This window comes from Telluria sp. ZT3P25 (assembly GCF_059685895.1).
Genome location: NZ_JCASIJ010000001.1, coordinates 1,475,515 through 1,532,292, shown reverse-complemented (window position 1 = coordinate 1,532,292; position 56,778 = coordinate 1,475,515). Strand labels below are relative to the sequence as shown.

The window sequence follows — 56,778 nt, the reverse complement described above, 5'->3', positions numbered from 1 at the left end:
CCAACCCACATCGTTTGCCCGCACTGCGACGCCGTCAACCGCATGCCGCAGTCGCGCCTGCAGGATGCGCCAACCTGCGGCAAATGCGCGCAGCCGCTGTTTACGGGACGTCCGCTGGACGTCGACAGCGCGCGCTTCGACCGTCATATCGGCCGCAACGATATTCCGGTGCTGGTGGACTTCTGGGCCGAATGGTGCGGCCCGTGCAAGATGATGGCGCCGGCGTATGCGCAGGCAGCCGGACAGCTCGAGCCGGCCGTGCGCCTGCTGAAGGTGGACACCGAGCGCGCGCAGGACCTCTCGGCGCGCTTTGCGATCCGTAGCATCCCGACGCTGGCGCTGTTCAAGGGTGGCCGCGAAATTGCGCGCCAGTCCGGCGCAATGGATGCGGTACGCCTGAGCGCCTGGGTGCGCCAGCACATCGGGTAAAGCGGCGCGGTAGCGACCGCGGATCGTGCTGCTACAATGGCAACAAAGGGGGGTGTCCCCGCACGAGGAGACGGTATGTCGCAAGAACTGATTCTGGAACGAGGCGTCGAAGACAACAAGCACTGGGCGCGCATCCTGTATGTGATCCACGCGCTGACGTTCTTCTTTTCTCTCGGCATGCTGTCGATCGTGCCGGTGATCGTCAACTACATCAAGCGCCCGGAAACCGTTGGCACGATGGTCTACACCCACCACACGTGGATGATCCGCTCGTTCTGGTGGTACGTGGTGTGGATGGCGGTTGGCGCGGTGCTGTTCGCCACCATCATCGGCATTCCCGCCGCGTGGGTGGTGTGGCCCGTCGCATGGATCTGGAAAGCCTATCGCCTGATCCGCGGCTTCATTGATTTGAACAACAACCGCGCGATGCCGGTGTAAAAAATGGGGCCAGTGGCCCCATTTTTCATGTCACAACACGTCGAAAGCCCGTGCCAGATCGGCGATCAGCTCGGCAGGGTCTTCCAGACCCACATTGAAGCGAACCAGTACCCCGCCCGCCCACCGATTCCGCAAGCTGGTGACCCGGTACGGCATCACGAGGCTGTTGGGCCCGCCCCAGCTGTAGCCGATGCCGAACAGCGTCAGCGCATCGACCATGCGATCGACCTGCGCCTCGTCGAAGCGTGTGTCGAACACCACCGAGAACAAGCCGCCCGCCCCCGTGAAATCGCGCTGCCAGAACGCATGGCCCGGGCAATCCTCGAATGCCGGATGCAGCACCTTTGCGATTTCGGGCCGCGCCTTGAACCAGGCGGCCAGCTCGCGCGCGCTGGCGTCGTGCCGCTCGAAGCGCATCTTCATCGTCGGCAAGCCGCGCTGCACCAGATACGCATCGTCGGGGCTCACGCCAAGGCCCAGGCGCATGTGCGCCAGCGCCAGCCGATCGTTCAGCGCGCGGTCGCGCGTGATCACGGCGCCCATCAACAGGTCGGCGCCACCGGACTGGTATTTGGTCAGCGCATGCATGACGATGTCGGCGCCAAGATCGAACCCGCGCAGCGCCAGGCCCGCCGACCACGTGTTATCGAGCGCCACCAGCACGCCCCGCTCATGCGCCGCGTGGCACAGCGCCGGCAGATCCGGCACTTCCATCGACACCGAGCCGGGCGCCTCGGCCCACAGCAGTTTGGTGTTCGGCTGGATCAGCGCAGCGATGCCGGCGCCGATCAACGGATCGTAGTAGCGCGCGGTGACGCCGAAATCGGCGCTGAGCCAGCGGCCCAGTTCGCGGTTCGGGTTGTAGACGTTCTCGGGCAACAGCACGTCGTCGCCGCTTTTGAGCAGCGCGAAGTCGACCATCGCGATCGCCGCCAGGCCCGACGGCGTGAGCAGGCAATGGTTGCCGCCCTCGATCTCGGCCAGCTTGCCTTCCAGCGTGAACGTGGTCGGCGTGCCGTGCAAACCGTAGGTGTAGGCGGTCTTGTCTGTCCACTGGCTCGCGCGCATCGCCGCCGTGTTCGCAAACAGCACGGTCGAAGCGCGGTGCGTCGCCGGCGGGAAGGCGTCGAACCCCGCCGGTGCGACATAGTCGCTATGCACCAGCGTGGTCTGGATCGACTTGGCGCTCATGGGGTCAATGGCTTAGACGGGATTGGCCCACAGGTCGTGCGCATCGGCCTTCGTGATGACGACATCGGCGAACTGGCCAACGACCAGTTTGCTCTTGCCTGGCACGAGCGGCCGCTTGATGTGCACGACGCCGTCGATCTCGGGCGCATCGGCGCTCGAACGGCCGATCGCTTCGCGGGCGCCGACTTCGTCGATCAGCACGCGCAGCGTCTTGCCGACCTTGGCCTGCAGGCGCTTGGCCGAGATTTCTTCTTGCAGCAGCATGACGCGCGCGCGGCGCTCTTCACGCACTTCTTCCGGCACCGGATTGTCGAGCAGGTTGGCGGTCGCGCCTTCGACTGGCGAATAGGCAAAGCAGCCCAGGCGGTCGATCTGCGCTTCTTTCAGGAAGTCGAGCAGGTACTCGAATTCGGCCTCGGTCTCACCCGGGAAACCGGCGATGAAGGTCGAACGGATCGTCAGGTCCGGATTCATCGAACGCCATTTCAGGATGCGCTCGAGATTGCGCTCGCCGCTGGCCGGGCGCTTCATGCGTTTCAGGACATCCGGGTGCGCGTGCTGCATCGGGATGTCGAGGTACGGCAGCACGTGGCCATCGCCCATGAACGGGATCGCGTGGTCGACGTGCGGGTACGGATAGACGTAGTGCAGGCGCACCCAGGCGTCGTACTGGCGCGCGAGCTGGCCCAGTGCTTCGACCAGCTGCGTCATGTGCGTCTTGATCGGGCGGCCATTCCAGAAGCCGGTGCGGAACTTGACGTCCACGCCATAGGCACTGGTGTCCTGCGAAATCACGAGCAGTTCCTTGACACCCGACTTGAACAGGTTCTCGGCTTCGACCAGCACTTCGTCGATGCGGCGCGAGACCAGGTCGCCGCGCATCGACGGGATGATGCAGAAGCTGCAGCGGTGGTTGCAGCCTTCGGAAATCTTCAGGTAGGCGTAGTGCTTCGGCGTGAGCTTCACGCCGTGGTCCGGCACCAGGTCGATGAACGGATCGTGCGGTTTCGGCAGGTGCAGGTGGACCGAGTCCATCACCTCGGCCAGCGCATGCGGGCCGGTCACGGCCAGCACCTTCGGGTGCACCTTGGTGATGATGTCGTCGCCTGCCGCATCCTTCTTGGCGCCCAGGCAGCCGGTGACAATCACCTTGCCATTTTCGGCCAGTGCTTCGCCGATGGCGTCGAGCGACTCCTGCACGGCGGCGTCGATGAAGCCGCAGGTATTGACGATCACGAGGTCCGCCCCATCGTACGAGTTGGCGGTTTGATAGCCTTCGGCGCGCAACTGGGTCAGGATCTGCTCGGAATCGACCAGCGCTTTCGGGCAGCCAAGCGAGACAAAGCCGACCTTCGGCGCAATCACGCCGGGCATGGGTGCCGGAATGATGACGCCAGGCGCCTTGGCTGCGGCAGCCAGGCTGCTAGAGTTGGCGGAAGGACTACGACGAAGTTCAGTCATGGGCAGCGGAAAAGTGTTTGGGCAATCCGCGATTGTACCTGAACCGGGCCTCGAAGGTGAGGCCCTGCTGCCCCAATACCGGCTGGTTTATTTCTTGTCGGTGGGCGGTGGGGTCATGCCCGGGAACGGAAACACGCCGAACATCGCCTTGCTCTGGCTCTGCATCTGTTCCTGCATCTGGATGAACAGGTTCTTGCTCTGGTCGATGTAGTTGTTCATCATGCCCTGCATCATCGGACCCTGGACGTTCATGAACTGGGTCCACATCTCGGGGCTGAATGGCTTGCCCTCGATGGCGCCGGCAGCGTTGCTGGTGAATTTGTGCTGGATGTCGGTGAAGGCCTGGACGTTCTTTTCCAGGTACGAGCCCATCATGCCCTGCATCGCATGGCCGTAGTAGCGGATAATTTGCGAGAGCACCGAACTCGAAAACATCGGCACGCCGTTGGCTTCTTCTTCGAGAATGATCTGGAGCAGGATCGCGCGGGTCAGGTCTTCGCTGCTCTTGGCATCGACCACAGTGAAGTCGTCGGCATCCAGCACCAGCTGCTTGACGTCCGACAGCGTGATGTAGGAACTGGTCTGCGTGTCGTACAGGCGACGGTTCGGGTATTTCTTGATCAGGCGTTCTGCACTCTTCTTCACACTACTCATCTCTGTTTCCATGGTTTGCGGCGCCGCTTCGTGAGCCGCGCACTTATGATTATTCTGGCCGGCGTGGCCGGCTCGTCTCCACCCGACCCACGACCGGTTCGACCGTGGGGGATAACAGACACCTTACCACGCAATTGTGGCAGTTGCAGCAATTACCAGATGCACCACAAGCATGGCTTTTCTGTCAATACATGCAGTGGGCAGCTAGTCGCCCCTGACCTGCACGTAACGCCCTGGCGCTGGCTCGGATGGCGGATAGTCGCTGCTGCCAGCGGCGCCAGGGGCCGGCACCTGCGCGCCGCCGTGCTCCGCCAGGAAGCTGGCCCACGCCGGCCACCAACTGCCTTTGTGCTCTGCAGCACTCTCGAACCAGGCGGCATCCGTCTTTGGACGCGACTTGCCGCCTTTGTCATTGACCCAGTGACTGCGCTTGTTTTTCGAAGCCGGGTTGATGACGCCAGCAATATGGCCCGACGCGCCCAGCACAAAGCGGTTCGCTTTCGGGTTACGGGGATTGAGCAACTGCATCGAGGCAAATGCCGCCGTCCACGGCACGATATGGTCTTCCTTCGAGCCATACACGAATACCGGCGCGTCGATGGCGCCCAGGTCGACCGGTACGCCGCACACCGTCAGCGCGCCCGGTTGCTTCAGCTTGTTTTCCAAGTACATATTGCGCAGGTACCAGCAGAACATCGGCCCCGGCAGATTGGTGCTGTCGGCATTCCAGTACAGCAGATCGAACGCCGGTGGCTCCTTGCCCTTCAGGTAGTTTTGCTGGACATAATTCCAGACCAGGTCGTTCGGGCGCAGCGACGAGAACGTCGTGGCCAGGTCACGGCCCGGCATCAGGCCGCCAGCGGCGAGCTTCTGCTCGCGCAGCGCCACCTGGGTTTCATCGATGAATACTTCGAGCACCCCGGCATCCGAAAAGTCCAGCAGCGTGGTCAGCAGCGACAGGCTAGCGGCCGGCTGGCGGCCGCGTGCGGCCAGCACGGCCAACGCCGTGGCGGCGATCGTGCCGCCGACGCAGAAGCCAAACACATGTGCTTTCTCTTGTCCGGTGATCTGGGCGACGACGTCAAGTGCTCGGATCGCGCCATCTTCGACGTAATCGTCCCAGCGCAGATGCGACTGGCTGCGGTCCGGGTTACGCCAGGAGACCATGAACACCGTATGGCCCTGCTCCACCACGTAGCGCACCAGCGAATTCTCGGGCTGCAGGTCGAGGATGTAGAACTTGTTGATGCACGGCGGGATCATGACCAGCGGCACGCTGTGGACGTTCGCCGTGGTCGGCGTGTACTGGATCAGCTGGAACAAGTCGTTTTCGAACACGACCTGGCCGGCCGTGTTGCCGACATTGCGCCCCACTTCAAACGCCGTTTCGTCCGATTGCGAAATGCGGCCCTTCTGCAGGTCGGTCAGCATATTGCTCAAGCCCTTGGTCAGGCTTTCGCCCTGGGTCTCGATCATGTGCTGCTGCGCTTCCGGATTCGTCGCCAGGAAGTTGGCGGGCGACATCGCGTCGATCATCTGCTGGACCGAGAATCGCAGCTTCTGGCGCTCGCGCGGGCCCACCTCGACCGCATCGGCCATCGCCATCATGCATTCGGCGTTCAGCAGGTACGAGGCGGCCGAGAACGCCGACAGCGGATTGCCGCGCCATTCGGCTGCGGCAAAGCGCCGGTCGCTCAACTCGGGCGTCTTGCCCAGCATGACGTCTTGCCACAGCTGCGTTGCTTTCTTGAGATAATCGTCGCGGATCGCTTCCATGCGCGCCGTATCGATGCCGGCGCCGGCATCTTTCAGGAAGCCGGCCAGCGGACTGGCGCCGCCCGGGGCGGGCATGGCGGGCATGGTGGACATCATCGTCATCCAGGGTTGCCATGCGGCAGGATCGGACCATTGGGACAACCAGGCAGCGGCAAGCGCTTGTGGATCGGGCATGTTCATGTGGGCATCCGTTGTTAGAATCGCGTCTCTTCAACCAGGAACTACAACAAGGAACTACAGCATGTGGATCGTTGCCATTGCCTGGATATACGTTGTGGTACTCATGGCGGCGACCGAACCGACCGTCGTGGCCGGCATCATGACGTTCGCGTTTTATTGCGCACTGCCATTATCCATACTTTTTTATATCACTGGCGCGAAACGGCGCCGTCAGCGCGGGCCAAGGGCCCAGCCACGTCGTCATGCAGGTACCCGGAGAGAGTCGTCCGCAGACGACATGGATGACGGCGGCGGTGACGGCGACTGAGCCGCACTGCATCGCACGTCAGGTCTGGTTGAGCCAGATAAGACTGGCCTGGCGGCCCGTCACGCCATCGCGGCGGTAGGAATAAAAGCGCTCCGGCGCACTGGCCGTACACAGCCCGCCACCATGCACGCGTTCGACACCGTCACGCGCCAGCATCAAACGTGCCAGCGTGAACATGTCGGCGAGGTACTTACCCGGGCGACCCGGGTAGGCAGAGAAGCAGGAACGTGTTGCGTCGCCCGGCAGCGCCGCAGAAAATGCAGCCACCACGTCGTCGCCAACCTCGAACGCATCGGGACCGATAGCCGGCCCCAGCCACGCTGTGATCTCGCCCGCACCGGCCGCGCGCATCGCGCGCACGGTCGAACCCAGCACCCCGCCAGCCAACCCGCGCCAGCCGGCATGCGCAGCGCCCACCACCTTGCCATCCAGATCGGCAAACAGCACCGGCAGACAATCGGCAGTCAGGATGGCGCAGACGACACCAGGCATCGTGGCGATGCTGGCATCGCCCGTGCGCACTGGGTGGCTCGGGCCCACGGTGCCGGCATCGACAACGTCGGCGCCATGCACCTGGGCGATCCAGGCCGGGCGGCCAGGCAACCAGTCTTGCAGCAAGGCGCGGTTGGCCGCGACGGCGTCGGGCGCGTCATTCACGTGCAGGCCCAGATTCAGGCCCCCGCCACCCTTGCCGTCGTCGTACGGACCGACGGAGACGCCACCGTCGCGACTGGTCGCCAGCGCGCCGACGGTTGCCGGCAAGTCAGGCCAATCGGGCCAGACCAGCGCTGACCGGTCAAGCGTGCTCATGCGCGGTAGGTGACGACGCCGTTGTCGTCGTCCGCGGCATCCTCGATCGCCGTGCCGAACTCGCCCAGTTCCGGCTCTTCGATGCCTGCACGCGCGATCAGCTCGGCGAAATCGTCGGCCAATGGCACGGTCCACTCGCATTGCTCACCGGTGGCCGGATGCACGAGGCCCAGGCGACGCGCCTGCAGCGCCTGGCGCGGGAACACCGGCGTCAGGTGGCGCTTGCCGTACACGGCGTCGCCGACAAGCGAAAAGCCCAGCGATTGCATGTGCACGCGAATCTGGTGGGTGCGGCCTGTTTCGAGGCGGCAGCGCACCAGCGTGACGGGACGCCGATCGAGCTCGCCCGAAATGACGCGCTCGTAATGGGTGATTGCCGGCTTGGCGAACGGGCTGCTCGAGACCGCCATCTTGACGCGGTCCTTGGCATCGCGCCCCATCGGGCTGTCGATCGTGCCCGACAAGCGCGGCGTGCCCCACACCAGCGCGAAGTATTCGCGCTTGACGGTGCGTGCCTGCAGCTGGCGTACAAGGTCGGTCTGGGCGGCGAGCGTTTTGCCGACGACCATCAGGCCACTGGTATCCTTGTCGAGACGGTGGACGATGCCGGCGCGCGGCACGCCAACCAGTTGCGGACAGTGATGCAGCAGGCCGTTGAGCAGCGTGCCGGTCCAGTTGCCCGAACCCGGGTGCACGACGAGGCCCGCCGGCTTGTTGACGACCATGATGTCGTCGTCTTCGTACACGATGGTGAGATCCATCGCTTCCGGCGCGAACGCCGTGTCTTCAGGCGCAGCTTGTGGCACGACGACAATGGCTTCATCGCCATAGGCCGTGTCCTTGCCCCGGGCCGGTTTACCGTCAACCGTGATGTGGCCGCTTTCGAACCATTGCTGCAGGCGGCTGCGCGAGAACTGGGGCACGAGGCCGGCCACTACCTTGTCGAGGCGCTGGCCGCAGTGTTCCTCTTGCAGCGCCAGGGTAATGGGCGACAGATCGGTGCCTGGCAACGGGACGAACCCGATCTCCAGTTCATCGTCAAAATCAGGGTCAATCGGTAAATCCGCCGGATTCGGCGCAGGAGTTAATATCACGTGAGTCCCATCGGCTATAATCAGCCGTTCGTTGAATCTAGGTAAAACATTTCTTGCAAAAAGCTATGCAAAAAAAATTGTCTGTGTTGGTCGCTACTTGCGCCCTCGTCGGTCTGTCGGCATGCAGTATGCTGCCAAAGGCCAAGCACGAGTCCAAAAACTGGTCGGCGGAGAAATTATACGCTGAGGCGCGCGAAGAGATGGCAGGTGGGCACTACGAAGCCGCAATCCCGTTGTTCAACCGGCTCGAAACCAACTTCCCATTCGGCGTGTATGCAACACAAGCGCAGATGGAAGTGGCGTACGCCCACTACAAGTCGGCTGACCAGGCGCAAGCGCTGGCGGCGGTCGAGCGCTTCATCAAGCTGCACCCGAACCACCCCCAGGTCGACTACATGTACTATCTGCGTGGCCTGATCAATTTCAACGATCAGCTCGGGTTCTTCAGCTTCGTGTACTCGCAGGACCCGACCGAGCGCGATCCGCGCGCGACGCGTGAAGCGTTCGCCGCGTTCAAGGCGCTGGTCGACAAGTACCCGAACAGCAAGTACGCGGCCGACGCGACGGAGCGCATGAGCTATCTGATCAATGCGATGGCCCAGTACGAAGTGCACGTGGCGAATTACTACTATCGCCGCGGCTCGTATCTGGCGGCGCTCAATCGTGCCCAGGATGCGGTGACCAACTACACCGACGCTCCGGCACGCGAAGAAGCGCTGTTCATCATGATCCGCTCGTACGACAAGCTCGGCATGCCGCTGCTGCGCGACGATACGCAGCGTGTGTTCGCGCTGAACTATCCGGACAGCTACTTCCTGAATCCGAACGCACGCGGCGATGCGCCGTGGTGGAAGTTCTGGTCCAAGGGTGGCGCCAAGGCGGCGCCGAAGGATGCGGTGCAGTAAGCGCCGGGTCCGGCAAAGAACAAAGGCGCCACGCGGCGCCTTTGTCGTGTCTGCCCTGCCGTGGCTTGCCCTACACGGCGATGCGGCGCCGGAACACCCACGCGCGCTCGCTTGACGCCGCCGGTTCGAATGCGTAGCCGTCGACATCGAAGTCCTTGAGCTCCTCCGGATCCGTGATGCCGTTCTCGGTGGCATAGCGCGCCATCATCCCGCGCGCCCGCTTGGCATAGAACGAAATGATCTTGTAATTGCCGTTCTTCCAGTCCTGGAACACGGGTTCGATGACGGGCGCGGCCAGCAGCCTGGGCTTGACCGACTTGAAGTACTCGGTCGAGGCCAGGTTCACCAGCGCCGTCGAGCCGTTCTCGGCCAGTTGCCGGTTCAGGGCAGCAGTGATCGTCTCGCCCCAGAACGCATACAGGTCCTTGCCGCGCGGGGTGGCCAGCCGGGTGCCCATTTCCAGGCGATACGGATGCATCTGGTCAAGCGGCCGCAGTACGCCGTACAAGCCCGACAGGATGCGCACGTGGCGCTGGGCAAACGTCAGCGCCTCCGTGTCCAGCGTGCGCGCGTCGAACCCCGTGTACACGTCGTCATTGAACGACATGATCGCCGGCCGCGCCTCACCATGATCGGCATCCCAATGGGCGTAGCGCCCGACGTTGAGCATCGACAGCGCGTCGGACAGGTCCATCAATTCGCTGATCGATGCGGGTGAATGGCCGCGCAGGACCTCGATCAGTTCGCCTGCATGGGCAATGAAGTCGGGTGTGGACTGGTGCGGCGTGGTCAGGGGCGATTCGAGATCGAGGGACTTGGCGGGAGACAGGACAATCAGCATGGCCGTACGAAACTTTTCCATAAATAAACAACCGACATGATAACCGCTCCAGCCCCAACCATCGTCATCGACACCAATGTGCTGCTCGACCTGTTCGTGTTCCACGATCCGCGCTGGGCCGACCTGCTCGCCGCGATTGAGTCGAAGGAGATCGATGCCATCACGCGCGCCGACTGCCGCGCCGAATACCTGGCCGTGCTGCACTACCAGCACTTGCCGCTGGACGACGACAGCCGCCTGGCCGCCGCCGCCCGCTTCGACGCACTGCTGCGCCTCGTTGACGTCGATTCGAAAGCGATCCGCCTGCCCGTGTGTACCGACCGCGACGACCAGAAATTCATGGAGCTCGCGCGCGACGCCGGCGCGTCGATCCTGGTCAGCAAGGACAAGGCGCTGCTCAAGCTGGGACGCAAGACTGCGCAGGCGGGGCTGTTTCGCATCATGCTGCCCGAGGTGTGGGTCGCCACGTGGCGCCAGGCCAGGGCCGAAGGCACGCTAGAATAAGGCTTCACCCAACTGCTTTCGATCAGGATGCATTCATGAGCCTTCCACCGCTGGTCTCCCGCCTGCCGCACGTCGGCACCACCGTGTTCACCCGCATGTCGCAACTGGCCATCGACCATGGCGCCGTCAACCTCGGACAGGGTTTCCCCGATTTCGCGTGCGATCCGGCGCTGGTCGACCTGGTGACCGACGCAATGCGCGCCGGCCATAACCAGTATCCGCCGATGACCGGCCTGCCGGCACTGCGCCAGGCGATTGCGGCCAAGATCGAGGCCACCTACGGCCACCGCTACGATGCGAATACCGACATCACGGTCACTGCCGGCGCCAGCCAGGCGATCCAGTCGGCGATCCTGGCCGTCGTGCACCCGGGTGACGAGGTGATCGTCATCGAGCCGGCCTACGATTGCTACGCGCCGGCCATTGCGCTGGCGGGCGGTGTGGTGGTGCCAGTGACGATGCGGCTGGACGCCGATGGCTACCGCGTTGAGTGGAACGACGTGCGGGCAGCGGTCACGCCGCGCACGCGCATGGTCGTCATCAACACGCCGCATAACCCGACCGGCACGATCCTGCGCCAGGCCGATCTCGAGGCCCTGGTGACGATCGTGCAGAACACGCAGATCCTGGTGCTGTCGGACGAAGTGTATGAACACATGGTGTTCGACGGCGAGCCGCACGCCTCGGTGGCGCGCCATCCGGCGCTGGCCGAACGTGCATTTGTCGTCTCGAGCTTCGGCAAGACCTTCCACGTCACCGGCTGGAAGATCGGTTACGTCGCCGCGCCGGCAGCATTGATGGTCGAGTTTCGCAAGGTCCACCAGTACAACGTCTTTTGCGTCAACGCGCCGATGCAGCACGCGATTGCCACCTACCTGCAGGACCCGGCGCCGTGGCGCGACCTGCCGGCGTTCTACCAGGCCAAGCGCGACCTGTTCCGCGCCGGGTTGGCGGCGTCGCGCTTCACGCTGTTGCCATCGGATGGCACGTACTTCCAGTGCGTGCGCTACGACGCGATCTCGGATTTGAGTGAAGCGGAGTTTGCCGAACGGCTGACCCGCGAGATCAAGGTCGCCGCCATTCCCGTCTCGGCGTTCTACAGCCAGCCGAAAGAGTCGCACGTGGTGCGTTTCTGCTTTGCGAAAAAAGACGAGACGCTGCAGCTTGCGCTGGAGCGTCTCGCACGGTTGTAGGCTCAGTTATAAGCGCAGTTTCGTTGGTACCTAGTGGGCGGCAGGCGTCGCCGCCCCGAGCGCCTTCTGCCCCGGGTCGAGGCGCTTGACCAGTATCTGGTCGATCCGGTGATGGTCGACGTCGAGCACCTCGAAGCGCATGCCTTCGTACTCGACACTGTCGGTCTGCTTGGGCACCTTGCGCAGCATGAACATCATGAAGCCGGCCGCCGTTTCGTAGCGCTCTTCTTCCGGCAGCGACTGCAGGTCGATCACGCGCTTCATTTCCGCCACCGGGGTGCTGCCGTCGATCAGCCACGAGCCGTCTTCGCGCTGCATCGTCTGCTGGTCGGCTTCCAGCGGGCTGCCCCAGCGCCCCATCACAGTGACCATGATGTCCGACAGCGTGATCACGCCGACGACAAACGCATACTCGTTGATGACGACCGCGAAGGTCTCCTTGCTGGAGCGGAAGCGGTCCAGCAGCTCGGACAGCGTCAGGCTGTCGGGAATGATCAGCACCGTGCGGATCGTCGATTCGCTCAGATGGAAGTGCGACTGGTTGTTCAGCAGGCGCACCAGGATGTCGCGCGTGTCGACATAACCGACCACGCGATCGATCACGCCGTCGCAGACGGGGAATTTTGACAGCGAGTGCGCAGCGATCTTCTGGCGCACGCTTTCTTCGGGCTCGGTCAGGTCGAAGAACACGATGTTCTCGCGCGTCGTCATCGTCGACGTCACGGCGCGCGATTCGAGTTCGAACACGTTCTCGATGAAGTGCTGCTCCTGCTTTTGCAGCACGCCGGCCTGCGCACCCGCTTCCACGACGGCCGAGATTTCATCGAACGTAATCCGGTCTTCGCGCGTCATGTTGATGCCAAACAGCTTGAACAAGCCGTTGGCGATCACGTTCAGCGTCCACGAAAACGGCTTGAACAGGCGGATGACGAACAGCACCGGGCGAATTACCGCCATCGCCGTCGTCTCGGGCGAGATCAGGGCCAGGCGCTTGGGCATCAGGTCCGAGAACAGCACGAACAGCGTGGTGACGAACACGAACGACAGCGTAAAGGCGATGTTTTCGCGGCCCGGCCCTGCGTAGAACACGGACAGCCACTCGAGGAAGAACGGGCGCAGCGCCCCTTCGCCCAGGATACCGCCGAGGATCGCAATGGCGTTCAGGCCAAGCTGCGAGGCGGCGAAGAAATCGGCCGAATGGGCCTGCAGCGCCATGACCTTGCGGGCACGGTCGTCGCCCGCCTCGGCCAGCAATTTGAGTTTGATTTTGCGGGCGCCTGCCAGCGAGATTTCGGTGAGCGACAGGAAGCCCGCCGCAAGCACCAGCACGGCCAGCAAGGCCAAATGTTCGAACAAGTTCATGGGACACCCGGGGTACTGTTATTGGGTCACGCTCGTTGACCGGGGAGCTGCGCAGGGGTACCTGCGCAGGCATGACACTTTACCATGCCCGCCCTCCCCGGCGGCGACCTCAACGACCGAGTTGGCCCAGCCGACGCTCGACGAAGGCCTGCAGTTCGGGCGACAGCGTGCCGCTGGCCTGCGCCCGCGCGAACGCGGCAAGCGCCTCGGCATCGCGCTTGTCGGCCTGCAGCGCGATGCCCAGGCCCATCCACCACACACCGTTGCCAGGCGCGCGCCTGAGCGCAGCCTGGTAATTCTCGGCTGCTTCACGTGCGCGGCCTTCGCGCTGCAGCACGCCGGCCAGGAATGCGTGGTACTCGCCATTGCCCGCCGCATAGGGCAGCGTGCGCATCAAGGTATCGATAGCCGGCCCGCTCCGTTCGAGCTGCAGGCGTGCCAGCAGCATCGCCAGCGCCGGCTGGCGTGCGTCGATCGCGAGGGCCGCCTGCAACTGGCGCATCGCATCGTCCGGACGGCCCGCTTCAATCAGCAGACCCACCAGCGTCTGGCGCGCCGCTTCGTGGCGCGGATCGATCTGCAGGCCCGCCTGCAACGTGGCGATGGCTTCCGTGACGCGGCCGTCTTCCAGCACACCGAGCGCGCGCCGGTAAGCATTTTCGGCCCGTTGCGACGACGTGGCGGTGCGGCCGGCAACCGGTGCGGCCGGTACCGTCTTCGCCACCGACACCGTACGTGGCGCGAGCTTGGTGCTTGGCGGCTTGCTGACCGGCGCGGCAGGCTTGGCTGCCGGTGCCGGTTCAGGCTCCGGTTTTGGCTCCGGCTTCGGCTCCGGTTCTGGCGCCGGCATCGGCGCCGCAACCGGCGCAGCTGGCGCCACATCGACCACCTGAACCGGCGCTGCCGCCGGCATGGCGACCACCACCGCCGTCCGTGCCGCGACTGGCGCAGCCGCCAGCACGGCGGGCGCTGGCGTTGGCGTGGGCGCCGTCTGCATCGTCTTCCAGCCAACCACACCGGCGCCGACTGCCAGCAGCGCGCCACCAACCAGCGCTGCGCGCAGCACCGGTCCACGGCGCTCGGGCGCAACCACGGGCCGTACATCGGCCGGCAGGGGCGCCGCGCCGGGCTGGCCGGCGCGCGCATCGAGATCCTTGAGCATCGTGTTAATCAGGCTCATGGCGCCACCATCCAGGCAAACACGCCAAGGGCGCCCATGACGATCGCACCGCCCGTCAGCCACTGACGGATCGCGCGCCCCACGCCCACCGTGTCACGCGCGGCAATCGCGACATGCCCACCTGCGACCTGCTGCTTGCCCTGCCCGTAACTGAGCATCATCGCCTTGTGCGCCATGATGTTGACCAGGCGCGGCACGCCGCCGCTGGCCTTGTACAGGCTGCGGATCGCGGCGCTGGAAAACAGCCGCGCCCCGGTAAAGCCGGCCACGCGCAGCCGGTGCGCCACATAGAAATCGATGTCGTCGCGATTCAATGGTCCCAGGTGATAGTGGAACGTGATGCGCTGGGCCAGCTGGCGGATCGAGTCCAGTTGGAGCTTGCGATTGAGTTCGGGCTGGCCGAACAGGACGATCTGCAGCAGCTTGCGCTTCTCCGTTTCCAGGTTCGTCAGCAGCCGCAGGGCTTCCAGGCTGTCGACAGGAATGGCCTGCGCTTCGTCCAGGCACAGCACGACACGCAGGTCCTGCGCGGCCAGTTGCAGCAGGCGCAGGTTGATCGCCTTGAGCAGCTGATGCTGGTCAACGTCGCGCTCGAGCACGATCTCCAGTTCGTCGGCCAGCGCCAGCATCAAGGTGCGCGGTTCGAGGTACGGGTTCGGGATGTAGGCCGTGACGAACCCTTCACCCAGCGTCGCCATGAACTTGCGGCACAACAGCGTCTTGCCGGTACCGACTTCGCCCGTGATCTTGATGAAGCCTTCGCCGCTGCGCGCCGCGACCAGCAGCGTGTTGAGCGCTTCCTGCGAGCGCGGGCTGCCGAAGAAGAAGCTGGTGTCCGGCGTGATCCCGAACGGCAGCTCACGCAGGCCAAAATGTGCCGCGTACATCAGTCGACGCCCAAGCCAGGCGCACGGCGGCGGGGATCGAGCTGCTCGATGCGGCGGCTCGCGTCCATCATGTCTTCGCTCCAGTCGCTGGCGCCTTCGACGATGGTCGGCTTGATCAACACGACCAGCTCGCGCTTCTGGTTGGTCCGATTCTTGTTGCGAAACAGGTTGCCCAGGAGCGGAATCTTGTCGGCGCCCGGCAGCTGGTCGGTGTCGCCGGTGGACGCCTGGCGCATCAGGCCGCCGATGGCGACGACCTGCCCGTTGCGGCCGCGCACGATGCTGTCGAGTTCCGACGTGCTCGATGCCGCCAGCGGCAGGCGCAGCGTGCCGCCCGAACCCAGGTCGACATCCTTATTGACGGTCGTGACCTGGCTGACCGACGGGTGCACGTGCAGCAGGATGTTGCCGCTGGCGTCGATCTGCGGCGTCACGTCCAGCACGACGCCGGAGAAGAACGGCTGCACCGTCACGCTCGGGCTGACGATGCTGCCGTTGTCGCCGGTCGTGATGTTGTTGGTCACGCCAGTGACGAAGAATTCATCGGTGCCGATCTTGAGCACGGCCTTCTGGTTGTTGACTGCGGCGATGCGTGGGCTCGACAGCACGTGCACGCTGCCCTGCGATTCGAGGAATGTGATCAGCGCTGCGAAGTTATTCGTCTGGAACGCGAAGCCGAACAGCGAGCCGGCCGCCGTGGCAGCATTCGACAGCGAGAAGCCGGTGCTGGCCGCGAGGCCCTGGCCGCTGTTGATCACGGCCGGCTGGCCGCCCGTGTAGGGCAGTGGCGCCAGGTTGGCGCCGGGTGAAATCAGGCCGCCCGAGACGCGGTTGGGGTGCGAGCCGCGGAACGAAGCGAACGAGGCCCAGTTGATGCCGCTCTGGAAACTGTCGTTCAGTTCCACTTCGAGGATCTTGGCTTCCAAAATGACCTGGCGGTCGACCGACAACTGGGTGGCCTTCAGGTAAGCGTCGACGTTGCGCAATTCGTCCGGCATCGCGCGGATCACGAGCACGCCCGATTGCGGGCTGACCACGACGCTGCGACCGCCTTCGGTCGAACCGACGATGGCGGCGATCGACAGCTTCAGGTCGCCCCAGAAGTCGTTGTCAGAGTGCGTGCGCACGTCGGTGCTGTTGGTCTGGGTCTGGCCGTTGCTGCTGTTGTTGTTGTTGTTGTTGTTGCCGTTGTTGCCGTTCTGGTTATTGTTGTTCTGGCTGCGATTGTTATTGCCACCGCTGCCGTTGTTGTTATTGTTATTGCCATTGCCAGCGTCGGCCACCGATGTCGACGACACGCGCAGGTTGGAACTGCCGCTGCGCTGGGCCGTCAGGTAATTCACGTGAAACATGCGGGTCTGCATCGTCAGCGGGCGGATTGCGATGCGAGCGCCGTCGATCTTGTAGTCGTAGCCGTACATGTCGCGCACGGCTTCCAGCGTTTCGACCAGCGTCACGTCCTTCAGGTTGGCGCTGATATTGCCCGTCACGTCCGGGTGCACCAGCATGTTGTAGCGGGTGCCGGCCACGATCGAGCGGAAGAACTGCTGCGCCGGCACGTTGTTGAAGGCGACGTTGAAGCGCTCTTCCAGCGCCGGGCGTGCCTTGGGCAGCTGACTGGCCAGCGTTGCCGCCGGCGGCAGCAGCGCATTGGCGACCGCGTCGTCCACTGCAGGACGGGCGCCCTGCTGGCTGCTGGCTTTCGTCAGCTCTTTCGTGATCGCGTCATAGGTGGCATTCTGCGGCGCGCTCTGGCAACCGCCAAGGAGCACGGTGACGGCAAGCGCCACGGCCAGCGCGCGCGGCGCCATTACAAACTTGGGTGTCATGGTGGGTACGTACTTCATCGGTTAGCGGGCAACCGGCGTCATGCCGGACAGCGGTGCATCCATGCGCAGCACCTGGCGCGCGTTACCACGCACCAGGACCACCTCGCCGGGCTTGATGCTGGTGATCAGTGCGCCCTTGTAACGCTCGCCCAGGCGCAGCGTCTCGCCGTCGATGACGGCCACGTGGCGACCGCCCGCATGCGGTGCAATCAGCACCGACTGCAGGCGCGGGACGTTGGCCTGCACGGCCGGATCGAGCGCGATCCGGTCCATGCCGGCGGGTGGACGGGTCGGGTCCTGCAATGGCTGCGCGACGGCAGACAGTGCGCACAGCGCGAGGCAGGCCAGCAGGGTCTTGGTCAGGTGTTTCACAGCTTCATCCATTGTCGGTCCAGGCTGAGCGTATGCAGCGTGAGCGTCAGGCGCGCGCTCGGATAGGTCTCAACGTCGAGCCGGGCGCGGCCCCAGAACATCCGGGTCGGCATCGCGTCCAGCGCGCTCATGTAGTCGACCATGTCGAGGTAACTCCCGCGCACCGTGACCTCGACGCCGTGGCGGTACAGCAAAGGTACGTCGCCCCCGGCTTGCGGCGCTGCGCCTGCCGGGGCAGCAGAAGGAGCGGGAGGCGTGGCGAGAGGCGTGGCGGCGGGCGTGGCGCCTGGCGCAGCCAGCGGCTCGGCCGGGAGCGTGCGCATCGACACGAGCTTGAGGCGGCCATTGGCGCGCAGGATGCCCTCGACCAGTGGCCCCATGCGCTCGGGCGGCACCAGGCCGTGTTCGAGCGCCAGCAACTGGCTGCCCAGCTGCCCCATCTCTTGCTGCATCGTGTTCAGGCGCGCCCGTGACTGGGCATCCGGGTCGATCCGGGAACCTTCCACGCGCGCCGTGATCTCGCCATCGATGGCGGCAATCGCCGCGTGCTGCTGGTCGATCTGCGTGCGCAGTGCCGCCTGCTTAACGTCCTGCGGCGCCAGCACGAACGTGTGTCCGGCAAACGCCAGCACGGCCACCGTGGCGCCGAACACCATGCCGCGTTCGCGCAGCGACAGTGCGTCCATGCGCGCCGCCAGTTGCAGCAGGCGCTGCTTGATCGGCGCGCTCATGGCTGCGGCTCCCCGGCGACCGACTGAAGGCTGAATTCAACGTACGGCGCAGCGCGGGTTGGGGCCTGGCCGTCTGCGCTGCTGCCGCCGCTGCTGCCTGCCGGCAGCGGCAACGGCGCCGCTTCGCCGATCTGCAGGCTGGCAAACGATTTGCCTTGCATCAGCGGCTCATTCGTCAGGCGATTGAGGTAGCCCGGTACCATCGCCGGATCGAGCGCGCGGCCGCGAATGCCGATCTGCGCGCCGCCCCCATCGACCGTCACGCCAGTCAGCCACAAGCCCTGCATGCTCTGGCGCGCGAGCGCCTTGAAGTAGCCGGCAAAGCCGCTCGTGTCACCCAGCTCGCCCCGTGCGAGCGCGCCCGACATGTGGCGCATCGCCGCCAGCTTGCGGTCGGCATCGACCAGTTGCCCATCCATCGTGACATCTTTTGCGCGCGGCACGAATTCGGTGTTGACCGCCGCCAGGCGCGCCTGCCGCCCGTCGAGCTGCACTGCGCCTGCATTGGCCTGCTGCTGCAGTTCGGCCGTCTGCAGGCTTCCCCACAGCGCCAGCCCGGCAATGCAGGTGAAGAGCACGCCTGCAGCGAGCGCCAGCTGTCCCGCCGACAGCACGTGCTTTTGCGGCTGAAACGCCGGATTAAACAGATTGATCTGCTGGCTCATGCACCCTCCCCGTCACGCAGCGCGGCGCCGATAGCCAGAAAGAAGCGCTGCTGCTGCACCGGGTCGGCCAGTTCGGGGGTGCGGGACAGATCGAACAGGGTCGTCAGGTTCAGCGTTTCGACCGGCGTGTAGAGATTGCTCGACAGGTATTCCTCGAGCCCCGTCACTGACGACGGGCCCAGGATCAGTTTGGCGACGCTGATGAACGAATACTGGCGCTCGAAATGGTCGAGCGAGCGTTGCAGTTCGAGCGTGATCTTGTCGAAGCTCGCGTGCTTGCGGTCGTGGTCGGGTTCGAGCAGTTGGGCCAGCGTGACATCGAAGCGGCGCGACAGGTACAGCTCGCCACGGTACGACACCGTCAACAGGCCGCCGTCATCACCGAACGACAGCATGGCGATGCCGCGACCGTCAGGCTCGAGCATGGCGGATACATTGCGCTGGGCCATTTCCGGGATATCGATGGCGGTCAGTTCGACTTTTGCATCGAGAAAGAGCTTCTGGCGCGGCGCGATGATGCTGTTCTTTGCCGCGACGACGAACACCGATTGCTGGGCGCGCGAGTTGGCGTCCAGCGCGATGTCGAGCACGTCGATGGTCGCTTCGGCGGCCGGGAAATCGAGAATGTCCTTCAGGCGCCAGCGCACGGCAGTCTTCATTTCGTCGCGTGGGACGTTCGGGGCTTCGACGTTGAGGATCTGGTAATCGCCGCCGCTGAGCAGCGTGGTGCAATGACGCACGCCCGCCTGGCCTTCGCGGCCCGCTTTTTCAATGGTGTCGACACCGGAATTACCCGGAAAGAATTGCGCGAAATGCACGAGTGGCTTGGCCTCTGGTGCACGTTTGACGCTCGTGATGGCCACCCCGTCGCGCCCGATGGCAACAGCAAGCCAGCCATCTTTTTTCTTCGCTCTTTTAAACAGACGCATGCAAGCAGCCAGTGTTGATCGCAGAGTAAGTCGATACCGACAGAAGTCTTGATTATAGACAAGAGTGCCGCCGAGAATCACAAAATGTCGCAGTACCGGCAAAGAAGCGTGTGTACTGTGGCGCAGATGCGCCGAAAAAGAAATAGGCGCTGCTCGCGCAGCGCCTATGTCATTCGACGCAGTGCCTTTCGATCAAGCAGGCGCTTAATCGCAGGTCACGCCCTGCATGGTCGACAGCACTGGCAGTGCACCTGCAGTGCCAGCCGGGGTGTACGTGATGAAGCAGTTGGTCATCGAGGTAGGAATATTCTTCGGCTCAATTCTCAGTGCGCCGTTCGCCACCGTTGCCTTGTAATCGTCGTCCAGGCCAGCCGCATTGGCAAATGCAGTCGTGGCCTTTGGATAGCCATTCTCCATTGCTACTGAGACATTGCCGTCAACGAGAAACGCGGTTTCATTCGGTGCAATCAGTGCACGACCATGCAGCATCGCCGACGATGCGCTCAGCGCGCCACGGGCCGCCTGCAGCGACGCCTTGCGTGCATCACCGCTCAGGCCGGTAAATTTCGGCAACGCAGTGGCAGCCAGGATGCCGAGAATCACGATCACGACGATCAGTTCGATCAGCGTAAAACCTGCTTGACCTGCCTTGTTGAAACCTTTGTTCATCAGTTCTCTCCGAAGATATTGGGTGGACGTTCTGTCGTCCAGTGCTCACGCTGAGCTGCTTGCACCGTGACGGCGCGCCTGCTGAATCCAACCGATTTAATTCCCCACACCATTATTGGCGCATGGAAACATCAGGCACAATTCTACCGTGATCCCATGACTTTCTTATGTCCGCACAGCAAATCTTTTCTACAAATGAAAAGAAATAATGCTTTGCTGCATGCCTACAACACAAACGGATATCACCGACAACTGATCGGCAACTTCCACCGCTTACTGCTTATGCAGAGCGGCATTACCCAAGTCCCATATCGGCAGGAAAATTCCCAGTGCCAGCACCAATACCATTGCACCCAGAAACGAAATCAGAATGGGCTCGATCTGGCTCGACAGTGTCTTGAGCTCATAGTCGACCTCGCGCTCATACATCTGCGCGATCTCATCCATCAAATCGTCGAGTGACCCGGTTTCTTCGCCCACCGCAATCATTTGCAGCACGATCGGCGTGAATACATTGGCAGCAGTCGAGGTACGCAGGATGCTTTCGCCGCGCTCGACGCCGTCGCGCATCTGCTCGATGCGTGAACTGAGATAGGCGTTGTCGGCCGTCTGCGACACCACCGTCAGTGCCTGCACGATCGGCACACCGCTGCGCATCGACAGTGCGAAGCTGCGCGCGAAGCGGGCCATGGTGGCCTTGTGAATGATCTTGCCGGCGATCGGCAGCCGCAATTTGTAGCGGTCCCAGGTCAGGCGACCGGCCGGGGAGCGGGTCCACGCGCGAAAGCCGAACCATGCAGCCACTGCTGCGCCAAGCAGCGTCGGCCACCAGGCCACTGTAAATTGCGAGGTCGCCAGCAATACCCTCGTCATCAAGGGCAGCTCGGCGCCGAACGATTTGAACACCGCCGCGAATTTGGGAATGACGAACACGTTGACAACGACCATCGCCAGCACCATCGCAATGACGACAAAGGTCGGGTACCGCATCGCCGTCTTGACACGGTCACGCATGTCTCGGTCGAACTCGAGGTGGTCGAACAGGCGCAGGAAGACTTCCTCCAGGCGCCCCGTCATTTCGCCGACCTTGACCATCGACAGGTAGAACGGCGTGAACACGGCCGGGTGGCGGCCCATCGCGATGGACAGCTCGCGCCCGGCGTCGAGCGACTCGCGCAGGTCCTTGATGATGCGCGCGAACGACGTGCTGATGGCGGATTCCTGCAGCCCGGCCAGCCCGCGCATGATCGGCACGCCGGATTTGAGCAGCGTGTAGATCTGGCGGCTGAACAGCTGCACGTCCATCGACGTGACCTTTTTCTCGAACAGGCGCTCGCGCCAGCCGACGCTACTGCCGTTGCCGCCGCTGGTCGCGCGGCGCTTGGTCACGCTGATCTCGAGGGGCGTGACGCCGCTGCCGAACAACTGGTCGGCGACGGCGCCGCTGTCGGCGCCTTCGAGCACGCCCTGCAGCAGCTCGCCGCGCCCGTCGCGGCCTTTATAGGCGAAAAATGGCATCGTTTATTGGTCCCAGACTCAGTCGTCGAACTGGTTACTGACCCGCATCGCTTCCGAGATCGTCGAACGGCCCTGTACCGCCAGGCTCACCGCATGGCGGCGCAGCGTGTCGCCGCGCATCTCGGCCTGCGCCACTTTCAGGAAGTGGCCCGGGTCCGGATGGTTGACAGCCTCGGTCACGGCGCGCGTCATTTCCAGCAATTCGTAGACGCCGGTGCGGCCCCGGTAGCCGGTGCCGTTGCAGTGCGAGCAGCCCTTGCCGTGGAAGAAGCGCGTGGTCGCCGCCAGCTCCTTCAGTTCCGAGCGCAGCCATTCGACTTCGTTCGCCGCCGGCTGGTAGTCGACCGTGCAGCTCTCGCAGATCACGCGCACCAGGCGCTGGGCCAGCACCGCTTGCAGCGAGCCGCCGACCATGTAGCGCGGCACGCCCATGTCCATCAGGCGCAGTGGCGTGCTGGCCGCATCGTTCGTGTGCAGCGTCGAGAGCACCAGGTGACCCGTCATTGCGGCGCGCAGACCGATCTGCGCGGTTTCCTGGTCACGCATCTCGCCCACCAGCACAATGTCCGGGTCTTGCCGCAGCGCCGAGCGCAGCACGCGCGCAAAGGACAGCTCGATCTTGTCATTGACCTGGACCTGGTTGATGCCCGACAGGCGGTATTCGACCGGGTCTTCGACCGTGATGAGTTTTTTCTCGACCGAATTGAGTTCGGCCAGCGCGCTGTAGAGCGTCGTCGTCTTGCCGCTACCGGTCGGCCCGGTGACCAGCACCAGGCCGTTCGGCCGCGCGACAATTGCGCGAAAGCGCTCGACCAGGCGCGCCGGCATGCCGATCGCGTCCAGGCGCAGCGTGGTGCCACCCTGGTTCAACAGACGCATGACGACCGATTCGCCGTACTGCGTCGGCATCGTCGAGATACGCACGTCGATGCGCTGGTTGCGCACCTTGACGGCAAAGCGGCCATCCTGCGGCAGACGTTTTTCGGAGATGTCCAGGTCGGCCATCAGCTTGAGGCGCAGCGCCAGCGGCGTGGCCACCTTGAGGTCGGCCTCGGTCTGCAGGTGCAACACGCCGTCGATACGAAAACGAATTTGCAGGCGTCCGTCCTGTGGCTCGATGTGGATGTCCGACGCGCGCACCTGCGCCGCGTCATCGAACACCGATTGCAGCAGCTTGACGATCGGTGCTTCTTCGAGGCCAGGGTTCGCGGCCAGCGCGCCGAAGTCGATGGACACGTCGCCCAGATCGGCCTCGACCTCGCGCGCCAGGCCAGTGATCTCGCCAGTGCGGCGGTAAATGCGGTCGATCGCGCCCAGCACCTCGGTCTCGTTGACCACGGCCAGCTCGACGCCCTTCTTGATCAGGCGCGCGATCTCGTCATACGCGAACAGGTCGGTGGGGTCGGATACACCCACCAGCATCGCTTCACCGCGGTCTTCCAGCACCAGCGCGCGAAAACGGCGCGCGGCCGTTTCCGGTAGCAGGCGCACTAGATCGGCATTGATGTTGTAGAACTTGAGGTTGATATATGGAATATCGAGCTGGCGCGCCAGTGCGCCCGAGATCTGGTCTTCGGTGACGAAGCCGCTCTCAACGAACACCCGCCCCAGCTTGCGGCCAGTGCGTTTCTGGTCTGCCAGCGCCTGTTGAAGTTGCTCTTCGCTCAACAGCTTTTGTTGCATCAATACTTCGCCGAGACGCACTTTCTCTGGCCTTGCCATACCGTTCCTTGATTAAATTCTTGCAGCGTAGATTCTATGCCAGAAAGAATAAAAATTGACTCAAGGAATTAAAATGTGTCGGCTTTTGGCGTCAATGTCACCCGCGAACGATGGCGAAATGACAGCAGTGCGATGATCAAGCGGATTGCAGACTGACAAACCCGGGGCAATACGATGGCGCCCAAATGCGCATGGCGCCAGAACAGGCTGGCGCCATGCGTTGGTGAGCGGCCGGCAGACCACTCTGTAGTGCCGGTCCGGCTGGCTTAACCAGCCTTGCGGCGGCGACCGATCATGCCAACGCCGGCCAGGCCAGCAAGCATCAGTGCAATCGTGCCTGGCTCTGGTACTTCGTTGATGTCATTTGGCAGGATCAGGCTTGGATCGGCGGCAGGCACTGCTGCGACCGGCTCCGACCCTGGCTGGGTCGCATTGCCACCGCCCGTGTCACCGGTGACAGGCGGCAGGCTGACGTCGACGCTGCCGTTGCCGCTACTTCCGGCTGCAGGTGCAGGTGCAGTACTGCCACCGACTGCTGCACCACCGCCGGTCGAGCCGCCAGCGGCTGGCGCAGTCGCGCTGCCACCGCTCTGGCCCGTTTGTCCTTGCACGATCTTGACACCGTCGCCGTCATTGATCACCGCCGCCGAATTGCCGAAGCGCGCCGCCAGCAGGCCGTTGCCTGCGCTGAGCACGTAGCTGGCGTCAATGCCTTGTTGCACGAACAGCTTCTGGGCATCCGATTGCGACAGGCTTGCGCTGGCCTTGCCGACCAGTGCCGATGTCAGGTCCGAGTTTGCATTATGTGCAATGCCGCCAACCAGGCTGACACCGCTACCGAGCACGCCGGAGCCGATCACGCTGGAACCGTTACCCGAGGTCCAGCCGCTCTGGAACGCAGGCTGCGAGGTCGAAGAGACGACATCAGCCTGGGCTACCCCGGCGGAGATCAGAAGCGAAGCAACAACAAGGTGGCGAATTGACATAAAAGTAACTCCTAGAAAATTAAAGATTTATTCTTTTTACAAGCACGAAGCCATCCTAGCATGCGTTATGGAAACCCAACTAATGGTTGCGATCAAATTGTGCGTGCTTTATTTGAGCCAATTACATCTGTTTTATTCTACCTAGATGCGGATAAAGAGAACAATTCTCGGATTTATTGCGGACAAATGATGTGTATCAAACCACAATCCAAAAAGCAACCTTGATAAATTTATAGCAATTGTCATGCAATTTTGTCATTGACACCCATGACAATGACGGTTCATGCAAAAAGGCGCAGCGAGTGTCAGCTAACGCGGCTCAGGTTGAAGGCCAAATGGTTCACGTATTCGCACGGGCTGTTGAACTCAGTTCCAGTACGCAAGGTGGCAGATCGGGTCGGCGCGCACCACACCACTGCTTTCCGATGACCAGAGCACCTGCTTTGCATTGCAACCAGGGTCATCAACAGATAACGCTGACTGCGCCAACGAAAAAGGCCGCATCCCGAAAGATGCGGCCTCGATCAGCAACGGCGCAAACCGCCTCCCTGATGTGAGAAATTTACTTGGCGGTGGCGGTGGCGCTGGCAGTTGCCCCAGCTGTTGGAACGACCACCATATACGGCATCACGCGCGACGCCATCCGAACATCCGTCTTGAGCATCCCGACCTCGTCTGCCAGGATGTTGGCCGTTTCTTGCAGCATGACGTCCTTGGCATCCTTGGCAGCTTTCTCGGCCGCCAGTTCGGATTGCAGATTACGCTCGTCTGCCTGCAGACCGTCATCCTGGCGCGCTGCGCCGCGCATGGCGACGACCGATTTCTTGGCCTTGGTCGGATCCGGCGTTTCGGCGCGCTTTTCCTTGCTGCCCGGACCGCTGGCAGGTTCGTCCGGCGTCACCGACGTGCCGCCCAGGCGGGCTTCACGCAGCTTCGAACGGGCATCCTGCGTGTCGCGTTCCTTGCGGCGCACGGCTTCGTTCAGCGAGATCACGTTTTCCTTGCGCAGCTTGAGTACCTCGGCGATATCTTCTTGCAGGAACTGGAAATCCTTGTCCTTGGCGATACGCGCTTCATGCCGTTGCTGCAGCGGTGCCACCAGTTCTTTCAGATCGCCCGCCGGCATGTAGGTGGCCGGCTTGATCGCCACCCATGGCAACGCATTGTCGTACGACGATTCGCCAAAGCTGTCGAGGTCGGTCATGACCGGCAGCTTGATGTCCGGCGTCACGCCGCGCAGCTGCGTGGTGCCACCATTGATGCGGAAGAACTGGGCGATCGTCATCTTCAGCTCGCCGTAGCGGGCTTTTTCACCCGGTGCGAAGCGGTCGAGGTCGATCAGCGTCTGGACCGTGCCCTTGCCGAAGCTTGGCTCGCCAATCACGAGGCCGCGACCGTAATCCTGGATCGCCGCCGCGAAAATCTCGGACGCCGAGGCCGAACCGCGGTTGATCAGCACGCCCATCGGGCCATCCCACGCCAGGCCGGCCTTGACGTCGCTTTCGACTTCGACGCGCCCTTCGGCCGTGCGCTGCATGACGACCGGGCCCTTGTCGATGAACAGGCCGGTCAGTTCGACAGCCTCGGTCAGCGAGCCGCCGCCGTTGTTACGCAAGTCAATCAGGACATTGTCGACCTTGTCTTTCTTGAGCTCGACCAGGATGCGCTCGACGTCGCGGGTGGCGCTGCGGAAGTCTTTTTCACCCTTGCGGCGGCCTTCGAAGTCTTGATAGAAGGTCGGCAGCGCGATTACACCGATGCGGCGCTCGACGCCGTTTTCCTTGACCTTGATGATCGACTTCTTGGCAGCCTGCTCTTCCATGCTGATCTTGTTGCGGACCATCGCCACGCTCACGTGCTTGGCGTCGACGCCGCCGTCGCCCGGAATCACGTCGAGGCGCACCGTCGTGCCCTTTTCGCCACGCACCAGCGCGACGACGTCGTCCAGGCGCCAGCCGAGCACGTCCGTGAACGGTGCATTGCCCTGTGCGACGCCGACGATGCGATCGCCTACCTTGAGCTTGCCGGACTTTTCAGCCGGGCTGCCAGGCACGACTTCGCGGATGATCGTGTAGTCGTCGCGCGACTGCAGCACGCAGCCGATGCCCTCAAGCGACAGGCGCATCGCGATATCGAAGTTGTCGGCCGAGCGTGGGCCAAGATAGTTGGTGTGCGGCTCGATGGCGGTGGCATACGCGTTCATGAACATCTGGAACACGTCTTCATTGTTCAGCTTGCCGATGCGGTTGACGTAGTTCTCGTAGCGCTTGTCGAGCGTTTCGCGGATCGATTTATCGTCCTTGCCGGCCAGCTTCAGGCGCAGCCAGTCATTCTTGACGCGCTTGCGCCACAGATCGTGGATTTCGTCCTCGCTCTTGGCCCACGCTGCTTTTTCGCGGTCCAGCTGCATCGTTTCGTCACTCGCGAAGTCGAAGTTGCCTTTGAGCAGACTACGCGCGTACGCCATGCGTTCGCCGAAGCGCTTCTGGTACATGTTGTAGATCGAGAACGGCGCGTTCAGGTCTTCGTTGTTGATGGCATCGTCCATCTTCGTGCGCAGGGCGCCGAAGCTGTCGAGGTCAGCCTGGACGAAATACAGCTTTTCGCTGTCGAGGCCTTCGAAGTATTTATCGAAAATCTTGGCCGACATGGCGTCGTCGAGCGGCACCGGGCTGTAGTGATAGCGGCCCAGCACGCGCGAGGCCCACAGGGCGGCCTGGGTCTGGGCGGCGATCGGCTTCATGTCGGCGGGAATGGCCGGGGTGGCGGCTTTGCCGACAGGCTTGGCTGCAGATTTCGCCGAATCGGCGGGCTTGGCCGGAGCCGGTGGCGTTGCGACGGCAGCGGATTTCTCGGGCTGCGCGGTCACCACATGGGCGGACATGGCAAACGCCATGGCGGCGAGGAGCACGTGCTTCTTCATTCTGCGATTCTCCGAACGGGATTCCTGTTGCGGTTGCGGCATGGCGCAAGGCAAACCTGCCATACCGCGCTTTTCGATCCATTCTACAGGTAGAACGGCGCGCCAGAGGCAGCCTGACCCGCTTGCGCTACCGCAAATGCAGTCAATTAAGGTTGCCGTAAGCCTGCTTCGGCCCCGGTCTTTACCCTTTGACAAGCGCCGTCAGTGCGCTGCCGTAGTACCAGAGCAGCGCCAGCACGACCAGCAGCGGCGCCCACGGCCACGAGCGGGCGGCGAGCTTCCAGTCGACGGGCGATGGCCAGAACGACAGGAATTGTGGCGCCAAAAACACCATCAACGCCAGGTCGACCGGTTCGAATGCCAGCCCGTGCCTTGTGCGCCACCACGCGACACCCAGCGGCACGAACAGCACCAGCAGCGGCGCCAGCGCGGCCGGCGCTGCGTTGTACCAGCGCAGGTTGGCAAACGTGACCGAGCCCAGTTCCCAGTTGTGCGCGCCCGCCTTGCTGCCCTTGGCCCGCTTGATGCGGCGCGGCAGCACGCTCATCCCGACCGGTTCGGCGTTGGTCAACAGGCCCACCGAGAAGTGTGCCAGCTCGTGGCACAGCGTGCCGGCGGCGGTGAACACGAAAAAGACCGGGTGCGCGGCCGATGCCATCCACAGCAAGAACGCCAGCGCGGCCGATGGGATCAGGTAGATCAGGATGTCGAGCGACGCTGCTGCCATGGCGCAGGCGGCGGCGGGGAGCCAGGCGCTGCAGCCGGCGAGCATCGTGTCAGCGTGCGTAGAAGCAGCGCCCGCACGCCTGGCGGTAGCTTTCGTTGCCGCCGATACTGACCTGCTCGCCTTCGCGGATACGGCGCCCCTGCTCGTCGACGCGGATATTCATCGTCGCCTTCTTGCCGCAGGTGCAGATGTTCTTGATTTCCTCGATATCGTCGGCCAGCGCCAGCAGATAGGCCGAGCCGGGGAACGGCTCGCCGCGAAAGTCACTGCGCAGGCCGTAGCAGATCACGGGAACGCCGCGCAGCTGGGCCAGCTGGTGCAGCTGGCTGACCTGGGCCGCCGTCAGAAACTGCGACTCGTCCACCAGCAGGCAGGCCACGTTCCCGACCTGGTCGAGGAAGTTCGTGTCCGCATGAAAGACCTCGGCCGACCGCTGCGCACCCAGGCGCGACGTGATCACGCCGACGCCGTAGCGGTTGTCGATCGCCGCGGTGTACAGCCTGACCTGCTGGCCCTGCTCTTCATAGTTGTGCGCGACCTGCAACAGGGCCGTCGATTTGCCGGCGTTCATCGCCGAATACCTGAAATAAAGTTTGGCCACTGCCCTGTCCTGCCTGTCTATCCGATGCCACGAAGGCTGCGATTATAGCGTGCCGGCAACCTGCATCGCCAGCCCATCGCCGCCTTATCACAGTCCAATTGTCACTTGCCCGGATGGTATTTCCGCTCGAGATTGCGCTCGATATCTTCCTTGTAGAACAGCACGTCCTTGAACTCGCCGCGCGCATACATGGCAGCCTGATCATTGAAGTGCGGCGAGCGGGGATCGCTGCTCTGGCCGCCGGCCAGGATGCTCTTGGCACGCACCTTCGGACCGAACTCGACGGCGGCAACGAAGCTGTTACCGCGGTCGCCATAGATGCGCTTCGTGGTTTGCTTGGCCGTCATGCCGAACGACGCCAGCGAACCCCAGTTGGCCGACGGGAACGCCACAGGAATGCTCGGCTTGCTGTCATCGTATTGCTGGTCGACGGCGCTGGAGAGGCGCTGGAAGCGGTTGATCTCGCCCCACGGCGTGCGCCAGTCGCCAAAGTCGGCGGTCAGTTTGTCCGACGCGCGCAGCAGGCCGTCGAGCCGTTCCGCCGGGGTCAAGCGCTGGGCGATGTAATCGACCGGCGGGACCGCCTCACTTTTTGCGCGCGCGCCATGCTGCGCCACCAGGTCCTGGCCCCAGTAGACCGCCAGCGACGTTGGCACGGAATCGATGGCGTAGCGCATGTTCCAGCTGCGCAGCGCATCGATCTGTTCCGCCAGCGCCGCCTTGCGCGGATCTTCCGGCGGCAAGGCGTCGTAATCGGCAATCACGGCCGGCACCAGCGGCTCGAACGCCTGCAGGCGCGTGTCGTACGAGGCCGCGATCAGGCTGTCGATGTCGAGTCCTTTGGCATCCTTGAACACGCGCGCCGCATTGCGGCCGCGCGCATTCTCGGGCAGCGACCACATATATGACGGGTAGTTCGCGCACTTGGGGCTGCTCACGCCGGCCGCAGTGCAGGGCCAGTTGTTGGTATTGAAGATGTAACCGCTGGCCGGGTTGAACAGCGTGATCGTCTCGTCGATCTCGTGCAGGCGCTGCCATTCGTTGGCGGGATTGCTGCCATCCACCGGGCGGGTCCAGTCCACGCGCGGGTCGCGTTTCGGGATGAAGTTGCCGTGGAAATAAGCGATATTGCCCTTCGCATCGGCATACACCGTGTTGTTGGACGCATTGGTGCGCAGCTCCATCGCCTTGTAGAACGCGTTGTAGTCGCGCGCCTTGGTGCGGGTGTACGACTGGGTCAGCGCATTGACGGGGTCGTCCATCAGCTTGACCGACACCCACTTGCCGCCCTCGGCGCGCACGACCGGGCCGTGGTGCGTGAAGTACGCGGTGACGCTGCGGCTGGCCATGGTGCCATCGGGCGTCTTGTACGGCAGCGCGATCGCGACCTTGCGCATCGGCGCCTCGTGCTTGCCGTATTTGTAGAAGAATTCGCCATTGCGGTCGACGATCGTTTCCAGATACTCGTCGATCACGTCACCGCCACCGGACGTGTGCATCCAGCCCAGCTTGTCGTTGAAACCCTGGTAGATGAAGAACTGGCCCCAGGTCACGGCGCCATAGGCGTTCAGGCCCTCTTCGCTGACCATGTGCACTTCGGGGCGGAAGTAGAACGACGTGTGCGGATTGATCATCAATAGCGCGTGGCCATTGGCACTCAGTTTGGGGGCGATGGCAAAGCCGTTCGAGCCACGCGGTTCGGGGGCGAAGCCGCGCGGGTCATCGCGTTGTGCACGCAATTGTGCGCTCAGTTGTGCATTCGATTGCGCCACTGCCGGGCGCTTGCCATAGAACGCGGCCAGATCGTCCAGCTCGATCGACTCGATGTCGCCGCCGATGCTGCCCTCGCTGAAAGCCAGCGCCATCCACGGCTCGAAGTGGGTCAGGAGCTTGGGCTTGACCTCCGGATGCGTGTACAGGTAATAGTTCAGGCCATCGGCAAACCCCTTCATCAGGTTCTGCAGCCAGGCGGGACTGGCGGCATAGCGTGCCTGCATGGCGGCTGGCTGGACGTACAGCTTCATGCGCAGGTCGCGCCAGATCTCGGCCTCGCCCTCGACTTCGGCCAGGCGTCCCATCGCATTGATGTAATTGAGCTCGATGCGGTTGAAGTCGTCCTCGGCCTGCGCGTACAGCGTGCCGAATACAGTGTCGGCATCGGTGCGCCCGAACACGTGCGGAATGCCCCATTTGTCGCGCAGGATCGTCACGCGCTCGGCCGTCGCCTTCCAGCGCGCGACCGTGTCGGCGCTCGGCGCGGCCTGGACACTGGTCGCCGTGATCGGCGTCTTCTTCGGCGCGACGGCCAATGACGGCGCGGTGGCGCCGATCAGGAGCAAGCCGAGCAATGCCGGCGTGAACGAACGTGACGTGGGCATCTGGGCTGGCTCCTTCAGGGCGTGGCGGGATTAGTCTGCGCCGAGACCGGCGTTGACGAGGCGTTGTTTGAGGCGTTCGTTTTCGGTCAGCAGCGTGGCCAGGCGGTCTTTGAGCGCTGCGCGCTCGCTGCGCAGCGTGGCCAGCTCGTCGGCCGGATCGACCACTTCCTTCTCTTTGCGCGGGCGGGCTGCGCTTTTCTGTTCGCGCACCTGGCGCGCGGCCTGCTGCAATTCCTTGCGCCCGCCCGCGACCGCAGCGAGCTGCGCCGACTCGGGCAACTGCGCCACGTTGGCGGCGGCATTGATCGAGATGGTGCCGGCGCGCACGGCTTCGCGCAGCTCGGGCGTGGCGGCTTTCTGGATCCGTTCGATCTGGCTGATCGTATTACTCGACACGCGCGCTGCACGCGCGACATCTTCGCGCGTGTTCCATGGCGGCGAGGCGGGGTCCAGCGCCGCGCCGGCATCGCCTGCCTCATCGGCGGGACGCTCGGCCACGCGGGCCGAGACGATCTCTTTCTTCTTCAGCGCCAGCACGCCGCGCTGGAAGTCCGAGACGCTGCGGCGTGCCAGGTGGTTATCGATCATCCACAGCATGACGTCCTCGATCGATTCGAAGGTGTTGTTGTGGACGGTGCGGAACGGAATGCCGTGCTTTTGGCACAGTTCATAGCGATTGTGGCCGTCGATCAGCGTATCGCGCCAGAGTACCAAGGCATCGCGGCAACCTTCGGCGAGCAGGCTGCGCTCGAGCGCGGCTTGTTCGATCGGGCTGAGTGGATCGACGAAAGAGCGCAATTCGTCGTTGATCGTGATATTCAATTCGGGTCCTTGCATGTCGTGCTGGGGGGGTGTCGTGGTGCGGCGGCCGCATCGAGGTGCCGCATGGCATGCTACACCATCCGGACCAGGCCGCTGAGCTGCGCTTGCCATAACGGACGTATGGACAGTCGCACATCGGAGTGAGTGCATCGGCGCTGTCGCGCCATGACTGGCGTGGAGCGCCAGGATAATTCGTGGTGCGGGCAGCCGGAATCGAACCGGCACGCCTCACGGCGGCAGATTTTAAGTCTGATGCGTCTACCAATTTCGCCATGCCCGCGCCGCCCGGATTGTACTACGTGGAGCAACCCGGGTGTTAGTGGCTGAGCTGCGCTGCCGGATATAAACACGCACTCTCAACATGGCTATTACACCAAAGTGCTTCAGGTTTCAAGGGAGCGCGGCCTTAACGCGAGCTGACATAAAATCAATTCATTATCTTGTCATTTCTTTTCGCCTGGGCGGCGCCATCGTATCGACGCCAACATCACGGCGAACAACGTACTGTATAGAAGGAACTTCCAAACATGGAACAATTCAGGGAAATCAAGCTGTCCCGGCGCGATGTATTGATCGCCGGCGCGGTATCGGCTTCGGCCGTGGCAATGCCGGGCGCAAATGCGCAGACGGCCGCCAACGCCCCGGCCGCCAACCCGGAGCCGGTCAAGGTCGGCGTATCGTTCAATGTCAACGGCAAGGATGTCAAGCTCGAGCTCGACACGCGCACCACGCTGCTCGACGCGCTGCGTGAGCACCTGCACCTGACTGGCACGAAAAAAGGCTGCGACCAGGGCCAGTGCGGCGCCTGCACCATCATCATGGATGGCCGCCGCATCAATTCGTGCCTGTCGCTGGCCATCATGCACGACGGCGCCAAGATCACGACGATCGAGGGCCTCGGCACGCCGGACAAACTTCACCCGATGCAGGCTGCCTTCGTCAAGCACGACGGCTACCAGTGCGGGTACTGTACCCCGGGCCAGATCTGTGCCAGCGTGTCGGTGATCGAAGAAATTCGCGCCGGCATGCCGAGCCACGTTACGGCCGACCTGAATGCCAAGCCACAGATGACCGTCGAAGAAATCCGTGAGCGCATGAGCGGCAACATCTGCCGATGTGGCGCTTACTCCAACATCATCGATGCCATCAAGGAAGTGGGAGGGGTCAAAGCATGAAGGTCTTTACTTACCAACGCGCCACCACGCCTGCACAGGCAGCGCAGACCGTCGCCCGCACGCAAGGCGCGCGCTTCATTGCCGGCGGCACCAACCTGCTTGACCTGATGAAGCTCGAGATCGAAACCCCGGGCACCCTGGTTGACGTCAATAAACTGGGCTTCGACAAGATCGAGCCCACCGCCAACGGCGGCCTGCGCATCGGCGCCTTCGTGCGCAACACCGATCTGGCATCCGACCCGCGCGTGCGCAAGGATTACGCCGTGCTGTCGCGCGCGCTGCTGTCAGGCGCCTCGACCCAGTTGCGCAACAAGGCAACGACGTCGGGCAATCTGCTGCAGCGCACCCGCTGCTCGTACTTCTACGACACCGCGCAAAAGTGCAACAAGCGCGAGCCGGGCAGCGGTTGCGCCGCCATCGGCGGCTTCACGCGCAACCTGGCCGTGGTCGGCACCAGCGACGCCTGCATCGCCACGCACCCGAGCGACATGGCCGTGGCCATGCGCCTGCTGGACGCCGAAGTCGAGACCGTGCGCGCCGATGGCAGCAAGCGCACGATCCCGATCGCCGATTTCCATCGCCTGCCGGGCAACACCCCGCACATTGAAACGGTGCTCGAGCCGGGTGAACTGATCACCTACGTGACCCTGCCAAAACCGCTGGGCGGCGTGCACGCGTACAAGAAAGTACGTGACCGCGCATCGTATGCGTTCGCGCTGGTGTCGGTTGCCACCGTGATCCTGCCGGACGGCAGCGGCCGCGTGGCCGTCGGCGGCGTGGCCCACAAGCCATGGCGCGTCGAGGCCGCCGAGCAGCAGATGGGCGCCGGAGCCAAGGCCGTGGCCGATCGCCTGATGGCCGGCGCGAAGACCACCGAAGAAAATGCCTTCAAAGTGCCTTTGGTACACCGTATTTTGGCCGCAGCAATGCAAGACGCAAAGAAAGCCTAAGCCATGAAATTTCTCACTCCAGCAACAACCAATCCGATTGACCGCATGCGCTATGTCGGTCAGCCGACCAACCGCATCGACGGCAAACTCAAGACCACCGGCACGGCGCCGTACGCGTACGAGCATCACAAGGACGTACCGAACGCCGCGCAGGGCTTCGTCGTCGGCTCGGGCATCGCCAAGGGCCGCATCGCATCGATCGACATCGAAGCGGCGCGCCGCGCACCGGGCGTGCTGGCCGTCGTCACGGCCGAGAACGCAGGCAAGCTGGGCAAGGGCGACATGAACACCGCCCACCTGCTGGCCGGTCCGAACATCCAGCACTACCACCAGGCCGTCGCGCTGGTGGTGGCAGAGACGTTCGAGCAGGCGCGCGCTGCTGCGCACCTGGTCAAGGTCAAGTACACGGTCCAGAAGGGCCGCTTCGACCTGGATGCCGAAAAAGGCAATGCCGTGAAACCCGAGGGCGAATCGGATCCGCCGGATACCAAGACGGGCAACTTCGCGCGCGGTTTCGAGACTTCGCCCGTCAAGCTCGACGCCACCTACCACACGCCCGACCAGTCGCACGCGATGATGGAGCCGCATGCCTCGACCGCCTTCTGGGAAGGCGACAAGGTCACGGTCTACACGTCGAACCAGATGGTCGCGTGGTGCCGCGGCGACCTGGCCAAAACGCTGGCCATCCCGAAAGAAAAAGTGCGCGTGATCTCGCCGTACGTCGGTGGCGGCTTCGGCTCGAAGCTGTTCCTGCGCGCCGATGCGCTGCTGGCAGCCCTGGGTGCACGCGCGGCCAAGCGGCCGGTCAAGGTCTCGCTGCACCGCCACCTGATCTTCAACAACACGACGCACCGTCCGGCCACGATCCAGCGCATCCGCATTGGCGCCGGCCGTGACGGCCGCATCATGGCCATCGGCCACGAAACCTGGAACGGCAACCTGCCAAAAGGCAGCGCCGAAGTGGCAACCGCGCAAACGCGCCTGCTGTACGCCGGCGCCGATCGCATGACCGCCACCCGCGTGGCCGAGCTCGATCTGCCGGAGGGCAACGCAATGCGCGCACCGGGCGAAGCACCGGGCATGATGGCGCTCGAAGTGGCGATGGACGAGATGGCCGAAAAGCTGAACATGGACCCGGTCCAGTTCCGCATCCTGAACGACACCAAGGTCGATCCCGAAAAACCGATCCGCAAGTTCTCGGAGCGCCGCTACATCGAGTGCATGCGCATGGGCGCCGACAAGTTCGGCTGGGCCAAGCGCAATGCGAAGCCGGGCCAGGTCCGTGAAGGCCGCTGGCTGATCGGCCACGGCGTGGCATCTGCCTTCCGTAACAGCCCGGTGATGAAATCGGGCGCCCGCGTCAAGCTGGGCACGGATGGCCGCGTGACGGTGGAAACCGACATGACCGATATCGGTACCGGCAGCTACACGATCATCGCGCAGACCACGGCTGAAATGCTGGGCGTGCCGCTCGACCGTATCGATGTGCGCCTGGGCGACTCGGACTTCCCGGCATCGGCCGGTTCGGGTGGCCAGTGGGGCGCGAACAGTTCGACATCGGGCGTGTACGCGGCCTGCGTCAAGCTGCGCGAGCAGGTTGCGGCCAAGCTGGGCGTGAACGAAGCCGACGCCGAATTCGTCGACGGCACCGTGCGCGTAGGCAGCAACAGCCAACCGCTAGCCAAGGCGGCGGCAGGGGGTGAGCTGGTTGGCGAAGACACGATCGAATTTACCGGCGGTCTGGACAAGAAAAACCAGCTGTCGACGTTCGGTGCGCACTTCGTCGAAGTCGCGGTCGATTCGGTCACAGGCGAAACGCGCGTGCGCCGCATGCTGGCCGTGTGCGCAGCAGGCCGTATCCTGAACCCGATGCAGGCACGCAGCCAGGTCATCGGCGGCATGACGATGGGTATCGGCGGCGCGCTGATGGAGCACCTGGTGGTCGACAAGCGCCTGGGCTTCTTCGCCAATCACGACATGGCAACCTACGAGGTGCCAGTACACGCCGACGTGCCGCACCAGGAAGTCATCTTCCTCAAGGAAGAAGACGAAATCTCGTCGCCCATGAAGGCCAAGGGCATCGGCGAGCTGGGTCTGTGCGGTGTTGCGGCGGCAGTTGCCAACGCAATCTACAACGCGACCGGCGTGCGTGTGCGCGAGTATCCGATCACGCTCGACAAGCTGATCGAAAAGATGCCGCTGTCGGTTTGATGGTCGTTTGACGTTCCAGTGGCGGCGACATGATGCCGTTCGCCACCTTGCCCTCGTGGCCCCGTCCCTGGCGGCCATGAGGCGCTCCCCTCTTTTTCCGGTGCACCGAACCCCTCCCCCGCGCCATGCGGAGGCGAACAAAGGCCGAGCCCATGAAATTCAATACCCCCGCTACCACCAATCCCATCGACACGCTGCGCCACGTTGGCAAGCCGTACGACCGCGTCGATGGCCCGCTCAAGTGCACCGGCCAGGCACCGTATGCCTATGAACACCACGCGGCCGTACCGGACGCCGCCCACGGCGTGATGGTCGGCGCCACGATCGCCAAGGGCACGATTCTCGCCATTGACGACGGAGCAGCCCGCCGCGCGCCCGGTGTGCTGGCCGTTGTCACTGCCGCCAACGCCGGCGCACTGGGCAAGGGCCAGAAGAATACGGCCCGGCTCCTGGCCGGACCCGAGGTCATGCACTACCACCAGGCCGTTGCCCTCGTGGTGGCCGAGACGTTCGAGCAGGCGCGCGCCGCCGCCCATCTGGTCAAGGTCAGCTACCGCGAGGCCAAGGGCAGCTTCGATCTGGCCAGCGTCAAGGACAGCGCTACCCCACCCAGGGGCGAACGCAACTCGCCGCCCGACACCCGCGTCGGCGACTTCGAGCGCACCTTCGACAGCGCCCCGGTCAAGCTCGACGCCACCTACACGACACCCGACCAGGCGCACGCGATGATGGAGCCGCATGCGACCACGGCGCGCTGGGACGGCGACAAGCTCACGGTCTGGACCTCGACCCAGATGGTCGACTGGTGCCGCACCGATCTGGCCAAGACGCTGAATATCGGTAAGGACAAGGTGCGTGTCGTCGCGCCCTACATCGGCGGCGGCTTCGGCGGCAAGCTGTTCCTGCGCACCGACGCCGTTCTGGCCGCGCTGGGCGCCCGCGCCGCCGGCCGCCCCGTCAAGGTGGCACTGCAGCGCCACCAGATCTTCAACAACACAACGCACCGGCCGAAAACCATCCAGCGCCTGCGCATCGGCGTGGGCCGCGATGGCCGCATCCAGGCCATCGGCCATGAAACATGGAACGGCAACCTGCCGGGCGGCCGGCCCGAGGTCGCCACCCAGCAAACGCGCCTGCTGTACGCCGGCGCGCACCGGATGACGGCAACACGCGTGGCCGTGCTCGATCTGCCAGAGGGCAATTCAATGCGCGCACCAGGCGAGGCGCCGGGCATGATGGCGCTGGAAATCGCGATGGATGAACTGGCCGAGAAGCTCGGGATGGACCCGGTACAGCTGCGCATCCTGAACGACACCAAGGTCGACCCGGAAAAGCCGAACCGCCCGTTTTCCGAGCGGCGCCTGGTCGAATGCCTGCGCACCGGAGCCGAACGCTTCGGCTGGAAGGCGCGCAACGCCAAGCCGGCCCAGGTCCGTGAAGGCCAGTGGCTGATCGGCCACGGCGTCGCGGCGGCCTTTCGCAACAGCCCCGTGGTCAAGTCGGCCGCCCGCGTGCGCTTGGATACGGATGGCGTCCTGACCGTGGAAACGGACATGACCGACATCGGCACCGGCAGCTACACGATCATTGCGCAGACCGCCGCCGAGATGCTGGGTTTGCCGCTCGAGCGCGTGAAGGTGAAGCTGGGCGACTCGGACTTTCCCGTGTCGGCCGGCTCGGGCGGCCAGTTCGGCGCCAACAGCGCGACGGCCGGCGTGTACGCCGCCTGCGTCAAGCTGCGCGAGCAGATCGCGGCCAAGTTGAACATGACGGACCCGGTCTTCGCCGATGGCGTCGTGCGGGCTGGCGGCGCCAGCCAGCCGCTGGCCAAGGCAGCCGAGGGTGGTGAACTGGTGGCCGAGGACGTCATCGAATTCGGCGAGCTGGCAAAAAAGAACCAGCTCTCGACCTTCGGCGCGCATTTCGTCGAAGTCGCGGTCGACTCAAGCACGGGCGAGACGCGCGTGCGGCGCATGCTGGCCGTCTGCGCGGCGGGCCGCATCCTGAACCCCAAGTCGGCGCGCAGCCAGGTGATCGGCTCGATGACAATGGGTGTGGGTGGCGCACTGATGGAACACCTGGTGGTCGACCAGCGCCTGGGCTTCTTTGCCAACCACGATATGGCGACCTACGAAGTGCCGGTGCATGCCGACATTCCCCACCAGGACGTGATCTTCCTCGATGAAGAAGACGAGTATTCGTCGCCGATGAAGGCCAAGGGTGTCGGTGAACTGGGGCTGTGCGGCGTGGCGGCCGCCATTGCCAATGCGGTCTACAACGCCACTGGCGTGCGGGTGCGCGAGTATCCGGTCACGCTCGACAAGCTGCTGGAGAAGATGCCGCTGCCGGTCTAGTCGCCGTCGACGACGACGCAGTTGCGCCCGCTATCTTTAGCGGCGTACAACGCGCCGTCGGCGGCCGCGATCAGCGCCGCCTCGTCGTTCCGGCGCGCGCGGTCAAACGCGGCCACACCCACGCTGAGCGTCACGTGGCGCTCGTGTGCACCCGGGGCCTGCGGCAGGTGCAATGCGACGATATGAGCGCGAATGCGCTCGGCCATTGCGCGCGCCTGCTCAAGCGTGGTGTCGGGCAGGATCGCCGCGAATTCTTCGCCGCCGTAGCGCGCGGCCAGGTCGGCGGGGCGCTTCAGGATGCCTGCGATCTCCTGCGCCACGCGGATCAGGCAAGCGTCGCCTTCCTGGTGGCCGAAGTGATCGTTATAGGCCTTGAATGTGTCGATATCAAACATCAGCAGCGCCAGCGGCGCATCGGCCCGCTGGGCGCGGCGCAGTTCACGCGTCAGCGTGACGTCGAACTGGCGGCGGTTGGCAATGCCGGTCAGGCCGTCGATGAACGAGCGCGCACGCATTGCTTCGGCATGTTCCAGCAGGCGCCGTTCGCGCTCTGACGTGTCGCTGATATCGCGGATTTCAATCAGGCAGACGCGCTGACCGCCATCGTCAAACGGCGTGACAGCCACCGCCTGGTCGATCAGGTCGCCGTCGAAAGTGCCGGCGGGGCGTAGCGGGAAAGGGTTGCGGGTGCTGGCGTCTGGCACATGAGACGTCGCTGTTCCATCGCTCAGTGCCACCTGCACCGCGGCTTCGACGCGCGAGCCGCGCAGGCCGGGAAAGACCTCGATCAACGGATGACCAATCACGCGCGCCGCGCCGCGCCCGCAGCGTGGCACCAGCCAGGCGTTCCAGTGGACGATGTAGGCTTGCGCATCGAGCACGATCACGCCGCAGTCGAGCAGATCGAGCGCACGGGATACGAATCCGGGCGCCAGACCGGGCGTTGGCGTCATCACCGCGTCAAGCTTGCTGGCCGAGCATGTGCCAGGCCATGGCGCAGCAGAGGATCACGACGCAGCACAGCAGGCCATAGACGAAAATACGCATCGACGTGGCCAGCCCGGTGACGGCGCGGTTGGCGTTATCACCGAGCTTGCCGCGCTTGCGCGCGCTGTTCATCAGCATCGAAAAGAAGATGAACAACGTCGCGCAAATCAGGACGACTTTCATGACGGCCTCTGGTTAACTAGGTGCGCACTGCCACGAGCACGAGCGCCACGACCGACAGCAGGCCGGACAGCGCTGCAGTCACGCCCATCCACGTCATCTTCTGACGCTGGGCATCCATCTTGGCAATCAATTGCGCATTCTGGTCGGCCAGGTTGGCGATGATCTCGGACGCCGAGCGCATCTGGTTGCGCAGGTCGGTGATTTCGGCATCATTGCGCTCGACGCTGCGGATCAGGATGTCGAACACGTCTTCTTCTTGCCCCGCCATCTCGGGCGCCATGCCCATCGGCTCATCGGGCATGCCCTGCCGGTTGCGGTTGACCGTGTCCCACAGGCGTCGCGCGCCATTTGCCACCTGCGGCGCTGCGCTGATCACATCGCTCCAGGGAACGGTTCTCAATACTGTCCACCAACCTGCTGCCATACCTGCTCCTCATCAATCGTTGTATTCCTGAGCATACCATTGCGGCGTGCTGCGGCCAAATGCCACACGCGTCGCGCGCCGCCAGAACACGGTGCGACGCATCCGGCCGCCTTGCGCTACCATGACCCGCATGTGTGGACGACTTGACCAAAGCCAAACGGCCCGTTACTACGCCAGCGTCATTGGCTGGCTGGACGCCGTGTATGACAGCGAATCCGAACCGGCCTTTAACGTGCCGCCCGGCACCTATCGCCCTGTGCTGCATTTGCAGGACGGTGAACGGCGTGTGGACGACGTGTACTGGAGTTATCAGGCGCGCTGGGCCAAGGGCAAGGTGCCGGTGACGATCAACGCGCGCCTGGACAAGCTGGACAATCGCTACTGGCGCGGCCTGCTCAAGTCGGGCCGTGCGCTGGTGCCTGCCTCGGGGTGGTACGAGTGGACGGGCGAAAAAGGCAGCAAGCAACCGTGGCATATTCACCGCAAGGACGGCGCACCGCTGTTCATGCTGGCGCTGGCCAACTTCGGCAGTTTCACTGAAAACCGCGCCGAGGCGGGCTTTGTCATCGTGACCGACGATGCCTCGGGCGGCATGCTCGATATTCATGACCGGCGCCCGGTCGTGCTGGATGCGCAGGACGCCGAGCGCTGGCTCGATCCGGCGCTGTCGAGCGAAGAGGCGCTGGCGCTGGCGCGCTCGGCCGCCCTGCCCCCGGACGCGTTCGCCTGGCACGAAGTCAGCACCCAGGTCAATCGCGCCGGCGCCGGCGGTGCCGAGCTCGCGCAGCCCATCGACAGCGACGCCTGAGCCGGTCGCCCGCAGCGCCGGGCGGCATCGATGTCGTGGAACCCGGCACTTGGTTGATCTGGATCGAACCGGGAATGCAACCAAACGCAGGGGCCGGCAGTCTTAACGGATTGCTACCACACGTGAGGTGAATCCATGGGCGAATACATGCAAATCCGGGGCCTGCTGCAAGAGGGTGAAGAATACGCTGGTCTCATCCTGGGCAAAGACGATCCCGACTACCACCTGATCTTGCTGCCAGGCGACAGTGCAGACGTCAGCTGGCCGACCGCTGCCGACTGGGCCGCCAGCCAGGGTGGCGCCCTGCCCACGCGGCGCGAACTGGCCCTGCTGTTCGCCAACCTGCGCGAATCGTTCCAGCGCGACTGGTACTGGTCCAGCGAGCCGCATGCCACGCGCGCCCAGCTGGTCTGGGGCCAGAATTTCGCCAGCGGCATCCAGACCATCTACGGCCGGCCGTACCGCGGGCATGCGCGCGCGGTACGGCGGATCAGTACGGCCGCCTGACCCACAACCTTACCCGTGTCACGGTGCCGGCACGCTGGAGCGGCCGATCGGCTGCTCCATATTGGCCAGATACCAGGCCGTCGCCGCCATCAGCGCGACGTTGCGGCGCAAGCTGTCCGGATCGACCTTGTCCAGCGTATCGGCCGGCGTGTGGTGGATGTCGAAATAGTTCGCCGTGTCGACAATCGGCGCGAAGCTTGGCACACCTGCGCGTTCCAGGCCGGCCAGGTCGCCCGTCGCCAGCACATCCTGGCGCTGGAACACGCCGGCGCCGATCGGCTGCAGGGCCGCTTGCAAGGGTGCGAATAGCTTGACCGACTGTGGCGTCACGCTGGCACGCAGGCCGAACGGGCGACCGACGCCATTATCGCTCTCGATCGCGCCGAAGTGCTTGGCGGTATTGCCCTGTTCGGCGGCAAGATAGGTGCTCGCGCCGCGCATGCCGTTTTCTTCGTTCATCCAGGCAATGAAGCGGATGGTGCGGCGTGGCCGGTAATCGAGTTTTTTCAGCACGTCGAACACCGCCATCGCGCTGGCCACAGCGGCGGCGTCATCGTGCGCGCCGGGCGACAGGTCCCACGAATCGAGGTGGCCCGAGACGATGACGATTTCTTCCGGCTTTTCCGTGCCCGGCAAATCGGCGATCACATTGAAACTGTCGGCGTCGGGCAGGTTTTTCGGGGTCAGCACGAGTTTGAGCTTGACCGGGCCGCGCTTGGCAAGGCGCGCCATCAGCATGGCGTCCTCGGCCGTCACGGCTGCCGACGGGATGCGTGCGTCGTCCGACAGGCCGGACGAGCCCGTGTGTGGCAAACGGTAGGCGGCACCACCGACCGAGCGCACCAATGCGCCGACAGCGCCCAGCTCGGCCGCCAGGCGCGGGCCGTTGCGACGGTAGTTCGAGCCCGCGCCGTAGGCCGGACCGGCCAGGCCGCGGTCGGCCATGTGCTGGTCGAAGGCAACGTCGAACAGCACGATCTTGCCCTTCACTTCAGCTGACCGCGCCTTGAGTTCCTCGAAACTATTGAGCACGAGCACGGGCGCGACGAGGCCGTCAACCGGCGTTGCGCCCGAGCCGCCCAGCGCGGTCAGTACGATGCGCTGCGTGATGCCCGATGGCCTGCCCGTATAGTCGACCAGTTCGCCCGTCTCGATCCCGCGCACCCAGTGCGGCACCTTCACCGGCTGCAGCGTCACCTTTGCGCCCAGCTTGCGCATGGCTTCGGCAACCTGGGTCACCGCCGCCGCCGCGCCGGGCGAACCCGACAGACGGGGGCCGATCAGATCGGTCATGTCTTCCGTGCGTTGCCAGGCGTAATCGCTCGTCATCGCCGCGTCACGGATCTTGATCAGCGCAGCAGGATCGTTGCCCGGACTGGCGGCCAGGGCCGGAGTGACGATCAGCGCGCCGGCGATGGCGCCCAAAATGGGAAGACGGCGAAGATGGCGAACAGGGAAGTTCATGCGGGAATCCTTGCGGTATTGAAAGGATTCAAACAATAGCGCACTCGACAAGGTTTCGTCCCTACTTTCCTGATGGAGAGGCCAGGCCCAGGCCCTGCCCTCAGGCCGCGACCAGACGCACCAGCGTGATTTCCGACGGCGCCCCGAAGCGCTTCGGTGGTCCCCAGTAGCCGGTGCCACGGCTCGTGTACACCCACATCTCGCGCACCCGGTTCAGGCCTGCCACGAAGGGCTGCTGCAGTGGCACGAACAAATTCCACGGAAAGAACTGGCCGCCGTGCGTATGGCCGGACAGTTGCAGATCGAACCCTGCTGCCGCTGCCGCCGTCGCGCTGCGTGGCTGGTGCGCGAGCAGCACGCGTGCACCGATGCCGGCCGGCGCGCCGGCCGCTGCACGTTGCGGATCGCTCTTGTGCTCGGGATGAAAATGGTGGGCGTGATAATCGGCAACGCCCGCGATCATCAGGCGCGCGTCGCCCTTGTGCACGATCACGTGCTGGTTCATCAGGACGTTCAGGCCCAGGCGCCGCACTTCGGCAATCCACTCGAGCGCGCCCGAGTAGTACTCGTGGTTACCGGTCACGAAGTACACGCCGTCGCCCGCGCGCAGGCGGCCCAGCGGTTCCGTGTGCGGCGCCAGGCGCTGTACGCTGCCGTCGACCAGGTCGCCTGTGACGGCAATCGCGTCCGCTTCCAGCGCATTGACCCTGTCGACGATCGCATTCAGATAGGCACGCTTGATGGTCGGGCCCACGTGCACGTCCGAAATCTGCGCGATCGTGTAGCCGTGCAGTGCCTCCGGCAAATCGCGGATCGGCACATCCACCTTGACGATGCGCGCTACCCGGCGTGCGTTGGCGTAACCGATCAGCGTCACCGTCAGCGCCACCAGCGGCACGGCCAGCGCGCTGATGTAGAGCAGCGGCACGCTCACCGCGCCAACCATCATCATGACCAGCAGCACCAGGTCGCGCAGCACCGTGGCAACCAGCAACGACGAGAACAGGCCCATCGACAGCAAGCCGACCCAGGCCACGGCATCGGACCAGCGGCGCCGGCGCATCGAGGCCGACATCAGCCCGACCGGCACCAGGATGCCCAGCAGGCACAGCAGTAATCCAGCGATCAGGTTGCCGACCATGCCCAGAGCCAGGTCAGGCAGCAGGCGCATGCCGATATACACCAGCAGCATGACCATCAGGAACAGAACAACGAGAAAGCTTCGGCTTGGGCGCATGATGGGAATAGATGAAAAGCAATATGAGCTACATGGGGCACATGGGCCGAGATGCAAGCAAGGATGTTACAGACCGGGCATGACTTGTAAAAATCTGTATTAGCAGATGGCACTATCAAGAAGCAAGAATATAGTGATTCTTACCCGGTGAGCGAGAACATCATTCCGATCTCCGCTGGGGTAAAAAGGAAAAGCCATGTTGAAATCGAAGACCTTTGGTGCTGTGCTGCTGGCCGCCGTCGCCGTATCGCCGGCGGCAATGGCCGGCGATCGTGGTACGAATACGGCCATCGGCGCCGTGCTCGGTGCAGTTGTCGGCCACACGGTCGGCGGCACCGGCGGCGCGGTGGCGGGCGGTGTGATCGGCGCAGCGGTGGGCAACTCGGTCCACTCGCGCGATGACCGTCGCCACTACGGCGATCGCGGTAACTATTACGACAATCGCGGCGGGTACTACCAGTCGCAACCGGCATATGTTCAGCAGCGTCCGGTATATGTGCAGCAGCGCCCTGTGTATGTCCAGCCACGCCCGGTGTATGTGGAATCGCGTCCGGTATATGTGCAACCGCGTCCCGTCTACGTCGAATACCGTGATGGTGGCCGCGGCTGGGACCGTCATGACCGCCGCGATCGTTATGACCGCCATGACCGCTGGGACCGCGATGACCGTCGCGGCTACGGCCGCTAACCCCGAAAGCCGCGCACTGCGCGGCTTTTTTTTTGCCGACAGGCGCCACAGCCGGGGTAACAGCTGGAGTCACACAGCTGGCACAGCTGGGGTCAGGTCTGACATTCGGACACGGCCTCAGCCTTAGCCACTGCCAACGGTGTCCTTCCCAGCAGTAGCGCGGCCCTTCGCTAGCCAGGCCCGGCTGCTCGACTGTCGGGTTCGTGTCCGAATGTCAGACCTGACCCTCGCTTTTTTAAACCCTTTCTCTTTCCCTCCGCTTTGCTTCCCCATCGGCGCCTTGCGCCATGCTCGGGGGATACCATGTACGACGCAGGCACCGTCATTTCGCTCACCGGCGGCCAATACCGCCTGTGCGAACCGTTGGCTGGCGCCGCTTATGGCGTTGTCTGGCGCGCCGACAGCCTGCATGCCACGGGCGCGGTTGCCCTCAAGCTCGTCAATCTCGACCAGATGGCGCGCGCACCGGCCGCACTGCGCACCCGCTGGCTGGACAGCGCCACGACCGAGATTGCGTTTCTGCGGAGCCTGGCGCCATGGGATGGCCGCCACATCGTGCGTCTGCTCGACAGCGGCGAGCATCTTGGTCTGCCGGCGCTGGCCCTGGAACTGCTCGACGGCGACCTGGCCGCTTACCTGGCAGAAGAAACCGCTGCCGGTCGCACGATCGCCCCGGCCCGCGCCCTCGCCTGGATCGGCCAGGTCAACCAGGCGCTGGCCAAGGTGCACGCCAGCGGCTGGCGCTACCTCGACCTGAAACCAGGCAACCTGCTGCTCGACCGCGCCACGGACACGCTCAAGCTTGCCGACTTCGGCACCAACCGGCGCCTGGACGACTTGCGCGCCCATACCTACGCCGGCACCGCCAACTGGCAGGCGCCCGAGCAGTTCTTCCCCGACATCGACGCCAGCGGCTACGCCACCGAAGCGCGCACCGATTATTTTGCCCTGGGCGCCCTCTTCTATTACCTCGTCTGCGGCCGACTGCTGCGTTACAGCAGCACCTGCGGCCAGGCCTGGCAAATGCATGGCCGCGACGGCGCCGCCGCTTTGCTGGCCGCGCACCAGGCGCGCCCGCCCGTGCTGCAACTCGATGAAGCGACGCTGTTTGCCAATCACCTGGGCCAGGCCGCTGTGCCGGGCCTGGCGCTGCTGCGCCGCCTGCTGGCCGACAGCCCTGCCGAGCGGCCGCAGCATGCGCTGGACATCAGCCGCCTGCTGGGGCAAGCGACCAGCCTGCTTGGCGCCCCACCAGCCAGGAGCGCAGCATGACACCCAGCCGCCAGCGCATCTCCTTCGGCGCCGCGACGGCCTCGGTCCTGCTCGCGCTGCTGTGCGCCGTGCAGCTGCTGGCCATCCTGCGCGCGCCTGCCGCCTGGCTGCCACGCGAGATCGCGGTGCGCCTGCAGCCGGGCGAATCGATCGTGCTGGGCCGCGCGGAACTGGGCGCGCCACGCGCCGCCGCGCGCCAGCTGACCCTACGGCGCGATGCAGGCGGTGCCTGGTGGCTGCGCAATCTGGAGCCGGTCCAGCCGATCGTGCTGCGCCGCGGCGACGCGCGTGCGCGCAGCAGCGACGTGCCCCTGGCGCGCGGCCAGCAGATCCAGGCCGGCGCCGACCGCTTCACCGTGCTCGCGCAGGATGCCGGCAGCGTGACGCTCTCGAACGGCCGGCGCACCTGGCGCTACGACGGCGCTACGCTGCTGCAGGACGGCGCACTGCAGCCGGCCTGCCCGGATGCTCCCCTCGCCAGTCGCGCCCTCGCGCTATGGAACCGCGTTACGCCGCAAGCGCTGGGTCTCGCGCGGCCCGTCAGTCTGGGCGGCTTGCTGTATTGCGGCAACCGGCTGGCCAGCAGCACGTTCGAGGCGGGCACAGCAATGCTGGGACGCCTTCCCGATGGCCGTATCGCGCTGTCGGCACGGGGTGACCAGCCAGTGCTCGTCTCGAGCGCAAGCGGCTGGGAAGATGCCGCGCAGCGCGACCAGTCGCTGGCGGCCACCGATGCCTTTGCTGTCGGCCGCACTGTCTTCACGCTGACGCCGAATGGCGACATGCTGCACTTGACGCCATCGGGCCAGGTCGCGCTGTCGAACGCGCCGCAGGTCCAGCTGCCGGACGCCGTGCAATGGCAGTGGCAGGAACGTACGCTGTTTGCGCTGCCTGCCCCCACGCCGCTGGCATGGGCCGCCGCGCTCGGCGTGCTGCTGATGGGTGCGTTCAGCGTCGTGCCGCTGCTGCGTCAGCGCGTCGCCGGCGCACGCCTCGTCCTGCCGCTGATTGCGGCGCTGATCGCGGCCACCGCAACGCTGCTGCTGATCGCCCAGCGCAGCAGTGGCGCGCCCGGTGTCGGCATCTCGCTGCTGCTGGCCTGGGCCACGCTGTGGCTGACGCTGCGTTTTCAGGCGCGCATCAGTTTGCTGCCCGCCGCCGCTGTGCTGCTGCTCGGTACCGGCCTGCTGGTGCAGCTCGAGATGGGCCTGGGTGCGAGCGACACCGCCTGGCTGCGCCACTTCCAGAATTCCACCGCCCTGCTGGGCCTGGGCTTGCCCGGCGCGCTGCTGCTGTTGTCCTCCGTCGGCCGCAACAACCTGTCGCGCCCCGTCACCGAGCGCGTGCTCCTGACCCTGGCCGGGATCGCGCTGATCGGCGTGCTGCTGCAGGTCTGCTTCGGCAGCGAGACGGGCGTGTTCGACGTCCAGCCATTCGAGTTCGCCAAGTTTGCACTGGCCGCGCTCAGCGCCCATTGCCTGGCACTGGTCGCCGGTGGCGCGACGCACCAGCAGCGCAACTGGCGCTTCTGGCTGCGCATGGCCGCGCCCGTGCTGCTGTTCGTGTTCCTGCTGGGGGTCGCTCTGGTGCGGGTCGACGATTATTCGCCACTGGTGCTGCTGCTGGTCTGGAGCAGCGCGATGGCGCTGGTCTGGTGCGCAAGCCGTGGCCGGCGCGCCGCCCTCATGACGGCCGCCTGCACCATCTGCCTGCTGGTGGCAGGCGGCGCAGCGCTGCGTAGCGGTGGGGCCTTCCTCGGCGCGCTGGGCTTTTATCCCGAGCGGTTCCAGGTCTGGAGCGCGCCGACCGTCCACCCGCACACAGGCCAGCAGATGCTGCTGGGCGCACGCGCCATCGCCCAGGGCGGGTGGCTGGGGGCCGACCACGCGTTTGGTCTCGCGGCGCTGGGCGGCGCGGCCGGCGACGCACTGGCGATCCCCGCGATTCAGGACGACTTCGCGCCGGCCTTCCTGCTGCAGCGCCACGGCCTGGCCGCCGGCCTGGCGCTGTGGACGCTGCAGGCGCTGTTTCTGGTGGCGCTGGTGCGTGTCGCCGCCGGCGCCTGGGGCCGCGCGCTGGCCGCCAACGATTTCCGGCGCGCCTGGCTGGGCCGCTTCCAGTGCTTTGCGCTGTGCGGCGGCGCGGCGTTCGTCGCCGGCCACCTGCTGCTGTCGTGGGGTACCAATCTGGCGATGTTTCCGATCATGGGCCAGCCGATGAGTTTTCTGTCGGCCGGCGGCTCGCACCTGCTGTTTTTCATCTGCCCCCTGCTAGCGTTTGGCATGGCAAGCACCCCATTCAACGAGGAGATTCAATCATGCCGGTCTATGTCCAACACGAAGTCCTGGGCAAGGTAGAAGACGTGTTCAATGCCGATGCGCTGTGGCAGGCGCCCGGTCTGTCGCTGTTCTCGCGCCGCGCGCTACTGCGCGACCTGCTCGAACGTTCGCCGCGCGAACTGCGCGGCCGCGCCGCGACCCGCTGCTTCTCGCACGTGACGCTGGTGCTGCCGCAGGACGACGTCGACGACGACCGCCACCTGACCCGCGGCGCGCGCGTGCGGGACCTGGCGCAGTCACTGGCCGCGCTGCACCAGAAGGATTTCGGCGACCTGCTCGGCGGCGATGAGGTGCGCTATTTCATTTCGGGCGACGAGCGCATCGCGCCGGGCGAAGTGCAGGTCAAGTTCGGCCACGCCGTCTACCTGCCGGCGCCGGGCGAACAGGTGCAGTATACGGTGACCGCCTCGCGCGACAGCGCGATCTGGCAGCCCGTATGCGCGATCTACCCGAATCAGCGCCTGACCCTGGTGGGCATGGACCCCGCCAACGCCACGTTCGCCGTACCGGGCTGGCCGTTCGGTCCGGACGGTGGCCTGCTTTTGGTGAACGACGGACCGGAAGCGCCCCTCGAACTGCAGGTGCGCCCGAAAGACAGTTTCGACTGCGTCTTCGACGCTGCCAATGGCTACTACGTCCTGCGCGGCAAGGGTGCGAGCGCCCAGCGCCTGCTGCTCAGGATCAGCCGCGCGGGCGCCGCCGCGCGGCCAACGATGGCTGCGCCTGCTGCAGCCGCCGCACCAGCCACCGCGCCGCAGCGCAGCCCGGCCGTCTGGAAGTCGCGCAGCAGCACGCCGCCGGCCGACCTGACCGCAATGCCGCTGGCGGCGCCAGCGCCCGTGGCCACCCCCGTACCAGCACCCACGCCGGAAGCCGACGCCACCTACGCGCCGGTCGCACGTCATCGCATCACGCTGGCCGCGCTGGCCTTGCCGCGTCTGAGCCGCTACCGCGACACGGGTGCGCAGGCGCTCGAAGTGGGCCTGGATGCACAACTGGTGCCAGCGGCGCCCGGCAAGGACAACGTGATCCGTTTCGCCATCGACGATGCCGACGAACTGCACGCGATCACCCCGGCCGGTCGCCAGCGCATCGCCGTGCCATCGCAGTTCTCGCCGATGGACGGGGCCAGCATCGGCCTGCTCGCCGCGCCGCAGTCGATGACCGAGCGCTACAGCGCCCTGCTGGTGCTGCCGCAAGGCCCGTCGCAGCCGGCGGCCGCCGGCTCGCGCCTGACATTCGGGCGTGGCATGCCGTCGCTGGCCGCGCTGCGCGTGCTCGATGCGCCGCAGTTCGTACGCCAGGCCGACGGCGCCGCCGCCAGCGCCGACCGGCTCGGCCTGTCGCGCAGCGCCTTCAGCTGGGAAGCGTCTAGCGATGGCCTGCGCGTCGTGCGCCTGTCGCCAAGCCAGGCGCTGTACCACCTCGACGCTGAGCTGGCTCTGGTGGCGCAGATCGACGCGGCCACGCAAGATGCGCCGTACCTGATCCCGCCGGGCCATCACCTGGTGGCCGGCCACTACGTGCTGCGCTTCGATGCCTGAGGCCAGCATGCCATCGTCGATCCACATGGCGGCGCATTTCGCCACGTACATTGGCGCGTTCGGCGCGGCCCTCGTGCTGACGCTGTGCGCCTGCGCGTGGCTGACGCCGCGCGCCTGGTGGCACCGGCCCAACGCACGCGCACTGGGCGTGCTGGTGGCCGGCACCGCCGCCGGCGGCGCACTGCTGCTGACGCTGTTCGGCATGCCGGCGACGAAGCCACCACCAGTCCAACTGGCCGGGACAGCGCTGCCGGCAACTGACGTGCCCGTGGCCGGCGCACCCTACCGCGTGCGCGATGCACTCAATCTGCGCGTCGCAGGCGGCATCGGCGCCGAGCGCCTGCTGGTCGTGCCGGGCGGTACGCGCGTAATTGCGACGGGCGAGCGCGATGGCGACTGGTGGCAGGTGCGCGCCATGCTCGATGGCCGGGATGTCGAAGGCTGGGCGAGCAGCCTGTGGCTGCGGCGCGCGGACGAACGCTGAGCTGCCCTTCCCATATCGGTGCGGCCAAAACCAGACATCTGGCCCCATCGCCCAAACAGACGTGGAAACAGACAGCTTTTTCACTTATGGCCAATGCATAGCAGGGTTATGATTGCACATGATCAATTATTTCCCTAAGGCATGCTTTCTCGACTCGACCCCAGCCTGAAGGTATTCGGTGCGCTGATCATCATCATCGTGACCTGTCTCGCCACACTGCCCTGTATCAGCAGCTACCAGGCGAACGCTACTTTGCGCAACCTGCAAGACGGCGCGAAAAAGGAACGTGCATACAATCTCGCGCTGAGCTTGCTGAAAGATGCCGAGACCGGACAACGCGGCTTCCTGATCGGCAGCGACGAGAGCTTCCTGGACCCGTATAACGTCGGCGTTGCCGGCATTCCCGCGGCGCTCGAGGATTTGCATCGGCTCGCCAGTTCGGACCAGGAGCGAACCCTGGTCGCACGTATTGCCAGTCTCAGCCAGGCCAAGGTTCTCGAGATGGACAGCAGCATCCGCCTGAAAAGGGCGGGCAAAACCCAGGCGGCCATCGATGCCGTGGCGAGCCAGAAAGGCAAACTCCTGATGGACGAGCTGCGCACGCTGTTCGGCCGCCAGATTTATGTGTTGGCCGAGCATCGCAAGGTGCTGCGTGAGGATCTGTCGTCAACGCTGGGATACAACTCCGCGCTCGGGATTGGCGCCGCCCTGGCCAGCCTTGTCGTGATCGTGGCCACGGTGCTCATCGTCACCAGGAGCTTGAACAAGCAGGCGGAAGTGGCTCACCAGTCGCAGTTACTGGCCGAGAACAATGCGTTACTGGCGAAGCAGTCCGCGGTGCGGGCGGAGCGCCTGTCGGTGGCAGCGGAGATGTTGCACGCGCTGGACAGCGTCAAGGCGCCGTCCGAACTGGCCCGCATGCTGCCGGTATTCCTGCGCAAACTATTACCGGACACGGCTGGCGCGGTGTATCTCTACCGCAATTCGCGCGATGCACTCGAACTCAATGCATCCTGGAATCTGACCGATACGGCGCCTCCTACCATCGCCCGCGATGAGTGCTGGTGTCTGCGGCTGGGCAAAATGCATGTCGCAACGGCGCAGCACGACCTGTTCTGCAATCACGGTACGTCCTGGATCGGCAAGTATGCATCCCAGACGTGCGTCCCGATGATCTCTCAAGGCGATGTCGTCGGTGTTCTGATGGTCCTGGACGACCGGACCGAAGAAAACCTGAGCGACAGCATGCACATCATCGCGCTGGCCGAGCAGCTGAGCCTGGCGATCAGCAACGTCTCGCTGCGCGACACGCTGCGCCACCAGTCAACGGTCGATCCGCTCACCGGCCTGTACAACCGGCGCTTCTTCGACGAATCGCTCAAGCGCGAGCTGGCGCGCGCCCAGCGCAGCCAGAGCGCCTGTTCTGTGGTGATGATCGACCTGGACCATTTCAAGCGCGTCAACGACACCTACGGCCATGAAGGCGGCGATCTGGTACTGAAGGCCGCCAGTCACGCCATCCTGCAACGGGTGCGCGCAAGCGACGTCGTGTGCCGCTACGGTGGCGAAGAACTGGTGCTGATGCTGCCGGACTGCAGTGCCGACGAAGCCGAGAAATGCGCCGAGGGCATCCGTGCGTCGATTGGCGGCATCGTGATCGAGCACGCGGGACAGACCATTTCGGGTATTTCAGCATCGTTCGGTGTCGCGCAGTGGCCCGGGCATGGCAATGGCGAACAGGCTCTGCTGTCCGCCGCTGACCGTGCCCTGTACGCGGCAAAGAAAGGTGGACGCAACCAGGTGGTGGTCGCTGACGTCGATATGTCGGTGCTGGAAGGCGCCTAGTCGCCAACGAGCCGGGAAGCAGCGTTGCTGCTACGCGGCTCAGTCACGCGCCGTACGCCATTCCTGCGGCCGCGCCGGCTCTTCATCCTTCGGACAGGTCGTGATGCGCTGCTTGCCGTGCTTCTCGAACATCTCGACATCGGTCGTCGGCGCGCGGTCCGTCAGGCAGTAGGTGCCGTTTCCGGTAATGACACGGGTGCGCCGCGCGCCGTCGCCCGTGTTGTTGACCAGTTCAGCGACGCGCGGTGCCTCCCACAGGCGCGGCGGCGCCATCTCGCGCGCATGCTCGATGCCACGGCGCAGGCGCAGTTGCGGGCTGTCCGGCGGCAGCACGATCGTCGGCTGGCGTTCCTTGCGTAGTGCCCGATCGATGTCGCCGATGCTGCGGCGTGCGCTGTCCATGATGGCAGCCGTGCTGGGAATGACCGGTTCGGCCGGTGCTGGCGGCGCATCCGGTACTGGCGCGCTCACCGATCGCTGCTGCGCTGTTTGCGTCTTTCCCTGCACTGCAGGCACAGTCTGCTGCGGCATGCTGCGCTGCGGGGCTGGCACCGCCTCCTGCTGAACCGGCTCGACATCGACCATCCGCGGCACCGGCACCGGCAGGCGTAGCCACAGCATCGCCGCATCGTCACCCGTGACCGGCCCCGGCAAGGGGCGCGCGAACTGCCACGCCAGGATCAACACCCCATGCACGAGCAGCGTCGCCACAAGGCCCCTGCTACGGTGGTCGGTGAAGCGATAACGCAAAGTGGCATGGTTCATGTGGGCCAGTATAGCCAGCCCGATGGCGTTACTTACTCAACAATTCTCACCAATCACGACCCTGCCCCGTTACGCCGCCGCAGGCTGTTCGCTGGCGGCGCGCAGCGCCATCAACGACGTGATCAGGTGGGCCGGCAATGGCCGGCTGACGAGGTAGCCCTGGATCTGGTCGCACCCGTGCGCGATCAGGAAGGCCTTTTGCGCTGTCGTCTCGACGCCCTCGGCGACGACCTGCACGTTCAGGATGTGCGCCATCGTGATGATCGCGTTGACGATGGCGGCGTCGTCGGCATTGGTGGTGACGTCGCGAATGAAGGCGATATCGATCTTGAGCTTGTCGATCGGAAAGCGACGCAGATAGGCCAGACTCGAATAGCCGGTGCCAAAGTCGTCAACCGACACCTGGATGCCCTGCGCCCGCAGGTTGCTCAGGCACTGCATCGTGCGCTCCGTGTTAATCATCAGCGACGTCTCGGTCAGTTCCAGTTCGAGCAGCGCGGCCGGCACGCCATGCCCGGCCAGCGCGCGCAGCACGTCGCCTTCGAGGTCGCCCTCGGCGAACTGGCGCCCCGCGATATTGACCGACACCTGCATCGGCCCCGTCGTCCCGAGCGTCCAGGCCTTGATCTGGCGGCAGGCGGCGTCGATCACCCAGCGCCCGACGCGCACGATCAGCCCCGTCTCTTCGAGCACCGGCACGAACAGGCCCGGCGACACCAGCCCATGGCCGGGCCGGTCCCAGCGCAGCAGCGCTTCGACCCCGACGATCTTGTCCGACCCCAACAGCAGCTTGGGCTGGTAATACAGTTCGAACTCTTCGTTGTCGACCGCCTTGCGCAGCGCGTGCTCGAGATCCTGACGCTGCAGCGCATCGGCGTTCATCTGCGCCGTGAAGAAGCGATAGGTGTCGCGCCCGGCCTGCTTGGCCTCGTACATCGCGGTGTCGGCGTACTGGATCAGCACCTCGGGGTCGTTGCCGTCTTCGGGATGGACCGTGATGCCGATGCTGGCCGTGACGATCACCTCGAAGCCGCGCAGGTTAAACGGCGGATACAGCACCTCGGCGATGCAGCCGGCCACGATGGTCGCGCGTGCCGGGTCCTGGTCAAGCATCAGGATCAGGCCGAATTCATCCCCGCCCAGGCGCGCGACGGTATCGCGCGCGCCGACACAGGTGGCAAGACGGGCGCTGAACTGCACCAGCAGCTCGTCGCCCATGGCATGACCGAGCGTGTCGTTGACGTTCTTGAAGCGATCAAGGTCGAGAAAGACCACCGCAACCTGCGCACTGGCGTCCTGCGTGGCCCGCACGGTGCTATGCAGCGCCTCGTAGAACCAGGCGCGGTTGGGCAGGCCGGTGAGCACGTCGTGGCTGGCCTGGTACTGCAGGATTTGCTGCGCGACCCGGCGCTCGGTGATGTCGCGCACCACGCTGACGATGATCCAGTCGTTCCCGGACAACAGGGCCTGGCGGTGAATTTCGACGTCCACCGACCGGCCATCCTTGCAGTGCAGCGTGACCTCGCTCAGCCTCGGCTTGATCCGGCCACCCGGCATGGGCTCGAACATCGCCTCGAGTTCATCGTGCGTCGCCGCGCCCAGCGCCACCGGTCCCAGGTTCAGCATCTCGGCGCGCGTGTAACCCAGCATCGCGCAGGTGGTGTCATTGACCTCGACAAAACGCATCGTGTCGCGGCTGACCAGCATCAGCGCGTCCGGCGTCGCATTCATGGCCGTACGAAAGCGCAGCAGGTCGGCGGTGCGGGCAGCGATTTTCTGCTCAAGCACGACAACCTGGTCTTCCAGGTCGCCCATATCCTTCAGGCGCAGCAGATTGCGCACCCGCAGTCCGAGCTCCGTTGGATCGACCGGTTTGCTCAGGAATTCCTCGGCCCCTGCCGCCAGCCCGGCCTGGCGCGTGCCGATGTCGTCGTCGCCGGTGACCATGATGATCGGGATGTTCTCGGTGGCCGGATCGGCCTTCAGGATACTGGCGACCTGGCAGCCGTCGATGCCCGTCATCGACTGCGCGATCAGGATCAGGTCGGGCGCGTCGGAGGCGACTGAGGACAGCGCTTCTTCGCCGCTGGCGGCGCTCGTCGTTTCATAGCCTCCGGGCGCCAGCAGGTCGGCCAGCCGGTCGCGGCTCCTGGCTTCATCGTCGACGATCAGGACCGTCGGGGCGGAGGTGGTCATGGGGTTACTATCCTTCGAAAAAAAGCGGGCATGCGGTCATACCTTCACCAGTCGCACCAGGTCACTGTGCGCCGTCCATTCGTCGATGTAGGTCGAATTCTTGCCGTAACTGTTGTCGATCACGGTGTGTGGCTTGTCCATCAGGCACGCCAGGATATGACCGTGCAGGCGGTCGGTGACGATATGCTCATGGCGCGCAAACAGCGCCACGGCGCGGGACGAAAAACGCTGCGCGACCGGGATCCAGTACCACGGCCCGATCAGCTTCTTGCAGGTCTGCCAGCCGCGCTTGATGAAGGCGGCCTGAATGCGCCAGGCAAAGTCGATCAATCGCTTTTCCTTGCCCACGACCTCGATCCAGTCGGTACGGGTGTCGAACCGCGCATCCTTGAGCGACGCCGGCACGACGGGTTTTTCCGTGTCGACGCGCTCGATGCGCAGCACGCCGGCGCCGCCGCCGCCGCCCCCAGCGCTGGCGATGGGATACAACTGGTGCGCCATGTCCGGCGCCAGGTACACGTGTCCGGAAAACAGGTTCGCAATACGCTGCGAGGCTTTGTCCCGCACAAAGATATGGACATCGGGGTGGCGGCGAAACACGGCAACCGACCGGTCACGCGTTACCTCGCTCGTGAAGAACACGGTTTGCGGCAGCAGCACGATGCGGTTGTTCGGGAAGCGCGTGATGATCTGTTCGCGTATCTCGTTGATGTTCGCATAGAGGTCGCCGAAATTGCCGCCTCCGTGAAACACCAGGATATCGTCCGGCTTGACCCATGACGGATCGAACGCCCAGGACGTCGATATCGTCCGCGGAGACAGGCGCTTCTTTTTGAAGAACGCCAGCGTGCCCTGCATGATCAGCAAATCACCGATGTTGTCGTGCATCGGAATATCGATGTAATGAAAGTCTCTGCCCTTGAGCAAATCATGAATCGAGTCATGCTTGTTTTGCAAATCCAGCATCATCGAACGATGGTTATTCAAGGCTACTCCCCAAAAATGCTTTACTTGGCGCGCGTCAGCAGCCGGCGCAACAGTGCAATGTCGCTGCGGGTCGGGATGAAGTCGGGCATCGGCTCCTTGAGCCGGCGCACCCCCAGGATAATCGTCGTGATCAGGCGCAGGCACGCCCCTGCCAGCATCAACCCGGCCAGCCAGACATAGGTATTTTCCTGCGGCAGAAAAGGAATCGCGATCAGCACGGGAACCACGGCAATGATCTGGCGCGCCAGCACCAGGCCCGGTTGCCCGGCAGCGG

The 56,778-nt window shown here is 64.5% G+C and carries 51 protein-coding genes and 1 tRNA gene (2 of these 52 cut by a window edge); 18 read left to right on the top strand and 34 right to left on the bottom strand.

What is annotated here, in order from left to right; translation table 11 throughout:
* Positions 1–429: the 3' portion of a thioredoxin TrxC gene (trxC, locus tag AC56LY_RS07015; protein WP_499577782.1), read on the top strand. The gene continues 9 nt to the left of window position 1, outside the view; only the last 429 of its 438 coding nucleotides appear in the window; the start codon falls outside the window, past its left edge; the stop codon is at positions 427–429.
* 75 nt (positions 430–504) lie between these two features.
* The gene (locus tag AC56LY_RS07010) at positions 505–867 is read left to right on the top strand and encodes a DUF4870 family protein (RefSeq protein ID WP_499577781.1); all 363 of its coding nucleotides are present in this window, start codon (positions 505–507) and stop codon (positions 865–867) included.
* 30 nt (positions 868–897) lie between these two features.
* Here AC56LY_RS07010 and AC56LY_RS07005 read toward each other — a convergent pair whose 3' ends face one another.
* From AC56LY_RS07005 to phaC, 4 genes are all read right to left on the bottom strand, one after another.
* Entirely contained in the window at positions 898–2,058 is a 1,161-nt protein-coding gene (locus AC56LY_RS07005) for a cystathionine beta-lyase (protein WP_499577779.1), read from the bottom strand.
* 12 nt (positions 2,059–2,070) lie between these two features.
* Positions 2,071–3,432 carry a 30S ribosomal protein S12 methylthiotransferase RimO gene (gene rimO, locus AC56LY_RS07000; protein WP_258837865.1) on the bottom strand — a complete coding sequence of 454 codons (1,362 nt, stop codon included), beginning with the start codon at positions 3,430–3,432 and terminating at the stop codon, positions 2,071–2,073.
* Positions 3,433–3,606: 174 nt separating this feature from the next.
* Entirely contained in the window at positions 3,607–4,173 is a 567-nt protein-coding gene (gene phaR, locus AC56LY_RS06995) for a polyhydroxyalkanoate synthesis repressor PhaR (RefSeq protein ID WP_183551781.1), read from the bottom strand.
* 204 nt (positions 4,174–4,377) lie between these two features.
* Positions 4,378–6,129, bottom strand: coding sequence for a class I poly(R)-hydroxyalkanoic acid synthase (gene phaC, locus AC56LY_RS06990; protein ID WP_499577777.1), 1,752 nt, complete (start codon positions 6,127–6,129; stop codon positions 4,378–4,380).
* 61 nt (positions 6,130–6,190) lie between these two features.
* Between phaC and AC56LY_RS06985 the strand changes: the two genes are divergently transcribed.
* Entirely contained in the window at positions 6,191–6,436 is a 246-nt protein-coding gene (locus AC56LY_RS06985; protein WP_499577776.1) for a hypothetical protein, read from the top strand.
* 18 nt (positions 6,437–6,454) lie between these two features.
* Here the strand turns inward: AC56LY_RS06985 and pgeF are convergent, their stop codons facing one another.
* Both pgeF and AC56LY_RS06975 read right to left on the bottom strand, forming a co-directional pair.
* A complete protein-coding gene (gene pgeF, locus AC56LY_RS06980) occupies positions 6,455–7,246 on the bottom strand; it encodes a peptidoglycan editing factor PgeF (RefSeq protein WP_499577773.1) in 792 nt (263 codons plus the stop codon).
* Positions 7,243–8,340, bottom strand: coding sequence for an RluA family pseudouridine synthase (locus AC56LY_RS06975; protein ID WP_183551769.1), 1,098 nt, complete (start codon positions 8,338–8,340; stop codon positions 7,243–7,245). Before AC56LY_RS06975 ends, pgeF begins: the two co-directional genes overlap by 4 nt.
* A 65-nt stretch (positions 8,341–8,405) precedes the next feature.
* On the opposite strand from AC56LY_RS06975, the gene AC56LY_RS06970 reads away from it, so the two are divergent.
* Complete coding sequence (locus tag AC56LY_RS06970; protein WP_499577772.1) at positions 8,406–9,245, top strand: outer membrane protein assembly factor BamD; 840 nt, start codon at positions 8,406–8,408, stop codon at positions 9,243–9,245.
* A 70-nt stretch (positions 9,246–9,315) separates the two neighbouring features.
* Here AC56LY_RS06970 and yaaA read toward each other — a convergent pair whose 3' ends face one another.
* Complete coding sequence (gene yaaA / locus AC56LY_RS06965) at positions 9,316–10,086, bottom strand: peroxide stress protein YaaA (protein ID WP_499581976.1); 771 nt, start codon at positions 10,084–10,086, stop codon at positions 9,316–9,318.
* A 36-nt stretch (positions 10,087–10,122) separates the two neighbouring features.
* Here yaaA and AC56LY_RS06960 point away from each other — a divergent pair, with 36 nt between their 5' ends.
* Together AC56LY_RS06960 and AC56LY_RS06955 are read left to right on the top strand one after the other, a co-directional pair.
* The gene (locus AC56LY_RS06960; RefSeq protein ID WP_499577768.1) at positions 10,123–10,590 is read left to right on the top strand and encodes a putative toxin-antitoxin system toxin component, PIN family; all 468 of its coding nucleotides are present in this window, start codon (positions 10,123–10,125) and stop codon (positions 10,588–10,590) included.
* 35 nt (positions 10,591–10,625) lie between these two features.
* Entirely contained in the window at positions 10,626–11,783 is a 1,158-nt protein-coding gene (locus AC56LY_RS06955; protein WP_499577764.1) for a pyridoxal phosphate-dependent aminotransferase, read from the top strand.
* Between the two features lie 30 nt (positions 11,784–11,813).
* Here AC56LY_RS06955 and paeA read toward each other — a convergent pair whose 3' ends face one another.
* From paeA to AC56LY_RS06865, 18 genes are all read right to left on the bottom strand, one after another.
* Entirely contained in the window at positions 11,814–13,145 is a 1,332-nt protein-coding gene (gene paeA / locus AC56LY_RS06950; RefSeq protein WP_258837819.1) for a polyamine export protein PaeA, read from the bottom strand.
* 109 nt (positions 13,146–13,254) lie between these two features.
* A complete protein-coding gene (locus tag AC56LY_RS06945; RefSeq protein ID WP_499577763.1) occupies positions 13,255–14,325 on the bottom strand; it encodes a tetratricopeptide repeat protein in 1,071 nt (356 codons plus the stop codon).
* Complete coding sequence (locus tag AC56LY_RS06940) at positions 14,322–15,212, bottom strand: ExeA family protein (protein WP_499574430.1); 891 nt, start codon at positions 15,210–15,212, stop codon at positions 14,322–14,324. Before AC56LY_RS06940 ends, AC56LY_RS06945 begins: the two co-directional genes overlap by 4 nt.
* Positions 15,212–17,041 (bottom strand): pilus (MSHA type) biogenesis protein MshL, encoded by a 1,830-nt coding sequence (gene mshL, locus AC56LY_RS06935; protein WP_499577762.1) that lies wholly within the window; start codon positions 17,039–17,041, stop codon positions 15,212–15,214. The genes AC56LY_RS06940 and mshL overlap by 1 nt, the downstream gene beginning before the upstream one ends.
* Positions 17,042–17,062: 21 nt before the next feature.
* Positions 17,063–17,413, bottom strand: a complete 351-nt coding sequence (locus AC56LY_RS06930) for a hypothetical protein (RefSeq protein WP_499577760.1) — start codon at positions 17,411–17,413, stop codon at positions 17,063–17,065.
* A complete protein-coding gene (locus AC56LY_RS06925; protein WP_499577759.1) occupies positions 17,410–18,144 on the bottom strand; it encodes a hypothetical protein in 735 nt (244 codons plus the stop codon). Before AC56LY_RS06925 ends, AC56LY_RS06930 begins: the two co-directional genes overlap by 4 nt.
* Complete coding sequence (locus tag AC56LY_RS06920) at positions 18,141–18,809, bottom strand: PilN domain-containing protein (protein WP_499577758.1); 669 nt, start codon at positions 18,807–18,809, stop codon at positions 18,141–18,143. The genes AC56LY_RS06925 and AC56LY_RS06920 overlap by 4 nt, the downstream gene beginning before the upstream one ends.
* Positions 18,806–19,738, bottom strand: a complete 933-nt coding sequence (locus tag AC56LY_RS06915; RefSeq protein ID WP_499577757.1) for an agglutinin biogenesis protein MshI — start codon at positions 19,736–19,738, stop codon at positions 18,806–18,808. Before AC56LY_RS06915 ends, AC56LY_RS06920 begins: the two co-directional genes overlap by 4 nt.
* A gap of 204 nt (positions 19,739–19,942) precedes the next feature.
* Positions 19,943–20,407: a type II secretion system protein gene (locus AC56LY_RS06910; RefSeq protein WP_499577755.1), complete on the bottom strand. Its 465-nt coding sequence runs from the start codon at positions 20,405–20,407 to the stop codon at positions 19,943–19,945.
* Between the two features lie 273 nt (positions 20,408–20,680).
* The gene (locus AC56LY_RS06905) at positions 20,681–21,925 is read right to left on the bottom strand and encodes a type II secretion system F family protein (RefSeq protein ID WP_499577754.1); all 1,245 of its coding nucleotides are present in this window, start codon (positions 21,923–21,925) and stop codon (positions 20,681–20,683) included.
* An 18-nt stretch (positions 21,926–21,943) separates the two neighbouring features.
* Complete coding sequence (locus tag AC56LY_RS06900; RefSeq protein ID WP_499577752.1) at positions 21,944–23,647, bottom strand: GspE/PulE family protein; 1,704 nt, start codon at positions 23,645–23,647, stop codon at positions 21,944–21,946.
* A 266-nt stretch (positions 23,648–23,913) separates the two neighbouring features.
* Positions 23,914–24,633 (bottom strand): PEP-CTERM sorting domain-containing protein, encoded by a 720-nt coding sequence (locus AC56LY_RS06895; protein ID WP_499577751.1) that lies wholly within the window; start codon positions 24,631–24,633, stop codon positions 23,914–23,916.
* A gap of 562 nt (positions 24,634–25,195) precedes the next feature.
* Entirely contained in the window at positions 25,196–27,556 is a 2,361-nt protein-coding gene (locus tag AC56LY_RS06890; RefSeq protein ID WP_499577748.1) for a carboxy terminal-processing peptidase, read from the bottom strand.
* Between the two features lie 181 nt (positions 27,557–27,737).
* Entirely contained in the window at positions 27,738–28,328 is a 591-nt protein-coding gene (locus tag AC56LY_RS06885; protein ID WP_499577746.1) for a hypothetical protein, read from the bottom strand.
* Between the two features lie 4 nt (positions 28,329–28,332).
* Entirely contained in the window at positions 28,333–28,884 is a 552-nt protein-coding gene (locus tag AC56LY_RS06880; protein WP_499577745.1) for a thymidine kinase, read from the bottom strand.
* 101 nt (positions 28,885–28,985) lie between these two features.
* Positions 28,986–31,262, bottom strand: a complete 2,277-nt coding sequence (locus tag AC56LY_RS06875) for a penicillin acylase family protein (RefSeq protein ID WP_499577743.1) — start codon at positions 31,260–31,262, stop codon at positions 28,986–28,988.
* Positions 31,263–31,292: 30 nt separating this feature from the next.
* Complete coding sequence (locus AC56LY_RS06870) at positions 31,293–32,084, bottom strand: ParB N-terminal domain-containing protein (protein ID WP_499577741.1); 792 nt, start codon at positions 32,082–32,084, stop codon at positions 31,293–31,295.
* A 195-nt stretch (positions 32,085–32,279) separates the two neighbouring features.
* Positions 32,280–32,364, bottom strand: a tRNA-Leu gene (locus AC56LY_RS06865).
* A gap of 247 nt (positions 32,365–32,611) precedes the next feature.
* On the opposite strand from AC56LY_RS06865, the gene paoA reads away from it, so the two are divergent.
* From paoA to paoC (AC56LY_RS06845), 4 genes are all read left to right on the top strand, one after another.
* Positions 32,612–33,259 carry an aldehyde dehydrogenase iron-sulfur subunit PaoA gene (paoA, locus tag AC56LY_RS06860; RefSeq protein WP_499577740.1) on the top strand — a complete coding sequence of 216 codons (648 nt, stop codon included), beginning with the start codon at positions 32,612–32,614 and terminating at the stop codon, positions 33,257–33,259.
* On the top strand, positions 33,256–34,209 hold the full coding sequence (locus AC56LY_RS06855) for an FAD binding domain-containing protein (RefSeq protein ID WP_499577739.1): 954 nt from the start codon (positions 33,256–33,258) through the stop codon (positions 34,207–34,209). Before paoA ends, AC56LY_RS06855 begins: the two co-directional genes overlap by 4 nt.
* Before the next feature lie 3 nt (positions 34,210–34,212).
* A complete protein-coding gene (gene paoC / locus AC56LY_RS06850; RefSeq protein WP_499577738.1) occupies positions 34,213–36,420 on the top strand; it encodes an aldehyde oxidoreductase molybdenum-binding subunit PaoC in 2,208 nt (735 codons plus the stop codon).
* Positions 36,421–36,572: 152 nt separating this feature from the next.
* Positions 36,573–38,774: an aldehyde oxidoreductase molybdenum-binding subunit PaoC gene (gene paoC, locus AC56LY_RS06845; RefSeq protein ID WP_499577737.1), complete on the top strand. Its 2,202-nt coding sequence runs from the start codon at positions 36,573–36,575 to the stop codon at positions 38,772–38,774.
* On the opposite strand, the gene AC56LY_RS06840 is transcribed toward paoC (AC56LY_RS06845), so the two are convergent.
* The 3 genes from AC56LY_RS06840 to AC56LY_RS06830 are packed head-to-tail and all read right to left on the bottom strand — an operon-like array spanning position 38,771 to position 40,344.
* Positions 38,771–39,727, bottom strand: a complete 957-nt coding sequence (locus AC56LY_RS06840) for a diguanylate cyclase (RefSeq protein WP_499577735.1) — start codon at positions 39,725–39,727, stop codon at positions 38,771–38,773. The two genes, paoC (AC56LY_RS06845) and AC56LY_RS06840, sit on opposite strands and share 4 nt — an antisense overlap.
* A 7-nt stretch (positions 39,728–39,734) precedes the next feature.
* Positions 39,735–39,944: a hypothetical protein gene (locus AC56LY_RS06835; protein WP_258837803.1), complete on the bottom strand. Its 210-nt coding sequence runs from the start codon at positions 39,942–39,944 to the stop codon at positions 39,735–39,737.
* Between the two features lie 16 nt (positions 39,945–39,960).
* Positions 39,961–40,344, bottom strand: coding sequence for a hypothetical protein (locus AC56LY_RS06830; protein ID WP_499577733.1), 384 nt, complete (start codon positions 40,342–40,344; stop codon positions 39,961–39,963).
* 154 nt (positions 40,345–40,498) lie between these two features.
* On the opposite strand from AC56LY_RS06830, the gene AC56LY_RS06825 reads away from it, so the two are divergent.
* Both AC56LY_RS06825 and AC56LY_RS06820 read left to right on the top strand, forming a co-directional pair.
* The gene (locus AC56LY_RS06825) at positions 40,499–41,176 is read left to right on the top strand and encodes an SOS response-associated peptidase (protein WP_499577732.1); all 678 of its coding nucleotides are present in this window, start codon (positions 40,499–40,501) and stop codon (positions 41,174–41,176) included.
* A gap of 135 nt (positions 41,177–41,311) precedes the next feature.
* Positions 41,312–41,683: an Lcl C-terminal domain-containing protein gene (locus AC56LY_RS06820; protein ID WP_499577730.1), complete on the top strand. Its 372-nt coding sequence runs from the start codon at positions 41,312–41,314 to the stop codon at positions 41,681–41,683.
* A gap of 18 nt (positions 41,684–41,701) precedes the next feature.
* Here the strand turns inward: AC56LY_RS06820 and AC56LY_RS06815 are convergent, their stop codons facing one another.
* Both AC56LY_RS06815 and AC56LY_RS06810 read right to left on the bottom strand, forming a co-directional pair.
* Positions 41,702–43,147 (bottom strand): M20/M25/M40 family metallo-hydrolase, encoded by a 1,446-nt coding sequence (locus AC56LY_RS06815; protein ID WP_499577728.1) that lies wholly within the window; start codon positions 43,145–43,147, stop codon positions 41,702–41,704.
* A gap of 100 nt (positions 43,148–43,247) precedes the next feature.
* On the bottom strand, positions 43,248–44,384 hold the full coding sequence (locus tag AC56LY_RS06810) for a metallophosphoesterase (RefSeq protein WP_499577726.1): 1,137 nt from the start codon (positions 44,382–44,384) through the stop codon (positions 43,248–43,250).
* Between the two features lie 196 nt (positions 44,385–44,580).
* Here AC56LY_RS06810 and AC56LY_RS06805 point away from each other — a divergent pair, with 196 nt between their 5' ends.
* From AC56LY_RS06805 to AC56LY_RS06780, 6 genes are all read left to right on the top strand, one after another.
* Positions 44,581–45,072 carry a glycine zipper 2TM domain-containing protein gene (locus AC56LY_RS06805; protein ID WP_183551681.1) on the top strand — a complete coding sequence of 164 codons (492 nt, stop codon included), beginning with the start codon at positions 44,581–44,583 and terminating at the stop codon, positions 45,070–45,072.
* 303 nt (positions 45,073–45,375) lie between these two features.
* On the top strand, positions 45,376–46,344 hold the full coding sequence (locus AC56LY_RS06800) for a protein kinase domain-containing protein (protein ID WP_499577724.1): 969 nt from the start codon (positions 45,376–45,378) through the stop codon (positions 46,342–46,344).
* Positions 46,341–48,701, top strand: a complete 2,361-nt coding sequence (locus AC56LY_RS06795) for an FtsW/RodA/SpoVE family cell cycle protein (RefSeq protein ID WP_499577721.1) — start codon at positions 46,341–46,343, stop codon at positions 48,699–48,701. The genes AC56LY_RS06800 and AC56LY_RS06795 overlap by 4 nt, the downstream gene beginning before the upstream one ends.
* The gene (locus AC56LY_RS06790) at positions 48,662–50,227 is read left to right on the top strand and encodes an RAD23 family protein (protein WP_499577718.1); all 1,566 of its coding nucleotides are present in this window, start codon (positions 48,662–48,664) and stop codon (positions 50,225–50,227) included. The genes AC56LY_RS06795 and AC56LY_RS06790 overlap by 40 nt, the downstream gene beginning before the upstream one ends.
* Before the next feature lie 7 nt (positions 50,228–50,234).
* On the top strand, positions 50,235–50,711 hold the full coding sequence (locus tag AC56LY_RS06785) for an SH3 domain-containing protein (protein WP_499577714.1): 477 nt from the start codon (positions 50,235–50,237) through the stop codon (positions 50,709–50,711).
* Positions 50,712–50,852: 141 nt separating this feature from the next.
* On the top strand, positions 50,853–52,556 hold the full coding sequence (locus AC56LY_RS06780) for a diguanylate cyclase (RefSeq protein WP_499577712.1): 1,704 nt from the start codon (positions 50,853–50,855) through the stop codon (positions 52,554–52,556).
* Positions 52,557–52,595: 39 nt separating this feature from the next.
* On the opposite strand, the gene AC56LY_RS06775 is transcribed toward AC56LY_RS06780, so the two are convergent.
* The 4 genes from AC56LY_RS06775 to AC56LY_RS06760 all read right to left on the bottom strand — a co-directional run.
* Positions 52,596–53,321: a hypothetical protein gene (locus AC56LY_RS06775; RefSeq protein ID WP_499577709.1), complete on the bottom strand. Its 726-nt coding sequence runs from the start codon at positions 53,319–53,321 to the stop codon at positions 52,596–52,598.
* 69 nt (positions 53,322–53,390) lie between these two features.
* Positions 53,391–55,517 (bottom strand): putative bifunctional diguanylate cyclase/phosphodiesterase, encoded by a 2,127-nt coding sequence (locus AC56LY_RS06770; RefSeq protein ID WP_499577706.1) that lies wholly within the window; start codon positions 55,515–55,517, stop codon positions 53,391–53,393.
* A 36-nt stretch (positions 55,518–55,553) separates the two neighbouring features.
* Positions 55,554–56,504, bottom strand: coding sequence for a polysaccharide pyruvyl transferase family protein (locus AC56LY_RS06765; RefSeq protein ID WP_499577704.1), 951 nt, complete (start codon positions 56,502–56,504; stop codon positions 55,554–55,556).
* A 20-nt stretch (positions 56,505–56,524) separates the two neighbouring features.
* Positions 56,525–56,778, bottom strand: the 3' end of a protein-coding gene (locus AC56LY_RS06760) for a lipopolysaccharide biosynthesis protein (protein ID WP_499577701.1). Its footprint extends 1,054 nt past the window's final position; the window shows 254 of its 1,308 coding nt (coding positions 1,055–1,308); its start codon lies off the right edge, out of view; the stop codon is at positions 56,525–56,527.

Excerpts from the sequence above, each read along its gene's own strand:
- AC56LY_RS06785 (WP_499577714.1), top strand. The coding sequence starts at position 50,235 with ATGCCATCGTCGATCCACATGGCGGCGCATTTCGCCACGTACATTGGC.
- AC56LY_RS06895 (WP_499577751.1), bottom strand. The coding sequence starts at position 24,633 with ATGTCAATTCGCCACCTTGTTGTTGCTTCGCTTCTGATCTCCGCCGGG.
- AC56LY_RS06985 (WP_499577776.1), top strand. The coding sequence starts at position 6,191 with ATGTGGATCGTTGCCATTGCCTGGATATACGTTGTGGTACTCATGGCG.
- AC56LY_RS06770 (WP_499577706.1), bottom strand. The coding sequence starts at position 55,517 with ATGACCACCTCCGCCCCGACGGTCCTGATCGTCGACGATGAAGCCAGG.
- AC56LY_RS06780 (WP_499577712.1), top strand. The coding sequence starts at position 50,853 with ATGCTTTCTCGACTCGACCCCAGCCTGAAGGTATTCGGTGCGCTGATC.
- AC56LY_RS06960 (WP_499577768.1), top strand. The coding sequence starts at position 10,123 with ATGATAACCGCTCCAGCCCCAACCATCGTCATCGACACCAATGTGCTG.
- paoC (WP_499577738.1), top strand. The coding sequence starts at position 34,213 with ATGAAATTTCTCACTCCAGCAACAACCAATCCGATTGACCGCATGCGC.
- mshL (WP_499577762.1), bottom strand. The coding sequence starts at position 17,041 with ATGACACCCAAGTTTGTAATGGCGCCGCGCGCGCTGGCCGTGGCGCTT.
- AC56LY_RS07010 (WP_499577781.1), top strand. The coding sequence starts at position 505 with ATGTCGCAAGAACTGATTCTGGAACGAGGCGTCGAAGACAACAAGCAC.
- AC56LY_RS06920 (WP_499577758.1), bottom strand. The coding sequence starts at position 18,809 with ATGAGCCAGCAGATCAATCTGTTTAATCCGGCGTTTCAGCCGCAAAAG.
- phaC (WP_499577777.1), bottom strand. The coding sequence starts at position 6,129 with ATGAACATGCCCGATCCACAAGCGCTTGCCGCTGCCTGGTTGTCCCAA.
- AC56LY_RS06805 (WP_183551681.1), top strand. The coding sequence starts at position 44,581 with ATGTTGAAATCGAAGACCTTTGGTGCTGTGCTGCTGGCCGCCGTCGCC.
- AC56LY_RS06915 (WP_499577757.1), bottom strand. The coding sequence starts at position 19,738 with ATGCGTCTGTTTAAAAGAGCGAAGAAAAAAGATGGCTGGCTTGCTGTT.
- AC56LY_RS06835 (WP_258837803.1), bottom strand. The coding sequence starts at position 39,944 with ATGAAAGTCGTCCTGATTTGCGCGACGTTGTTCATCTTCTTTTCGATG.
- pgeF (WP_499577773.1), bottom strand. The coding sequence starts at position 7,246 with ATGAGCACGCTTGACCGGTCAGCGCTGGTCTGGCCCGATTGGCCTGAC.
- AC56LY_RS06890 (WP_499577748.1), bottom strand. The coding sequence starts at position 27,556 with ATGAAGAAGCACGTGCTCCTCGCCGCCATGGCGTTTGCCATGTCCGCC.
- phaR (WP_183551781.1), bottom strand. The coding sequence starts at position 4,173 with ATGAGTAGTGTGAAGAAGAGTGCAGAACGCCTGATCAAGAAATACCCG.
- AC56LY_RS06825 (WP_499577732.1), top strand. The coding sequence starts at position 40,499 with ATGTGTGGACGACTTGACCAAAGCCAAACGGCCCGTTACTACGCCAGC.
- rimO (WP_258837865.1), bottom strand. The coding sequence starts at position 3,432 with ATGCCCGGCGTGATTGCGCCGAAGGTCGGCTTTGTCTCGCTTGGCTGC.
- AC56LY_RS06840 (WP_499577735.1), bottom strand. The coding sequence starts at position 39,727 with ATGACGCCAACGCCCGGTCTGGCGCCCGGATTCGTATCCCGTGCGCTC.
- AC56LY_RS06820 (WP_499577730.1), top strand. The coding sequence starts at position 41,312 with ATGGGCGAATACATGCAAATCCGGGGCCTGCTGCAAGAGGGTGAAGAA.
- AC56LY_RS06945 (WP_499577763.1), bottom strand. The coding sequence starts at position 14,325 with ATGAGCCTGATTAACACGATGCTCAAGGATCTCGATGCGCGCGCCGGC.
- AC56LY_RS06900 (WP_499577752.1), bottom strand. The coding sequence starts at position 23,647 with ATGGCAAGGCCAGAGAAAGTGCGTCTCGGCGAAGTATTGATGCAACAA.
- AC56LY_RS06795 (WP_499577721.1), top strand. The coding sequence starts at position 46,341 with ATGACACCCAGCCGCCAGCGCATCTCCTTCGGCGCCGCGACGGCCTCG.
- AC56LY_RS06885 (WP_499577746.1), bottom strand. The coding sequence starts at position 28,328 with ATGCTCGCCGGCTGCAGCGCCTGGCTCCCCGCCGCCGCCTGCGCCATG.
- AC56LY_RS07005 (WP_499577779.1), bottom strand. The coding sequence starts at position 2,058 with ATGAGCGCCAAGTCGATCCAGACCACGCTGGTGCATAGCGACTATGTC.
- AC56LY_RS06940 (WP_499574430.1), bottom strand. The coding sequence starts at position 15,212 with ATGTACGCGGCACATTTTGGCCTGCGTGAGCTGCCGTTCGGGATCACG.
- AC56LY_RS06810 (WP_499577726.1), bottom strand. The coding sequence starts at position 44,384 with ATGCGCCCAAGCCGAAGCTTTCTCGTTGTTCTGTTCCTGATGGTCATG.
- paoA (WP_499577740.1), top strand. The coding sequence starts at position 32,612 with ATGGAACAATTCAGGGAAATCAAGCTGTCCCGGCGCGATGTATTGATC.
- AC56LY_RS06815 (WP_499577728.1), bottom strand. The coding sequence starts at position 43,147 with ATGAACTTCCCTGTTCGCCATCTTCGCCGTCTTCCCATTTTGGGCGCC.
- AC56LY_RS06790 (WP_499577718.1), top strand. The coding sequence starts at position 48,662 with ATGCCGGTCTATGTCCAACACGAAGTCCTGGGCAAGGTAGAAGACGTG.
- AC56LY_RS06855 (WP_499577739.1), top strand. The coding sequence starts at position 33,256 with ATGAAGGTCTTTACTTACCAACGCGCCACCACGCCTGCACAGGCAGCG.
- AC56LY_RS06775 (WP_499577709.1), bottom strand. The coding sequence starts at position 53,321 with ATGAACCATGCCACTTTGCGTTATCGCTTCACCGACCACCGTAGCAGG.
- AC56LY_RS06800 (WP_499577724.1), top strand. The coding sequence starts at position 45,376 with ATGTACGACGCAGGCACCGTCATTTCGCTCACCGGCGGCCAATACCGC.
- AC56LY_RS06925 (WP_499577759.1), bottom strand. The coding sequence starts at position 18,144 with ATGAGCGCGCCGATCAAGCAGCGCCTGCTGCAACTGGCGGCGCGCATG.
- AC56LY_RS06955 (WP_499577764.1), top strand. The coding sequence starts at position 10,626 with ATGAGCCTTCCACCGCTGGTCTCCCGCCTGCCGCACGTCGGCACCACC.
- AC56LY_RS06875 (WP_499577743.1), bottom strand. The coding sequence starts at position 31,262 with ATGCCCACGTCACGTTCGTTCACGCCGGCATTGCTCGGCTTGCTCCTG.
- paoC (WP_499577737.1), top strand. The coding sequence starts at position 36,573 with ATGAAATTCAATACCCCCGCTACCACCAATCCCATCGACACGCTGCGC.
- AC56LY_RS06970 (WP_499577772.1), top strand. The coding sequence starts at position 8,406 with ATGCAAAAAAAATTGTCTGTGTTGGTCGCTACTTGCGCCCTCGTCGGT.
- paeA (WP_258837819.1), bottom strand. The coding sequence starts at position 13,145 with ATGAACTTGTTCGAACATTTGGCCTTGCTGGCCGTGCTGGTGCTTGCG.
- AC56LY_RS06910 (WP_499577755.1), bottom strand. The coding sequence starts at position 20,407 with ATGAACAAAGGTTTCAACAAGGCAGGTCAAGCAGGTTTTACGCTGATC.
- yaaA (WP_499581976.1), bottom strand. The coding sequence starts at position 10,086 with ATGCTGATTGTCCTGTCTCCCGCCAAGTCCCTCGATCTCGAATCGCCC.
- AC56LY_RS06905 (WP_499577754.1), bottom strand. The coding sequence starts at position 21,925 with ATGCCATTTTTCGCCTATAAAGGCCGCGACGGGCGCGGCGAGCTGCTG.